At 48.9% G+C, this 57,671-nt stretch carries 47 protein-coding genes and 2 tRNA genes (2 of these 49 running past the window's edge); 24 read left to right on the top strand and 25 right to left on the bottom strand.

Going from position 1 to position 57,671, the window contains the following annotated elements; all coding sequences use genetic code 11:
• The 12 genes from I6E38_RS00680 to I6E38_RS00625 form a co-directional block, all read left to right on the top strand.
• On the top strand, positions 1 to 102 hold the final stretch of the coding sequence (locus I6E38_RS00680) for a biotin/lipoyl-binding protein (RefSeq protein WP_235392168.1). Its footprint begins 1,674 nt before the window's first position; only the last 102 of its 1,776 coding nucleotides appear in the window; its start codon lies beyond the left edge, outside the window; the stop codon is at positions 100 to 102.
• Positions 103 to 111: 9 nt separating this feature from the next.
• A complete protein-coding gene (locus I6E38_RS00675; protein ID WP_235392167.1) occupies positions 112 to 657 on the top strand; it encodes an HDIG domain-containing metalloprotein in 546 nt (181 codons plus the stop codon).
• Positions 658 to 733: 76 nt separating this feature from the next.
• Positions 734 to 3,550, top strand: a complete 2,817-nt coding sequence (locus tag I6E38_RS00670) for a putative LPS assembly protein LptD (protein ID WP_235392195.1) — start codon at positions 734 to 736, stop codon at positions 3,548 to 3,550.
• A 529-nt stretch (positions 3,551 to 4,079) separates the two neighbouring features.
• On the top strand, positions 4,080 to 5,882 hold the full coding sequence (locus I6E38_RS00665) for a SusC/RagA family TonB-linked outer membrane protein (protein WP_235392166.1): 1,803 nt from the start codon (positions 4,080 to 4,082) through the stop codon (positions 5,880 to 5,882).
• Positions 5,883 to 5,907: 25 nt separating this feature from the next.
• Positions 5,908 to 7,194 (top strand): RagB/SusD family nutrient uptake outer membrane protein, encoded by a 1,287-nt coding sequence (locus I6E38_RS00660; protein WP_235392165.1) that lies wholly within the window; start codon positions 5,908 to 5,910, stop codon positions 7,192 to 7,194.
• Complete coding sequence (locus I6E38_RS00655; RefSeq protein ID WP_235392164.1) at positions 7,191 to 10,130, top strand: SusC/RagA family TonB-linked outer membrane protein; 2,940 nt, start codon at positions 7,191 to 7,193, stop codon at positions 10,128 to 10,130. Before I6E38_RS00660 ends, I6E38_RS00655 begins: the two co-directional genes overlap by 4 nt.
• A gap of 105 nt (positions 10,131 to 10,235) precedes the next feature.
• On the top strand, positions 10,236 to 11,654 hold the full coding sequence (locus I6E38_RS00650) for a RagB/SusD family nutrient uptake outer membrane protein (RefSeq protein WP_235392163.1): 1,419 nt from the start codon (positions 10,236 to 10,238) through the stop codon (positions 11,652 to 11,654).
• 20 nt (positions 11,655 to 11,674) lie between these two features.
• Positions 11,675 to 12,400, top strand: coding sequence for a DUF4843 domain-containing protein (locus I6E38_RS00645; RefSeq protein ID WP_235392162.1), 726 nt, complete (start codon positions 11,675 to 11,677; stop codon positions 12,398 to 12,400).
• A complete protein-coding gene (locus I6E38_RS00640; RefSeq protein WP_235392161.1) occupies positions 12,400 to 13,308 on the top strand; it encodes a PKD-like family lipoprotein in 909 nt (302 codons plus the stop codon). The genes I6E38_RS00645 and I6E38_RS00640 overlap by 1 nt, the downstream gene beginning before the upstream one ends.
• Complete coding sequence (locus I6E38_RS00635) at positions 13,272 to 13,928, top strand: hypothetical protein (protein WP_235392160.1); 657 nt, start codon at positions 13,272 to 13,274, stop codon at positions 13,926 to 13,928. The genes I6E38_RS00640 and I6E38_RS00635 overlap by 37 nt, the downstream gene beginning before the upstream one ends.
• A gap of 81 nt (positions 13,929 to 14,009) precedes the next feature.
• Positions 14,010 to 15,146: a leucine-rich repeat domain-containing protein gene (locus I6E38_RS00630; protein WP_235392159.1), complete on the top strand. Its 1,137-nt coding sequence runs from the start codon at positions 14,010 to 14,012 to the stop codon at positions 15,144 to 15,146.
• 66 nt (positions 15,147 to 15,212) lie between these two features.
• Positions 15,213 to 17,693: a zinc-dependent metalloprotease gene (locus tag I6E38_RS00625; RefSeq protein WP_235392158.1), complete on the top strand. Its 2,481-nt coding sequence runs from the start codon at positions 15,213 to 15,215 to the stop codon at positions 17,691 to 17,693.
• Between the two features lie 370 nt (positions 17,694 to 18,063).
• On the opposite strand, the gene I6E38_RS00620 is transcribed toward I6E38_RS00625, so the two are convergent.
• From I6E38_RS00620 to I6E38_RS00605, 4 genes are all read right to left on the bottom strand, one after another.
• Positions 18,064 to 18,137 (bottom strand) — tRNA-Arg (locus I6E38_RS00620).
• 78 nt (positions 18,138 to 18,215) lie between these two features.
• Positions 18,216 to 18,728: a hypothetical protein gene (locus I6E38_RS00615; RefSeq protein WP_235392157.1), complete on the bottom strand. Its 513-nt coding sequence runs from the start codon at positions 18,726 to 18,728 to the stop codon at positions 18,216 to 18,218.
• A 37-nt stretch (positions 18,729 to 18,765) separates the two neighbouring features.
• Positions 18,766 to 19,122, bottom strand: a complete 357-nt coding sequence (locus I6E38_RS00610) for a hypothetical protein (protein ID WP_235392156.1) — start codon at positions 19,120 to 19,122, stop codon at positions 18,766 to 18,768.
• Between the two features lie 4 nt (positions 19,123 to 19,126).
• Complete coding sequence (locus I6E38_RS00605; protein WP_235392155.1) at positions 19,127 to 19,666, bottom strand: RNA polymerase sigma factor; 540 nt, start codon at positions 19,664 to 19,666, stop codon at positions 19,127 to 19,129.
• 210 nt (positions 19,667 to 19,876) lie between these two features.
• On the opposite strand from I6E38_RS00605, the gene I6E38_RS00600 reads away from it, so the two are divergent.
• From I6E38_RS00600 to I6E38_RS00585, 4 genes are all read left to right on the top strand, one after another.
• Positions 19,877 to 21,220, top strand: coding sequence for a TolC family protein (locus I6E38_RS00600; protein ID WP_235392154.1), 1,344 nt, complete (start codon positions 19,877 to 19,879; stop codon positions 21,218 to 21,220).
• A gap of 6 nt (positions 21,221 to 21,226) precedes the next feature.
• Positions 21,227 to 22,480 (top strand): efflux RND transporter periplasmic adaptor subunit, encoded by a 1,254-nt coding sequence (locus I6E38_RS00595; protein WP_235392153.1) that lies wholly within the window; start codon positions 21,227 to 21,229, stop codon positions 22,478 to 22,480.
• Between the two features lie 49 nt (positions 22,481 to 22,529).
• Positions 22,530 to 24,926 (top strand): ABC transporter permease, encoded by a 2,397-nt coding sequence (locus tag I6E38_RS00590; protein ID WP_235392152.1) that lies wholly within the window; start codon positions 22,530 to 22,532, stop codon positions 24,924 to 24,926.
• A 130-nt stretch (positions 24,927 to 25,056) separates the two neighbouring features.
• On the top strand, positions 25,057 to 25,737 hold the full coding sequence (locus I6E38_RS00585) for an ABC transporter ATP-binding protein (RefSeq protein ID WP_235392151.1): 681 nt from the start codon (positions 25,057 to 25,059) through the stop codon (positions 25,735 to 25,737).
• Between the two features lie 10 nt (positions 25,738 to 25,747).
• On the opposite strand, the gene I6E38_RS00580 is transcribed toward I6E38_RS00585, so the two are convergent.
• Entirely contained in the window at positions 25,748 to 26,539 is a 792-nt protein-coding gene (locus tag I6E38_RS00580; RefSeq protein WP_235392150.1) for a Fic family protein, read from the bottom strand.
• Between the two features lie 171 nt (positions 26,540 to 26,710).
• Between I6E38_RS00580 and I6E38_RS00575 the strand changes: the two genes are divergently transcribed.
• Positions 26,711 to 27,679, top strand: coding sequence for an aspartyl protease family protein (locus I6E38_RS00575; RefSeq protein WP_235392149.1), 969 nt, complete (start codon positions 26,711 to 26,713; stop codon positions 27,677 to 27,679).
• Between the two features lie 212 nt (positions 27,680 to 27,891).
• A complete protein-coding gene (locus I6E38_RS00570) occupies positions 27,892 to 29,184 on the top strand; it encodes an ATP-binding protein (RefSeq protein ID WP_235392148.1) in 1,293 nt (430 codons plus the stop codon).
• 13 nt (positions 29,185 to 29,197) lie between these two features.
• Here the strand turns inward: I6E38_RS00570 and I6E38_RS00565 are convergent, their stop codons facing one another.
• The 8 genes from I6E38_RS00565 to I6E38_RS00530 all read right to left on the bottom strand — a co-directional run bounded on the left by I6E38_RS00565 (position 29,198) and on the right by I6E38_RS00530 (position 35,435).
• Positions 29,198 to 30,385: a sensor histidine kinase gene (locus I6E38_RS00565; RefSeq protein WP_235392147.1), complete on the bottom strand. Its 1,188-nt coding sequence runs from the start codon at positions 30,383 to 30,385 to the stop codon at positions 29,198 to 29,200.
• A gap of 76 nt (positions 30,386 to 30,461) precedes the next feature.
• A complete protein-coding gene (locus I6E38_RS00560) occupies positions 30,462 to 31,814 on the bottom strand; it encodes a sigma-54-dependent transcriptional regulator (RefSeq protein ID WP_235392146.1) in 1,353 nt (450 codons plus the stop codon).
• Positions 31,815 to 31,931: 117 nt separating this feature from the next.
• Positions 31,932 to 32,005 (bottom strand) — tRNA-Asp (locus I6E38_RS00555).
• Between the two features lie 92 nt (positions 32,006 to 32,097).
• Positions 32,098 to 32,625, bottom strand: coding sequence for a GNAT family N-acetyltransferase (locus tag I6E38_RS00550; RefSeq protein ID WP_407936630.1), 528 nt, complete (start codon positions 32,623 to 32,625; stop codon positions 32,098 to 32,100).
• Positions 32,622 to 33,812, bottom strand: coding sequence for a glycosyltransferase family 2 protein (locus tag I6E38_RS00545; protein WP_235392145.1), 1,191 nt, complete (start codon positions 33,810 to 33,812; stop codon positions 32,622 to 32,624). The genes I6E38_RS00550 and I6E38_RS00545 overlap by 4 nt, the downstream gene beginning before the upstream one ends.
• 3 nt (positions 33,813 to 33,815) lie before the next feature.
• The gene (locus tag I6E38_RS00540; protein ID WP_235392144.1) at positions 33,816 to 34,286 is read right to left on the bottom strand and encodes a hypothetical protein; all 471 of its coding nucleotides are present in this window, start codon (positions 34,284 to 34,286) and stop codon (positions 33,816 to 33,818) included.
• Positions 34,283 to 34,897 carry a recombination mediator RecR gene (gene recR, locus I6E38_RS00535; RefSeq protein ID WP_235392143.1) on the bottom strand — a complete coding sequence of 205 codons (615 nt, stop codon included), beginning with the start codon at positions 34,895 to 34,897 and terminating at the stop codon, positions 34,283 to 34,285. Before recR ends, I6E38_RS00540 begins: the two co-directional genes overlap by 4 nt.
• Before the next feature lie 40 nt (positions 34,898 to 34,937).
• On the bottom strand, positions 34,938 to 35,435 hold the full coding sequence (locus tag I6E38_RS00530; protein WP_235392142.1) for an outer membrane beta-barrel protein: 498 nt from the start codon (positions 35,433 to 35,435) through the stop codon (positions 34,938 to 34,940).
• A gap of 128 nt (positions 35,436 to 35,563) precedes the next feature.
• Between I6E38_RS00530 and I6E38_RS00525 the strand changes: the two genes are divergently transcribed.
• Both I6E38_RS00525 and I6E38_RS00520 read left to right on the top strand, forming a co-directional pair.
• Positions 35,564 to 37,279, top strand: coding sequence for a glycoside hydrolase family 10-like protein (locus tag I6E38_RS00525; protein ID WP_235392141.1), 1,716 nt, complete (start codon positions 35,564 to 35,566; stop codon positions 37,277 to 37,279).
• A gap of 162 nt (positions 37,280 to 37,441) precedes the next feature.
• Positions 37,442 to 39,517: a DUF3472 domain-containing protein gene (locus tag I6E38_RS00520; RefSeq protein WP_235392140.1), complete on the top strand. Its 2,076-nt coding sequence runs from the start codon at positions 37,442 to 37,444 to the stop codon at positions 39,515 to 39,517.
• Positions 39,518 to 39,647: 130 nt separating this feature from the next.
• On the opposite strand, the gene I6E38_RS00515 is transcribed toward I6E38_RS00520, so the two are convergent.
• A complete protein-coding gene (locus I6E38_RS00515) occupies positions 39,648 to 40,547 on the bottom strand; it encodes a diaminopimelate dehydrogenase (protein WP_235392139.1) in 900 nt (299 codons plus the stop codon).
• A 350-nt stretch (positions 40,548 to 40,897) separates the two neighbouring features.
• Here I6E38_RS00515 and I6E38_RS00510 point away from each other — a divergent pair, with 350 nt between their 5' ends.
• Positions 40,898 to 42,547: a fumarate hydratase gene (locus I6E38_RS00510; protein ID WP_235392138.1), complete on the top strand. Its 1,650-nt coding sequence runs from the start codon at positions 40,898 to 40,900 to the stop codon at positions 42,545 to 42,547.
• A gap of 83 nt (positions 42,548 to 42,630) precedes the next feature.
• On the opposite strand, the gene I6E38_RS00505 is transcribed toward I6E38_RS00510, so the two are convergent.
• From I6E38_RS00505 to I6E38_RS00465, 9 genes are all read right to left on the bottom strand, one after another.
• Positions 42,631 to 43,350: a porin family protein gene (locus tag I6E38_RS00505; RefSeq protein WP_235392137.1), complete on the bottom strand. Its 720-nt coding sequence runs from the start codon at positions 43,348 to 43,350 to the stop codon at positions 42,631 to 42,633.
• Positions 43,351 to 43,491: 141 nt separating this feature from the next.
• A complete protein-coding gene (gene typA / locus I6E38_RS00500; protein WP_235392136.1) occupies positions 43,492 to 45,294 on the bottom strand; it encodes a translational GTPase TypA in 1,803 nt (600 codons plus the stop codon).
• Positions 45,295 to 45,420: 126 nt separating this feature from the next.
• Positions 45,421 to 45,690 carry a 30S ribosomal protein S15 gene (rpsO, locus tag I6E38_RS00495; RefSeq protein WP_235392135.1) on the bottom strand — a complete coding sequence of 90 codons (270 nt, stop codon included), beginning with the start codon at positions 45,688 to 45,690 and terminating at the stop codon, positions 45,421 to 45,423.
• A gap of 117 nt (positions 45,691 to 45,807) precedes the next feature.
• Positions 45,808 to 46,212, bottom strand: coding sequence for a 2-amino-4-hydroxy-6-hydroxymethyldihydropteridine diphosphokinase (gene folK, locus I6E38_RS00490; protein WP_235392134.1), 405 nt, complete (start codon positions 46,210 to 46,212; stop codon positions 45,808 to 45,810).
• 9 nt (positions 46,213 to 46,221) lie between these two features.
• The gene (gene queA, locus I6E38_RS00485; protein ID WP_235392133.1) at positions 46,222 to 47,388 is read right to left on the bottom strand and encodes a tRNA preQ1(34) S-adenosylmethionine ribosyltransferase-isomerase QueA; all 1,167 of its coding nucleotides are present in this window, start codon (positions 47,386 to 47,388) and stop codon (positions 46,222 to 46,224) included.
• A 13-nt stretch (positions 47,389 to 47,401) separates the two neighbouring features.
• Positions 47,402 to 48,115 (bottom strand): tRNA pseudouridine(55) synthase TruB, encoded by a 714-nt coding sequence (truB, locus tag I6E38_RS00480; RefSeq protein WP_235392132.1) that lies wholly within the window; start codon positions 48,113 to 48,115, stop codon positions 47,402 to 47,404.
• Between the two features lie 41 nt (positions 48,116 to 48,156).
• A complete protein-coding gene (locus I6E38_RS00475) occupies positions 48,157 to 48,954 on the bottom strand; it encodes an undecaprenyl-diphosphate phosphatase (RefSeq protein WP_235392131.1) in 798 nt (265 codons plus the stop codon).
• A 33-nt stretch (positions 48,955 to 48,987) separates the two neighbouring features.
• Positions 48,988 to 49,212 (bottom strand): DUF3098 domain-containing protein, encoded by a 225-nt coding sequence (locus I6E38_RS00470; protein WP_235392130.1) that lies wholly within the window; start codon positions 49,210 to 49,212, stop codon positions 48,988 to 48,990.
• Positions 49,213 to 49,237: 25 nt separating this feature from the next.
• Entirely contained in the window at positions 49,238 to 50,116 is an 879-nt protein-coding gene (locus I6E38_RS00465) for a cell division protein FtsX (protein ID WP_235392129.1), read from the bottom strand.
• Between the two features lie 196 nt (positions 50,117 to 50,312).
• Between I6E38_RS00465 and I6E38_RS00460 the strand changes: the two genes are divergently transcribed.
• The 3 genes from I6E38_RS00460 (at position 50,313) to I6E38_RS00450 (ending at position 51,904) form a co-directional block, all read left to right on the top strand.
• Positions 50,313 to 51,095: a radical SAM protein gene (locus tag I6E38_RS00460; protein WP_235392128.1), complete on the top strand. Its 783-nt coding sequence runs from the start codon at positions 50,313 to 50,315 to the stop codon at positions 51,093 to 51,095.
• A gap of 139 nt (positions 51,096 to 51,234) precedes the next feature.
• The gene (locus I6E38_RS00455; RefSeq protein WP_235392127.1) at positions 51,235 to 51,516 is read left to right on the top strand and encodes a DUF6364 family protein; all 282 of its coding nucleotides are present in this window, start codon (positions 51,235 to 51,237) and stop codon (positions 51,514 to 51,516) included.
• Complete coding sequence (locus I6E38_RS00450) at positions 51,497 to 51,904, top strand: type II toxin-antitoxin system VapC family toxin (RefSeq protein WP_235392126.1); 408 nt, start codon at positions 51,497 to 51,499, stop codon at positions 51,902 to 51,904. Before I6E38_RS00455 ends, I6E38_RS00450 begins: the two co-directional genes overlap by 20 nt.
• 119 nt (positions 51,905 to 52,023) lie before the next feature.
• Here I6E38_RS00450 and tamL read toward each other — a convergent pair whose 3' ends face one another.
• Positions 52,024 to 54,393 (bottom strand): translocation and assembly module lipoprotein TamL, encoded by a 2,370-nt coding sequence (gene tamL / locus I6E38_RS00445; RefSeq protein ID WP_235392125.1) that lies wholly within the window; start codon positions 54,391 to 54,393, stop codon positions 52,024 to 52,026.
• 23 nt (positions 54,394 to 54,416) lie between these two features.
• Positions 54,417 to 57,671, bottom strand: the 3' portion of a protein-coding gene (locus I6E38_RS00440) for a translocation/assembly module TamB domain-containing protein (RefSeq protein ID WP_235392124.1). Its footprint extends 1,374 nt past the window's final position; the window shows 3,255 of its 4,629 coding nt (coding positions 1,375-4,629); the start codon falls outside the window, past its right edge; the stop codon is at positions 54,417 to 54,419.

Genomic DNA, 57,671 nt, shown 5'->3' with positions numbered 1-57,671 from the left:
CCCGCAGCTTTGGGCGGCAAGATTGTTGAAATCAACGCAAAGCGCGGCTCAAAGGTATCGAAGGGCGACGTTATCGCCTACATCGAGCGTGAGCACGAGTAAACATGAAATATGTACCAACAGATTATTGACAAATACTATGGAGGATGCGGTGCACTGCGCCACATCCTCCTTACTCATAGCGAATCGGTGGCGCAACGTGCGCTACGGATTGCTGCTATGCACCCCGAACTAAACATCGACACCGACTTTGTACGCAATGCAGCCATGCTGCACGACATAGGAATCGTACGTGTCGACGCACCCGGCATTGAGTGCCACGGCACCGAGCCATACATACGACACGGCGTGTGCGGAGCCGAAATGCTGCGCGCCGAGGGTCTGCCCGAAAGCTACGCACGAGTGTGCGAACGACACACCGGAGCCGGACTCACACTCAATGACATCGTGTCGCAAAACCTGCCTCTGCCCCACCACGATCTCCAGCCCGAAACCATTGAGGAGAAACTCATCTGCTATGCCGACAAGTTCTTCTCGAAGACACGTCTCGACCGCGAGAAGACAATAGAACAGGCAGAGAAAAGTCTAAGCAAATTCGGCGGCGAAACACTTGCACGCTTTCGCGAGATGAAACGTATGTTTGAGCCGGATTTGTAATAACACATAATAATATACAGCAAAATTGAGAACCAAGACCGTCATAGCCCTTCTTTTGTGTGCCGTCATCTTCGTGATGGCTGCTGCCGACATGCCTTACTCACAACGCAAGAAAGTGCGCAAGGCTACCTCAAGCGACACCACAGCCGTGGCATCCGACTCCATTAAGGACAGTATAGCCACAATCATGCGCGACTCGTTAGGACGCGAGATTGTCGACACCACAAAGATGGACTCACTGCAACTTGCAATATATCACCACAACCGCGCTATCGACGATTCCATTCGTCTCGACTCAATCAACCGCCAGCGTGCCAACGGCATCAACTCGCCAGTACAGTATGAAGCTTCCGACTCACTCGTATACAACGCCAAGTCGAAGACAGCACTGCTATACGGACAGTCGAAGGTGAAATATGAGAACATGGACCTCGAAGCCGAGAAGATACACATGAGCCTCGACTCGTCGCTCGTACATGCCACCGGAACACGCGACACTACCGACTCTACCGGACACACGCTGGTGGGTACTCCCGTGTTCAGCATGGGACAGGACAAATACGAGAGCGACACCATGGCTTTCAACTTCAAGACAAAGAAGGGTCTTATTTCGAAAGTATATACACAGCAGGAAGACGGTTTTCTGCAAAGCGAAATATCAAAGCGTAGTGCCAACGGCGACGTATACCTGCAGCACGGCCGCTACACTACCTGCGACAAGAAGCATCCCGACTTCTACATTGCTCTATCGCGTGGTAAGGTGCGCCCGGGCAAGGACGTAACCTTCGGTCCGGCTTATCTCGTTGTGGCTGATGTGCCGCTGCCATTGGCTATTCCTTACGGATTCTTCCCGTTCACCAAGAGCTATTCGTCGGGATTCATCATGCCAACATACGGCGACGAGAGCGCCCGCGGATTCTACCTGCGCGACGGCGGCTACTACTTTGCCATCAACGACAAGTGGGACCTCAAGCTCCTCGGCGAAATATACACAAAGGGCTCGTGGGGACTGTCGGCAGCAAGCAACTACAACAAACGCTACCGCTATTCAGGCAGCTTCTTCCTGAGCTATCAGAACACTAAGACCGGCGACAAGAACATGCCCGACTATTCGGAGCAGAAATCGTTCAAGGTGCAATGGAGTCATCGTCAGGATGCCAAAGCCAACCCGTACAGCTCGCTCTCGGCAAGTGTCAACTTCGCCACATCGAGCTACGAGCGCAACAACCTCAACTCACTGTATAACCCACAGACACTGTCGCAGTCGACACGTACATCATCTGTATCGTGGAGCACAACATTCTCAAGCATCGGACTCTCGCTCAGCTCTACTGCCAACCTCTCGCAGAACATGCGCGACTCTACATTGTCAGTAACGCTGCCCGACCTCAATATCTCGCTCTCGCGATTCTATCCATTCAAGCGCAAGCACGCAGCTGGCGATGAACGTTGGTATGAGAAGATTTCGATGTCGTACACCGGACAGATATCCAACCGCATCGACACCAAGGAAGACCGCTTCCTCAAGTCGAACCTGATAAAGGACTGGCGCAACGGATGGAACCACTCTATTCCAATCAGCGGTAACTTCACACTGTTCAACTATATCAACGTGTCGCCATCGTTCAACTTCCAGGACCGCATGTACACGCACAAGATTATGCGCTCGTGGGACGAGACCGCACAAAAAGAGGCGTGCGACACCATATACGGATTCAACAACGTATACAACTATAACATGTCTATCAGTGCGTCGACAAAGCTCTACGGTTTCTTCACTCCGAACCGCAAAATATTCGGCGACAAGATTCAGACCATACGCCACGTCATCACCCCGAGCGTAAGCTTCAGCTATGCACCTGACTTCGGACAGGGACGCTACGGCTATTATAAGACCTATCAGAAGACCAATGCCGACGGTTCGGTCGACCTCGTTGAGTATTCGCCCTACGAAGGACAGCTCTACGGCGTGCCAGGCAAGGGCAAGACGGGCAACATCTCGTTTGATATCGCTAACAATGTCGAGATGAAGATAAAGAGCGACAAGGACAGTACGGGTATCAAGAAGATATCGCTCATCGACGAACTCGGTCTGGCTATGAGCTACAATCTCGCTACCGACTATCACCCGCTGTCTGACCTGACAATGCGCATACGACTGAAGTGGTGGAAGAACTACACGTTCAACATGAATGCCGTATTCGCATCGTATGCCTACGAGCTGGACAAGGACGGCAAGCCTTACGTAGGCAACCGCACCCTTTGGGGAATGGGCAAGTTCGGACGCTTCCAGGGTACATCGCAGAACTTCTCATTCACGCTTACACCAGAGAAGTTAAAGAAATGGTTTGGAGGCGGCGATGACGAGGAAGACAAGAAGAAAAAAAGCAACAAGGACGATGAAGACGGCGTTGATACAGACATCGAATCAAATGTCGACGACACTATGGTAGAAGGCCAACGCGGCGCAAAGAAGAGCGGAGGCGGCAAGGCTGAGACTGATGCCGACGGATATATGCGATTCAACATGCCATGGTCGCTCACATTCGGCTACGGTATCACAATGCGCGAGAATACCAGCGGCAAGTTCAACACCAAGTCGATGCGCTATCCATACAAGTTCTCACAGAACCTGAACTTCAGCGGCAACCTGCGTCTGAGCGATGGATGGAACATCTCGTTCTCTTCTGGCTACGACTTCGACCAGCACAAGATGTCAATGACTACAGCGTCGCTGCAACGCGACCTGCACTGCTTCAATATGTCATGCTCGGTGGTTCTGGCTCCGTACACAAGCTACAACTTCTCGTTCAGATGCAACGCAGCTACTCTGACCGATGCGCTCAAATATGACAAACGCTCGGGATACAGCAACGCTGTACAGTGGTACTAATGCAAATCTTCACCTTTCAAGGTTGAATACATATCAATTGGGTAGGAGGTAAATGTTATTCATAAAAGGCATTTACCTCCTATTTTCACATTTACCGACCTCCCACACCACCGTACGTGCCGTTCGGCATACGGTGGTTTCGTGCTTTTACACCTTACGGTGTGTGGCAAGTTGTTTTCAGCCATCCCTTCGAGATACGTCACTTCTATTCTATTGTCGGATTCCGTCCTATCGTGTGAATAGAGAATACCTCATCTTCACCATGCGTTCATGAGACCTCCTCGGATAAGGGCATTATCTTTCCACATTATACCTACTTCATTTTTTCGCAAGCTCAAGGAAACTCCACCAACCATTCCGAATAGCTATGGGACTTTGATAACAAATTGTGAAAGAACAACATAAATCACCTGACAAAATGGTGTTCAGATACCCATTTTTAGGTATAATTATCATTTTATTTATTTTTTTTTGCATCAGCTATATGATTTTTGTAACTTTGCAAGCATAACTTTAATAACACAACAGAGTGCTTTCACATTTTCGATTATCATTACTCTTGATATTTTGGGGTGCTACGCTTGGCGTGAAAGCCAGCGTAAAAGACTCGTTGCGCCTTGGCGTAACAGACAGAATACTGACATCAGAGATGATGGAACGCGTCAGTGCACGCGATGTCTGGACTGCCATCCGCACGCTGGATGCCTCCACTTACGATAATCCCGAATTACTTATAGACGGTGTCCGTATGCCGAAGTCAGCCCTCGTAGGCATCACTGTCGGCGAGGTCTCTGAGGTGAGAATCATCAGAGACGCTATCAGACTGGCGCAATTAGGAATCCATGGCGGGAAAGGCGCTGTGGAAATAGTCACTAAGAAGTATGGAAAAGGACCGCTAGGCCTTAGCTATAAGGCTGACATACAGGCAGGAAAGCCCTACGACGGCAGCGACGGCACCATGAAAGGGGCAGAGCATTGGCTCACTGCCGACGGGGGCGATGACAATGTAGGCTATCGCTTTACTGCCATCTATGACCCTGGTACGGAAACGAAAGCCAAGGGAACGGACCGTATTCAGATGCGTTCATATATAGGTTACAGGCGCAATGCGCTGTCCATCAGCAATGACCTGCAATATGGAAACTATGGAATCCACGAGACATTCAATGATGATGACACGGACAAAACCCGCTTTTCCACGCTTACCGACAGGGTGAGAGCCACGCTTAATCTCATGCCGGGACTGGAAATGGTGGGCTATTTCTCTTTCCTGCGTCAGGAAGTGAGGCGCGATGTGTTCCTTTCACCCTATTTCCCTGTGTTCAAGGACGAAGACAACCTGCGCAACAAAGGCACTTATGACATAATGCGCGAGACGACGATGACCTACGACGGCGGACTGAAGCTCGCTTATCAGAAGGCAATGACTGGCGGACACACTCTCCTTGCCTCTGCAGGAGTAAGCCTTTACAGTGGAGAAAGGGGAGGAGAATCATACGCCGGACGAGGAATACTGAATGACATACTCAACTATGTATCATTTACCCAGACCTATGACACGCTGCGTAAACCTACGGCAGTGAGGGACTTCGAGCGCACATTGCAGTGCATGGCAAACGTGGGCTACGACTATCAGGGACGCTACAGCGCCACGATGAACGTGACAATGAACCGCTCTTCCCTCCTTTCACCGAAGCATCGCAACGAGGTATATTGGGCTGCCGACCTGGGATGGAACATCAGCAGGGAGGCATGGATGGCTGAAAGCGGGATTGATTGCCTCAGACTTTCTCTCGGTTTGGGAAGAAGTGCCACGGTGCCTTACAGTTACAAGGCTTTTACTCCGATGTATTCCAACATCACCAACGAGACATACATATATAATTACTATCAGACGGGGGCACAACTGCAGGGCTATTACGATGAGAATATCCGTCCAGACGCAGTGACACGCGGTCTGTTGTCGCTCGACTTTGAAGCCAAAGGATGGCATCTTAATGCTTCAGGCATGCGTGCAGAGTCCACAAATATGCTCTATGGCGATGTGGGCAAGACGCTGAAGGGTAAGAACTGGACGGCAAGTGCATCGCTTTCTGCCGCTTATGATGATGTAAGGGAGATGCTTGCAGGCATGGTTATCTACGGACAATGGCACCGCTGGACAGCTTCAGCATCCTTCTTCACCGATAATTGGGAGACCAATAGGTTGCAGAGCATCCAGATAGGCTACGCGTTTCCATCGCTCTGGCGCTTTGTCAAAGGTGGTATGGTGCGCCTCAGTGGTGAGGAAAATTGCCATAGGGCTTGCCTTACAGTGGAAGCTAAATTCTAAAAGGGAAAACGAAATCCATTCGACAATGAGAATAAGAATAATATATATAATGATGATAGCTTGCACAATGCTGCAGAGCTGCGATGATTTCTTCGACAAGACCGGCGACGACAGCAATGTCACTGCGGGGAAATTCTTCAAGGATGAGACAGCTTTCATGCAGGCATTGACCGGCATCTACATGCAGATGCGTGCTCCTGAGCTTTACGGCAACACCCTTTCGCTCGGCATGATGGAGTTCGCCTCACAGACATTGGAGCCTTATGACGAAGAGACTGCAGCGGCATCCGAGCTACACTTCGATGCTCCGGCATTGCGGCAGCGTATGGACACGATGCGGATATGCGCCGACAGAGTCATAGAATCCTGCGACAGGATAATAGACGAAGCAGAGCATACGAAGGTGGTATTCTTCACTTCAGGACTCAAGGAGATAGTCCTGGGCGAGTGCTATGCCATCAAAGCCGCCATGACATTCGACCTCCACCGCCTTCTGGACCTTCCTATGGACGGAGTGGAGGAATGGCTTGATAAGGCAGACAGACTGCTTTCTGCCAATGACCCCATAATGAATGCCACAAATCCTTCATCGGTAAAAGTGGGAGAAATAGACCGAAGGCTGCGCACTTTCCAGCTCAATGCCTATGCAGTAAAGGCGCTGAAAGCCAGAGTGGCGCTATGGAAAGGCGACTATCAGAAGGCATTGGACAATGCAGACTCAGTGATGCTGCATACAGATCCGGCACGGGTGGCGACACGATATCAGCTCTTTTACTTCGTCACACCGGGCAAGTATGGTTCTGATTACTGCTTCTCCCGTGAGAATATCTTTGCTTTGTCATCATTGCCGACAGGTTTCACCCGTCTGAGCGCAACGCTTTTCGACCAGAAGAAAGTCAGATGCCGTACTGACATCGACCGCATTTACGCCCAGCAGACTGACATCCGCCGCAGGGCATGGTTCCGCGAGCAGGAAGACGGCACGCAGATAATGTCAAACAAATACGGACCGAACACCCTGCTTACAGGCTATGTGAGCACAGAAAGCGGCGGAAGCACCGACCTTCCGGCTGCAATCCCTTACATCAGACTGGGCGAAGTGCAGCTCATAGCGGCAGAAGCTTTGTGGCGACTGGACCGCAAACAGGAGGCACGCCAACGCCTTATAGCGATGCAATCAAGCAAGGATGTGACCTACGCAGCCGACGCATCGGAGGATGCTGACCTCCTTCCGATGATATATGATGAATACCGTCGTGACCTCTTTGGCGACGGACAGTTGTACTATCTCAATAAACGTATCAGTCGATGAAAACGAGAATATTGATCATACTGACGCTGATGGCGGCAGACTCCGTGGTGTTTGCGCAAAGCAAAACACAGAAGACAGCCAAGGAAAAAACCGCTATGGCAAAGAATGACAGCACCGTACAGAAGAATGACATAATGCTGTTTGGCAAGATAGGCGAGACTGTCGTCACGGGATATTACTCCAAGACGAAGAACAGCTTCACTGGAACAGCGGTGCAGGTGTCCGGCAAAGAACTGATGAAGGTCAACAGCACCAATCTGCTTGAAGGTCTGAAGGTGTTCGACCCCTCGTTTCAGGTGGTAGATACCCGTGGCATTTACGGTTCTGACCCTAACCATATACCTGACCAGATAGAGATAAGAGGACAGAATACAATGCCGGACATCTCGCAGAGCAACCTGCAGACAGTGACAACTTTACCCGTGTTCATAATCGATGGCTTTGAGGTAAACGTGCAGAAAGTATATGACCTCGACATCAATCGCGTGAAGAGCATCACTATACTGAAGGACGCTGCCGCAGCAGCGATATACGGTTCGCGTGCCGCAAACGGTGTAGTGGTCATCGAAACCATCACCCCGATGGCAGGAAAACTGCAGATAAGCTATACAATGAACGGCAAGTTTGAGATTCCGGACCTTTCGTCCTACAATCTGATGAATGCGGCAGAGGTGCTGGAATTTCAGAAGAAAGCCGGCGTATTTGATGCATATCGTGAGGGGGAAGACGCAGGACTGAATGCCAATTCCTATAATGTGGCACGCCGTGCCGTGCTCAGTGGCGTTGATACCTATTGGCTTTCAAAGCCTTTGCAGATGGGTTTCCAGCACAAGCATTCACTCATCATCGAGGCTTCACCAAAGACATCACTGCCTGGCGGAACGAAAGTTCGCTTTGCGGCAAACCTGAGTTACAGCAATCTCAACGGTGCAATGAAGGGCAGCGGACGAGACACTTACGAGGCTGGCACAAAGTTGATTATATCCAATCACCGCATCCGTGTGACCAACGACCTGCAGTTTTCCATGGTGGATAGCAAGGAATCGCCTTACGGAAGCTTCTCTTCCTACACCTCGGCACTGCCTTATTATCAGGAGAAAGATGCTGACGGCAACTACTACCGCATGCTTTCCCTGTCAAACTTAGCGCCTGAAGGCATCGCTCTCGGAGTGCTGGCATCCATGCAGTCGCCTGTCTATGAAGCGCGATACCTCAACAGTTACTCCACTTCGAGAGGTATGAACGTGACGAATAATTTCGGAATAAACTGGACCATCACCGATGATGTACGTCTGAAAGGGTCGTTCTCACTCAGCCATGACAGCGACCGTGACGACGCATATGTATCGCCTGGCAGCTTCGAATATATCAACAACAACTCCTCCATCACGCCCGATGCGCTCTACCAGCGTGGAAAATATACGCTCGGACACAGTTCCTCGACCACCGTCTATGGCAGTATGCTGACGTCATATACACATAGTTTCGGTCGTTTCGACGTGCAGGCGATACTCGGAGCCGAAGCCAAGCAGACATCAAATGAGAGCGACAGCTACACCATGACGGGATTTCTCGGCAATTCGCAGGACTATATCTCCTACGCAGTGCAATATGAGAAGTACGGCAGAATCACGGGAGGCAAGTCCAAAGTCCGCACTGCCGGCATCTTCTGCAACCAGAACTACAGTTACGCCAACCGCTATCTCTGTGACCTTACTATCCGTATGGACGGCAGTTCGCTCTATGGTGACCATCAGCAGACCACGCCTTACTGGAGTGCCGGACTGAGATGGAACGTGCATAATGAGCGTTTCTTCGCCGGAAGCAGTGTGGTATCACAGCTCGCCTTGCGTGCAAATGTCGGCACTACGGGCAACCAGAACTATAACCGCAACCAGGCAAGCAACCAGTATAATTATCTGACCAAGGTCTATGGAGGATACTTCGGTGCAATAATCACCACACTCGGCAATCCCGACCTCAAGGGACAGACCACATATAACCGCACCATCGGACTGGAGGCTTCGCTCTGGAAGAACCGTCTCAACCTGGAGTTCAACTATTACAACAACAAGACCAAGGGCAACCTGACCAGCATCACCGTCGCTCCATCATTGGGATTCGACACCTATAAGGCAAATATGGGCGACCTTCGCAATGAGGGCTTTGACTTCAACATCAGTTATTCCCCGGTGCGCACAAGGGACCTCCTGGTCAATGTCACGCTCAACGGCACAAGAAACCATAACACCATACTCAAGATTTCAGACGCTCTCCAACGATATAACGACATGGTCAATGCCAACGGTTCGGGTTCCACCACTCCAGTATTCCTCTTCAAGGAGGGTGAATCCATGAATACCATCTACGCAGTGCGCTCCCTTGGCATCGATCCGGGCACGGGAAAGGAACTCTATATCGACCGTAACGGCAACACCACCTATACATGGAATGCTCAGGATCAGGTGCCGGTAGGCGTCAATGAGCCAACTCTCAATGGCTATGCCGGACTGAATATCCGCTACAAGTCATGGGAAATAGGCACCCATCTCAATTACTCCTTCGGCGCAGACAAGTACAACTACACCCTGCACCAGAAGATAGAGAACGTCAACTATATGACAAACAACGACCGCCGCGCCCTTACCGAACGATGGCAGAAGCCGGGCGATGTGGCTCTCTACAAGGCCATCACCGACAACAGCGCCACCAAAGCGACGTCAAGGTTTGTCCAGCACGAAAAGAGACTGAGCATGACATCGCTGAGATTGGCTTACAATATGGACTCTGACAGACTCCGTGACAGCTGGATATCCATGCTAAGGCTCTCCATTACAGCGAATGACCTCTTCTATGCCAGCACCATAAGGCAGGAGCGAGGTCTCAGTTATCCTTTCACACGTTCGGTAACATTCAATGCTCAGGTGAATTTCTGACAAACAGCAAAGCGCCCACTGTGCCAACGGCTTCTACCGTTGGATAACAAATGTAGAAACAACGAAACAGCAAATCCAAAAAACCGCATTCCCCCCCTATTGATTATGCGCAAAACATTATTATACATATTATCCATTATACTGCTGCAGAGCTGCTCATGGTTTGATGTAGGAGCCGAGTCGGAGATTGACGAGAAGGATATGTTTGTCAATGCAGACGGTTACTACACCGCTCTGACTGGCATATATATCAGCATGGGCAGCACCGAACTATATGGTGGCAACCTTACTCTGACAGCCCTCGAACCGCTTACACAGCAATATAACGTCAAGGAAGATGACCCCGATCGCGTCGCTTGGTCACAGTTCAGATACACCACTGACGGAGGACAGGAACTCGTTTCTGCCATCTGGCTCAAGATGTATAACACTATAGTCAATGCCAATATGCTACTTGCCAAACTGCCGGAGGCGGAAGGTAAGATTGACAGCGACGTGATTGACATCATTCATGGCGAAGCGCTCGCTCTCAGATCATTGATGTATTTCGACCTTATGAGATTATTCAATGAGAGTTATGAGGTAAATCCAGAGTCGGGAAATGTACGCTTCAAGACAGACTTCGGCTTTGTCCTCGGTAAGAAAATGAGTAATGAGCAGCTTATTGATACCATTATCTCTGATCTTATGCAGGCTCGCGACTACCTGAAGAAGGACCCTCTATATTGCAACAAGACATACAGCAACCGCTATATGGCTTACGACCGCACGCAGAGGATGAACTATTACGCCGCCATTGCCTTGCTCGCAAGGATGGAAATCTATCGCCAACATTATGCAGAGGCGGCACGCTATGCCCAGGAAGTGCTGGATTCGGAGAAGTTCAGGTTCATTCTTCCGGAGGAAATCCTTGAGACTGACATCTACGGAGTGGAGCAGAAAGCCGACCGCATCTTCATGCCGGAGATGATTTTCGCCCTCTATTGCGAGAATATCCTCACCGTTTCACGCTCCTGGTATGAAGGTCTGACTGGCGATTTTGCCAAGAGTGCCAACGCATACGAGGACAATGATGTGCGCAGAGCATGGCTATACCAAAATCCGAGCGCAAATGGAAAAATCAATATGATACGCTATCAGCGGTCTGTTAAGTCGGAGGATGCCGGCAAATACGGCGACCCAGTCGTTCCTATGCTGAAAATCAGCGAGATGTATCTCATCCTGGCTGAGTGCAATCTCAATGGTATTGAGACCAGAGAGAATGCCTTGAGCCTTCTGAATACTATAAAGCAGAAACGCGGAGAGGCTGCTCTTCCGGCTACAGCTACCACACAGACCTTGTGGAATGAACTGACACATGAGTATGTATGCGACTTCCGCGGCGAGGGACAACTATTCTATTATTACAAGCGCCGCAACCTTTCGTCCATTGATGACGGAAACTACAACGGCAATACTGTCAGCGTTCCAGCCTCAGCTTATGTGCTACCGTTGCCGGATTACGAGAAACAGTTTGGATATTGACACTTTCACCTCTTACAGCAATGCGAAAAATTCTATACATAATGCTTACAGCCACAGCCCTATTGTCCGTAGCAGCCTGCTCGGAAGATACGCTGGAAACCTACGACACATCAACCAGTGCGCTCAATATAGCACGCGGCACTGTCTTTGGTTCTGCTGCAGACTATCCAGAGAGCTATAGTTTCAATGCCTATTTCCTTGGTGGAAAGGTGACGGACTACACGCTCCAGATACCTGTTCGCCTGCAGGGGGTGATAGATTATGGTCGTGACCGTCACTTCGGAGTGATGATTTCGGAGGCAGAAAGCGAAGGTGTCACCGCCAGTTCTGCGGTGGTAAGTTTCGACAGCAAGCAAGTGTTTCGCAGCGGAATGTATCAAGACACGCTCCGCGCCACCATCCACGTAGATAAGATGGACAGCGAAACGACATACAAGATGCGCCTGAAACTCATCCCGGGCGACGATTTCTCGGCGGGAGTGCCGGAGTATCAGTATGTGGATGTGCAGTTTACAAAAAACCTTACCATCGCTCCTGCCTTCTGGGAAAACAATAGCAAACTGAGCAAAATCACCTATTCAGCCCGTAAGTGTGCCGTCTTTCTAGAAATCAGCGGCATCACCGATCCTGAATGGGTGGATGACGGCAGCAGCGTTATCCTCGATTATTGGATTTCGCTCTGCAAGCAATGGTTTGAACAACATGAGGAATATGACTCCAACGGTAACAGAATATACTTTGAATAATGCGTAAAAAGACAAGAATATACTATCAGTTGCTCATCCTCGGCATCGTGATGACCTCCCTTCTCTCATGCTATGGAGATAAAGACAGCGAAGCCACGGACGACATTCAGCAGGTGACTGCCATCAATGGCATTGCCACTGACGGTTCATATACGCTCTATCAGGGGGACACTCTGAGGATAAACCCTTCGCTGACCTTCTCCGAAGGGGCCGATTCCCTGCGCTATGACTACCGATGGGTGGTGGGCAAACAGCAGGAAATTGCCACTGGCAAGCAGTTAGTATGGGAGGTTTCATTGCCTTCTGGATATAATATGGCGACTGATATCCCTGCTGTCTTCATAGCAAAGGACAGGGAAAACGGACTGGAGTTTCGCAAGACATTCTCCTTCCAGGTGCTGAGCACATACACACCGTCCTCCATTGTGGTCTATCAGAAGTCTGACGGACGCACCGAATGGATGTCATTGCAGGGTGATGTGCGTGCCTTCACGAAGTATTACCCCGACATGATAGAGCGGATAAACCCCGATGAACCCATCAATGGCAAGTATTACGGCACGCTGTATGCCCTCAATGAGATAGCCGTTTTCACAGATCAAAGCCCTTCTTGGGGCAGATGTATCAGCATGCGCAATGCTGATCCAGACAATGGTTTCTATCATAATGTTGGTGAATATACCGGCAATATAATAATAAGGTGTATATGGGCAGCGCCTCCAGACTGGACATCAGCAATGTCACCTTCGGCTATGGCGCATCGAAATACTTCATCTGCAATGGTAATCTCCATGTCTTCAATGGTCTGGACCGCAAGCTTCCTGTATTCAATGAGAACACTTTTGTCAAGAGTCGCAATGTGCGTCAGGCTATGTCGAGCAAGCAATTCCAGAGGTTTAAGAAAGTGACCTTCGTGCTGCATGACGACAATACGGTGGGTTGCTACCATGTCTATAACGACCAGATGGAGCATATCAGCATTGAAGGCGAACCTTTCCGTCTCGACAGTCTCTGCGGATGCTTCACCGAAGCCACAGGATTGGGCTCCAATCAGCCGTATGAGGTATATCTGATAGGCAAGCGTGACGGAGAGTATGCCATATATGAGTTCTGTGTCAACTATGTCAAAACCACTGTTCAGCCCATCTCTCTCAAGCGCATCATGCCGATTGATGCCTCTCTTGCACGGACTGTAAGATATTGGTGGGGCTCGTTTGGCGAGAGCTATGCCTTCTATTCTGTTGGCAATAAGGTATATCGCTTCGACTATTACAACATGAAAGAGTTTAATCCTGTGAAGTCCAAACTGCTGATTAGCCTCGATGAAGGCGAGCAACTGGTGGATGTATTCCCTCTCATTACTGGCTTAGGACTGCGTGATGAGGATGATTGCACCGTCATGCTGACCTATCGTCAAGCCACTGGCTGCTCCTCCATCCGCGTCTATGATAGCGTGACCGGCAAGCTCATCAAAGCATATCAGGACATCATCCCCGGCTATGCCACCTATTTCACGAGGTGTATGTAGGTATCCAGCCATCATATCCACTGCGTAATCGGCAGATATTGATAATCCAAATAATATAAATAATAAACACAAGAAGCGCTTATGAAATGCAAACATCTACTCCTTATCGCATTCTCACTCATGGCATTTACTGCTCATGCTGAGACAAAAACTATCAAAGTGGAGACTGCCGGCACCCTCTCCACTCTCATCAAAGGTGATGACCTCAATGTCATCGACCTCACCTTGACCGGCAATATCAACAAGGCTGACATAGCCTTCATCCGCCAGAATATGAAGGTAGAGACGCTCGACCTCAAGGATGCCAACATCGTCGCTTACTCCGAGAAAGTAGGCGAAACCACGATAGAGTACCCTGCTAATGAGTTTCCTGCCAATGTCTTCCAGAAGAAGGAGAATGATAATGCCATCATTCCGCTGAAGAAGATAATCTTCCCGGCTACCATGACTTCTGTGGGTTCATACGCTTTCGACAGTTCAGACCAGTCAAAATTGGAGACAGTCGATTTCTCTAATTGCTCAAATCTTGAGACTATCAAGGGCAAAGCCTTCAAATTTTGCTATAAAATCACAGAAATAGACCTCTCAGGTCATGCCAATCTCAAGACTATTGAGGAATACGGCTTCGAACAGACGGGCGCAAAGACCATCAATCTCGAAGGATGCTCGGCTTTGGAATCCATCGGTGAGCGTGCTTTCTCCCAGAGTTATGAGTGCACCGCCCTCAATCTCAAAGGCTGCACGGCCCTCAAGACCATAGGCAATCGTGCCTTCCTCAATCTCTCAAAGAACAGCTCTAAGACAAAAGGCTACAATCTTGTGCTCGATTTCAGTCCCTGCACATCGCTTGAGACCATATGCGAGAGCGGTTGCCAGTCTGCAAAGGCTGTGGCATTCATCCTTCCGGCTTCTGTAAACGAACTGCAAAAGAATGCCTTCAACCTCTGCACCAATGCGAAGTATTCCCGCTATTACTGCAAGCTTCCTGAGCTTGGAAGCAGTGCTCTGAAGTCTCTCTACAAGAAGAAGTGCTACGTTCTTTCTGGTAACAAGGCTGACTATGAAAATGCAGGCTTCACAGACGTGGAGGAATTTGATGCTACCGGCATCAAATCCATCGCCTCTTCTATCGCTAATGGCAAGGCATACAGCATTACAGGCCTGCCTTATAACGGCACTGGCATCCGCATCATCGGAGGCAAGAAGTACAGCAAATAGCATTAAGCCACCGTGTCAGCCACGTCACTGGCTGAAGAAAATATTAACAACTCTAAAACCAAACAAATGAAAAAACTATTGTTACTTGTGTGCATGGCAGCAATGATAAGTCCAGGAGCACAGGCAAAAAAGAAGTCAAAGGTCACCAAGCCCGTAAAGAAAGAAGTAAGACAACCGGCAGTAAAAGGCCTCTTCAATGTGCAGAAGCATAAGGACGACTATTACTTCCAGATACCAGACTCACTTCTCGGCAGACTCTTTCTCACCACCACACGCTATGTTTCCACACCTGTGGATGCTGGAGTATATGGCGGAGAACTGGCCAATGAGCAGGTGCTCTACTGGGAAAAGAACAACAAGCAGATGCTCCTGCGTGCTCATCTCTATGACATACGCGTCAAGAGTGATGACAAGATTGCTACTGCTGTAGCCAACTGTACCCAGGATCCTATCGTCTATGCCACCAAAATAGACTCTACGCTGACAGACTCCACCGGAGTGAAGTTCTACAGTATCAACGTCACAAATATGTTTAATTCCGACAATGCCGTCCTCTCTCTTGAGGAAAGCAGCAAGTCGGCACTCGGAGTGACTGCTTTCAAGAAGGACCTCTCCTACATCGAGCGCATCAGCACATTCCCTATCAACACCGAGATTGTCACCGTAAAGACCTACGGTTCGAAGGCAAGCACACGCATCCCTGCCGGAAAGATTACGGGAAACATCACGCTGAAGGTCAACACCTCCTTCGTCCTTCTGCCTAAAGAGCCTATGGCATTCCGTTCCTATGACCCTCGTGTAGGCTATTTCACCGAGGAATTCACCGACTTCGGTGACGATCAGCAGCAGGTGAAGCGCCATCAGGTCATCTCCAGATGGAGACTGGAGCCTAAGGATATTGAGGCTTATCGCCGTGGCGAACTCGTGGAGCCTGTCAAGCAGATAGTATATTACATTGACCCTGCTACACCTAAGAAATGGGTGCCTTACCTCATTGCCGGCGTCAACGACTGGAATGCGGCATTTGAGAAGGCTGGTTTCAAGAATGCCATCTGCGCAAAGGAATGGCCTAACGACTCCACCATGAGCCTAGAGGATGCCCGCTACTCCGTGATACGCTATCTCGCAAGCGACATCAGCAATGCCTACGGACCGCATGTCAGCGACCCTCGTTCCGGTGAAATCATCGAGAGCCACGTGGGTTGGTATCACAATGTGATGCAGTTGCTCCACGCATGGTATCAGACACAGGTCGGTGCTGTGGATAAGCGCGCACAGAAGCCTGTCTTCGATGATGAACTGATGGGCCAGCTCATCCGCTTCGTATCTTCACATGAGATAGGTCATACCCTCGGATTGCGTCATAATATGGGTGCAAGCCATGCCACTCCTGTAGAGAAACTCCGTGACAAGGAATGGCTCGAAGAGCATGGACACACGGCTTCCATCATGGACTATGCCCGATTCAACTATGTGGCACAGCCTGAAGACAGCGTGACATACGCCGGACTCTTCCCTCGTATCAATGACTATGACAAGTGGGCAATAGAATGGGGCTACCGCTATTTCCCTGATTCTAAGGGCGAACGCGACGAGCGCCTGACTCTCAACAATATGATTATCAATAAGCTCAAGGAGAGTCCACGCTACTGGTTTGGTGGTGAAGGCACTGACAATGACCCTCAGGCACAGACAGAAGACCTCGGCGATGATGCCATGAAGGCAAGCACCTACGGCGTGAAGAACCTCAAGCGCGTCATGGCAAACATCCAGAAATGGAACTATGAGGAGGCTGATATGGATGCCAATCTCAAGTTTGCATACAAGAATGTAATCAATCAGATGGGACGCTTCTACGGTCATGTGCAGAAGAACATCAGCGGTGTATATCATGATTACAAGAGCGCTGACCAGGAAGGACCTGTATATACACCAGTAGGAAAGGATGTGCAGCGTCGCGCATTGGCATGGCTCAATGAGAATATGATTGTAGAACCAGCATGGCTTTGGAACCAACCTTTCGCCCGCAGACTCAACCGCGTGCCTGAGAATGCTGTTTATCCTATCGTGGACCGCACTCTCGATGCGCTCACATCGGCTATGACTCTCAATCTCATCAGCAAGCATTGCTATCTCCAGGACAGCTACAAGCCGATGGATTATGTCAACGAACTCCTCGGTTATCTCTTCCGTTCCACAAAGACTGGAGCCAAGGTGTCCAACTATACTAAGCACATTCAGCGTCGTGCTGTCAACAATTTTGCAAGAGCATGGCGTGTGACTATGGTGGAAGACCAGCGTCCGTATGCCTATGCTGCCCTCAAGAGCATCCGCTCTATGGTGCAGAATGCCAAGACATCTGATGCCGACACACGTGCTCATTACGAGGATCTCGATGAGCAGATACGCATCATCCTCACCGGACTTGCTCCTCAGAAGTCATCCAGTTCTTCTTCTGACGCAATGTCAAAGATGGGTATCGATGAAGAGGAGTTTCTCATCAATCCAAACAAATACAGTCCATGCCGTATGTTCATGGAGGAGTAGTTGTCTTTATATTGCCCAGTAACGCGGGCAACATAGTAGCTTGTATTGTTGACTTTTTGGATACCATTCGAGATACGTCTCCATTAAAGTAGCATACCCTGCGGAGCGTAGTTTATTGTTATCTATCGCCCTTTTTAGAATTCCTTGTCGAATGGTACTTCCACGATGTTGTCTTCACATATCCACATAAAGGTCTGCACTCCCCCATACCATTCGATAAGCAAAAAGGAGAGCCAACACGTGACTCTCCTTTTTTCCAGTGATCCCGTTGGGATTCAAACCCAAGACATTCAGAACTTTTTCTCAACCAGATCTTTCTGCTCTTTATAAGCAAAAAGGAGAGCCAACACATGACTCTCCTTTTTTCCAGTGATCCCGTTGGGATTCAAACCCAAGACCTTCAGAACCGGAATCTGACGCTCTATTCAGCTAAGCTACGGGACCTTTGCACCTGCTTACTCGTGAGTAAGCGAATGCAAAGGTACAAAATTAGTTTCAATTCAACGACCAACCTACTACTTTTTATTTTGTAGAGTTCTTATCCATTGGTCGTGGTCCGAATTGACCGCGCATGGGGCGTTGTCCTTTCTTTCCTCTATGCTGAGCGAATCGCTTCATCATGTTCTTCTCAATTTCATATACACGCTGAATCTGCTTCTGTGTCATAAACTTTGAGTATTCCTTGTAATACTTCTGTCGGATGTCGAGAATCTTCTCGCTCATTTCGAAGCGCTTCTTGATGTTCTGCCCAATTTGCTCCTCATTGTTATTGCCATTGCGACCATTGTTATTGCCATTGCGACGAGGACGCGGACCAAGAGCCCAGATCTCCTTCTGGCATTGTATGTAGGTGTTGATGAACTTGGCTGTAGTTTCATCGTCAAGAGCAAGGTCTTTGGCTATGTGTTGAGCCTGCTTCTCTGCAAGCTGTTCGCGAGTGAGGCGCTGCTTATTGTTGGGAGCCTGAGCGAAAGAGTTGACGGTGAACATCATCATTGCGATGACAAGCATCATTACGTTGAAAATCTTTTTCATAATCTGTGATTTTTATTTATGTTATACATTTATTGACTTAATTGTTGATGAACACATCATCCTGATATACATCCAGAATAAAAGCCTGGTCGCCATCCGAGAGTTGGGCGAACGCCTGTTCTACCTCCAGCATATCATTTGAAGCCGCTGACGGCTTGGGAGCAAAGAAGTGCATGTTGATGACAAACATTGCGGCAACTGCAGCTGCTGCCGACAGCGATACGGGCCAAAGCCACTTACGGACTTGACGTTTCTTCGCTTTAGAGTCTGTATTCTTCGTGGTGCTATCTTGTACGGCATCAAGGATGTTGCTCTGCATCTTGGCGAAGAAATCGTCAGGAGTAGCGTACGGCATGCGTTTGCCCACTTGATTGAAATCGAAATTCTTGTCCATATCCTTAATCGTTTGAGTTCATATACTTTATTATTTTCTCTTTGGCAACATGATAGCTTGACTTGATGCTTGTAGCAGTAGAGTCGGCTATCTTGGCTATCTCGTCAAAACCGAGTTCGTCATAGTAGCGCAGGTTGAAAGCCAACTGCTGTTTGGGTGGTAATGTCAGAATTGCCTTTTGCAGTTTCACCGCCAGCTTGTCGGCATAATCAATGTAGTTGTCGGCAGCAATGATGTCCACGCCTGTCGTAAGCGAATCGAACGAAACCATCTCCTGCCGACGCTTGCTTATTAGTCGCAGTGCCTCGTTGGTGGCAATGCGATACAGCCATGTACGCAAGGAGCTGTCACCCCGAAACTGTCCGAGCGAGCGGAACATCCTCACAAACGTCTCTTGTGTGGCATCCTGAGCATCATCGTGCGAGACCACCAGTCGGCGGATGTGCCAGTAGACAGGCTCCTGATACTTGTTCAGAAGCATCCTGAAGCCCGTCTCCCGGCTTTCGTTCAGTGTTTCTATTATATCATTATCATTTATCGTCATAGCATCAACTTCTATCTGTTACATCTATTTGACCTTGATATTGATGAAAAGTAAAAAACGTGGGTGTATTTCTTTGTCCAATAATTTGACGGCTGTGTCTAATTATTGGACATTATGTTTTATGAGCCTTTTATGCTAATCTTCTGATTATCAGTAGAGTTATTGTTTTGGCACAGCCCTTGTCCTTATAATGTCAAAATAATGAGGATTATGAAAAGAAAAGTATTACTGATAGGATGGTTGATGGTTGCGTCAGTAGTCTCGGCACAGAGTTGGGGTCTTGACGACTGCATGAAGTATGCAGCAGAGCATGCTACGGATGTGAAGCGTGAGACTATCAACGCACGTCAACGCAAGCAGGACTATCATCATGCCGTTGCCGCATTCTTGCCCACCGTCGCAGGTGGTGTGCAGGGCCAGTATGCTTGGGGACGAAACATCGACCCTGAGACCAATACATATAATAATGTGACGACATTCAACAACTACTATCAGCTTTATGCCGAGCTGAATGTGTTTGACGGTTTCGCCACAATCAATGCTTTCAGGCAAGCCCGACTGAGCCGTGACTATTCTGCTACGGCGATGCAGAAGGCGCAGGACAATATAGCCATTGACGTGATGCAGAAATATGTGGATGCTGCATACGCAGAGGCAAGCATACGGATAGCAAGCGAGAAGCTGGACGAAAGCCGACGTATGCTGGCAAAGACGAAACGCCAGTATGAACTTGGTGAGAAAGGACGCCCGGATGTGGTGCAGATGGAATCGCAGGTGGCTGAAGACGAATACTGTCTTACGCATCAGCAGAATGTGGCACGGCAGAGTCTGCTCGCTTTGAAATCGGCTATGAATTATCCCGTAGGTGATAAACTGAAGTTGGATATTCAATCAAATGATAATGAGAAAAGTCTTGCATCATGTCAGCTGACTATAGGCGACAAGCCGAACTCTGAAACTATCTATCAGAGTTTCCTGAACATCTCTCCCGATATGAAGTCGGCAGAGTATGAAGTGGAGCTGGCGCATTATGACTATAAGATAGCAAAAGGCAGATTGTTGCCCTCGCTCTCGCTCAGTGGTGGCATCACTACCAACTATTACAAGAATCTCTCTCTGAAAGGGCAATACGATGGGTTTGCCTCGCAGTTTCGCAACAATCGAGGCGAATATCTCGCATTGACCCTTTCGATACCTATTTATAATAGCGACCGTTGGCACAGTATGAAGAAGGCACGCAACAACTGGCAACTGGCTCAGGTGAATCTTGAAGAAACCCGTCGCAAGCTTCACGACCAAATAGCCCAGGCAATAATGGATGCTGAAGGCTACGCCAAGGAATTGCATCAGATGCAGAAGAAGGTAGCCTCCGATTCGCTCGCCTATCACATGTCGAGCCGTAAGTTTGAGGAAGGAATGCTTTCCACCTTCGACCTTCATACAGCAGCACAAACGCTTCTTGAGAGTAGAATAAAAGAGCTCCAGATGCAAATGCTGCTCATCATCAAACAGAGACTGGTTGCTTATTACCAAGGAGAAAATTTAATAAGATAAACAACTATGGACATTAAAATAGAAAAGAAAAAATATCTCGTGCCCCGCAAGTATTGGGCATGGATAGCAGGAGGAGCTGTTCTGATAGCATTCCTCGTATGGTTGGGCTTGGGCAATTTCTCTTCCACCCTGAAGGTGGACAGAAAAGGCTTGAGCATAGGAAATGTAGAAAAGGCACAGTTCAACGATTATGTGTCTGTTGACGGACAGGTGGTGCCTATCTCCGTTGTGCAAATCAGTTCGGAAGAAGGTGGTATTGTTTTGGATAAAGTAGTAGATGAAGGTGCTCATGTGAACAAGGGCGATGTCATCGTGCGACTGAGCAATTCGAATCTCGACCTTGAGATACTGAATGCCGAGAGCGAACTTGCCGAAAAGCAGGACATGCTTCGCAACACCCAGATTTCTATGGAGCAGGACCGACTGAACAATAGCAACGAGGAGCTTACGCTTTCGCAGGATGTCATCACCAAGCGTCGAGCCTATGAGCATCAGGAGACTTTGCACAAGGAAGAACTCAATTCGCGCGAAGAGTATCTCAAGGCAAAGGAAGCCTACGAACTTGCCGTAAAGAAGCATGCGCTCATTAGCAAGCGACTGAAGAAGGATGCGCAGCTACGCCGTTCGCAGATGAATCAGATGGACGACAATCTTGAAGCCATGCAGAAGAATGTGCAGTTGGTTCGCCAACGCAAAGAGAAGCTGAACATCCGCAGCACCATTTCTGGTGAGATTGGTTTGCTGGATGTGGAGCTTGGACAGAGCATACAGGCAGGACAGAAGATAGGAGTGATAAACGATCTCAGCGATTACAAGGTGCAGGCGCAGGTGGATGAGCATTACATCGACCGTGTGAAGCCAGGCCTTAATGCCTCTTTCGTCCAGAACGGCAAGCAATATCTCTTGCAGGTTCGCAAGGTTTATCCCGAAGTGAGAGACGGCAGGTTCCGCATCGACTTCGTCTTCAAAGGCGTTCGCCCTGGCAACATCCGAACCGGTCAGACCTATTATGTAGATTTGCAGCTCGGTCAGTCGAAGCAGGCAATAATTATCCCTAAAGGCACGTTTTATAGTGTAACGGGCGGTCAATGGATTTTTGTTTTAGACAAGAGTGGCAAGAAGGCTTATCGCCGGAAGATAACCATCGGTCGCCAGAATCCTCAATACTATGAGGTGTTAGAAGGTTTGGAGCCAGGCGAGCAGGTTATCGTTAGTGGCTACGAAGCATATAAGGACAATGATGTCTTAGTGATTAATTAGTAGTGATTAGTGATTAATTGGGCTAACGCCCTTGAAACAGAATATTGATATGAATAATATTATTAACGCATTCAAGAATCTGCCTCGAAGGGGGCAGCACAACTTCGTGAAGATATTGTGTCTGGCGCTCGGGCTGGCAATCAGTTCGGTGATTATCGCCGAGATTTATTTCGAGCAGACCTACGATACGTATTTCCCTGGATGGGATAGGACGTATCAGATATTTGAAGTGAGCAGCAATCAGGGCAAGACCATGACGTTCAATCAAACTTCAGGAGCCATCGCCCAAGGTGTAAAGCAATATGCGCCTATGGTGGAAGTTGCTACAAGTACTAACTTTTTTTATAACGATGCCCAATGCAAGCTTGAAAACCAGAACGTCGTGTCTGCCAATATCATAATGGCAGACAGTTGTTTCTTCGATGTCTTTCCGCAGAAGATGTTGGTAGGCAAGGCTCGCCAGATATTATCACAGCCCTTGTCTTGCATCATCGACTCGAAGACGGCAGCCACGATAGGCGGCAATGTGGTGGGCAAGCATTTCACGCTTCCCAATTATCCTGGTACTACCTTTACCATTAATGGCGTTTTCGAGGCTTTTCCTTGGGGGGCTTCCTTGCATAACACGCAGATTATTCTGTCTATGTCCAGTTTGCCATACGTATATTCTTACGATGGCAGAGATAATTGGATAGGAAATGATAACTATATTTCCTACATTCGGTTGGCAAGGGGACATCGTGCCGACGAACTCAAGCCTTACGTCGACAAGATGCGCCAAGACCATTTTCCATTGAAGGAACTGAAGAAGATGGGAGCAGACCTTACCTTTGATTTCACGGTGTTGAGCGATGTCTATACCCATGACCCATACATAAAGATGATGAGCTGGATATTGAGCATCGTTGCCTTCGTGCTGCTCTTCACGTCGGTAATGAACTATCTGCTTATCATCGTGGGCAATCTTGTGGGGCGTTCTCGCGAGATGGCGGTGCGCAAGTGTTATGGAGCCAAACCCAAGAACATTCATGCCATCATCTTCTCTGAGGCATTGGTGCATGTAGGCTTGGCGGTGATTTTGGCTGTCATACTCGTATTCCTTTGCAAGGGAACTATCGAGAATTTCCTTTCTGCTCCGGTTAGCGCGCTGATTCAGAACAGGGGCAGTTGGATATTGGTGATGATCTGCCTGCTGGTGTTGCTGGTAGGCGGTCTGGTTCCGGGCTGGCTATACAACAAGATACCGGTGGCAAGTGCCTTCCGTGGTTATAACGAGAATCGCAACCGCTGGAAACTAACGTTGCTGGGCATACAGTTTGCTATCTCTGGACTGCTGTTCTGTCTGCTCTACATCATCAACAGTCAGTATCAGCTGATGCTTGGCACCAATCCTGGTTACGATTATGATAATGTTGCCATCGTCTCGGTAGATGGCATCAATCGCGACCAGCGCAACCAGTGTCTTGCCGAAATCAAGCGAATGCCGAATGTCAAGGAGTGCTGTTCCACTTATCATATTCCGCTCAATGGATACGGCAGAAGCGGAAACATGGTGCAAAAGCCAGGTGATGATACTAATACCTTCAACATCATGGATATGGAAGGTGTGGACGACAATTTCTTCAAGATGATGAACATCTCGATAGTACAGGGTACGTTCTTTACAGAGCGCAATGACAGTTGCCGTCAGGTGATTATTGATGAACGGGGTGCTGAAAAACTCATCAATATCTGGCATTGGCAAGATGGTGTGGTAGGCAAGCAGATTACTTGTTCGGGACATGATGACGGTGTAAATCCACTCAAGCTGACGGTTTGTGGCGTGTGCAAGAATATCCGCTGGGGTGACATGTCTGCCGATGGCGACGATATGAAGGAGTTCCCTGTACTGTATTTCTATGCAGCCAAGACGGCTTATTATATGCTTGTAAAGTTTAAGGATATGCAGGAAGAATCGTTGTCGGAGCTACAGCAGAAGATGCAGTCGTTGTATCCTAACAATAAGGTCATCGTGAAGAGTTATGCCTCTGAACTGGCTAACCAGTATTCTTCCCAGCTCAATTTCCGCAACGGCATCCTCGTGGCTGGTATCGTTACGATGATTATCGCCCTCTTCGGATTGGTGGGTTATACGAGTGATGAGGTAAACCGCCGCCGCAAGGAGATTGCGATAAGAAAGGTTAACGGAGCGAAGGTGAAGGACATTCTGCGCATCTTCCTGAAGAATATCATGAAGATAGCTTTGCCTTGCATCATCGTAGGCGACATTGTGGCTTGGCTTATAGCCAGACAATGGCTCATGTCGTTCAGCGAGAAGATTACTATCACACCTTTACTCTTTATATGTGTTACGATTCTGCTGCTCGTCATCATCGCCCTATCAGTAATCATCAACTGCTACAAGGTGGCGAATAGTAATCCGGTGAAATATCTCAAGGATGAATAAAATAATCGGGAGTTAAGGAGTTAAGAAGTCAAGGAGTTAAGACAATAGTCTTTTCTCCTACATTCCTAACTTTTAGCAAGACAAGCATCTCTTTAACTCCTTAATTTCTTTAACTTAAAAAAATAATAAAATGATAAAAGTAGAAAATCTTTGCAAGTCATTCCGCACAGAGGATGTGGAGACTATAGCTTTAAATAATGTATCGTTCACAGTAGAAGATGGTGAGTTTGTTGCCATCATGGGACCGTCAGGTTGCGGCAAATCCACTTTGCTCAATATCCTTGGATTATTGGATAATCCTACATCGGGAAAATATTTCTTGGGCAATCATGAGGTGGCTAACCTTAAAGAAAACGAACGTACGGATGTGCGCAAGGGTGAGATAGGCTTTGTGTTTCAGAGCTTCAACCTCATTGACGAATTGACTGTAGAGGAGAACATCGAACTTCCTCTTACTTACCTCAACATTCCGAAGGCTGAGCGCAAGACAAAGGTGGAAGCCATCATGAAGCGCATGGCCATCAGCCATCGTGCCAAGCATTTCCCTCATCAGCTCTCTGGTGGTCAGCAGCAGCGAGTTGCCATCGCTCGTGCCGTGGTCTTCGGACCTAAGCTTATCCTTGCCGATGAGCCTACGGGTAACCTCGATTCAAAGAATGGTGCCGAAGTAATGCGTCTGCTTACCGAACTTAACCACGAGGGCACCACCATCGTCATGGTGACGCATAATGAGCACGATGCCAAGATTGCCAATCGCATCATCCGATTGTTTGATGGCAGCATCGTGGATACGGCGAACAATAAAATATAATACGGCTTTCTCAGAAGACGAATGTCATAAATCGCTTGGTGTTAGCCTCTTTCTGCTTCAGTTCTTCCTTCATTCTTTGCGTTGCCATTTTAAAGAAGAAGCGGATAAGATGCTCGTCGGTTGCTTCCGTGCGAATCATGCGGAGAGCGGAAATATATTCCTGACGGGCATCAGAGGGGATGATGAGAAGAGGATGCCCCAAGCGTAATAGAATGTAGTTGCTGACGAGTCGTCCTGTTCTTCCGTTCCCGTCACGGAAGGGATGTAGATATTCGTAGAAGCCATGAAAGCGGGCTGCAAGTATCATAGGATGAGCAGCGGCAGAAAGGATAGCCTTTTCTGTAGATTCCAACAGCTTGGGAACTCTGGCGATGAGTTCTTCGTGATTGCCAAATACCGTATCGCCTGCAGCCATGTCCGTGGTGGTGTATTCGCCAGGAATGGCTTCAGGAGAACGATAAGAAAGCGTATGGCATGTAACCCGTTTGTTGATTTCTTTCAGAAGACTCTCGTCAAGCGGATGCTTTGTGTTTTGCATCACGTACTCGAATGCGTCAAAGTGGTCGAGCATTTCGAAAGCCTCAAAAAGTGTCTTTCCCGTGGGAATCATCCCTAATCCTTTCTCCTTCAGTTCACGAGTATCATCTACGGAGAAGGAGTTGCCCTCAATGGCGCACGAATGGGTAGAGAAGAGTACTTCGTTGTATTTCACGTACTCTTCTCTATCCATTTTATTGATAATCGAGGTTTGATATTTGCGTCTCAACTCCTCGTATTCCTTGATTTCCTTTTCGAATGCCATAAACTTCTGCTTTTGCATAGGTAAAGATACTATATTTATGGTTAAGCACCAACTTTTCTTTGAAAAATTGGAAACTATCCTCAAAAAAGTGTGGCTTTCTTTGATTTTAATCCTCAAAAATTATTACTTTTGCAACCATCTGTACCAAGCTTAATCATAAGCCCAACACAGATGACAAAACAACAAGACAAGATGAAGAAGGTTGTATTGTTTTTAGCTTTGATTTTGGCTCTGATTTATTGTCCAGTCAATGCAGCCAAAAAGATGACAAGCATAGAGCCGGTAGGTGAGATTCCTTTTACAATAGGTGACGACGGACGCATTTATGTCACAGCATTTGTGAATGGTTCCGACTCATTGAACTTCTTGGTTGACACAGGTGCTACAACCATAACTCTGAACACCAACTCCAGAAAACTGAAAGGATTAATACACGAGAAAGATACGGTTGATAATATGGGAACCACTGGCTTCAATAAAGTTACAGCGAGCCATGACAACTCGCTGACTATAGGAACCATACAATACGACAAGGCTGAATGTGTGAATATCCCTTTCTCTCAAGATATGTGGGACGGTGTGTTAGGACTTAACGGACTTAGTGCGTTCAACATCGAAATCAACTACGACAAGCATAAGATATACTGCTATCCCAAAGACAGTGCGTTGGTCTTGATATCTGAATCCTATGTTATTCTGCCATTCGTATATAAATATGGTGTACCGTTTATAGAGATACCTATTAAACTCAATGAATCAACATACCGACTGCAACTCGAAGTGGACACTGGTTCCGACCGCATTATCGATCTTAGCACTACATTCGTGAATAGAAATCGTCTTCTTGGCACAAAGAAGCCGTTTGCCATATCACGCATAACAAGCTCCGACGGTGGCAGCGGTGAACTGAAGAATGTCTATTTTGACGAAGTAAGGGTTGGACAATATGTTCTGCCCAAAATCCCAGGAGCTTTCTCCACTCTTAATTCTGGTATGCTGAACGAGAAAGATGTAGATGGAATGATAGGCAACAACTTCTTGAAACGTTTCAATATGCTGATAGATTTCAAGAGTAAAAAGATGTATCTACAGCCTAATAATTTGATGTATACTCCTTTCTACGACTTTCTGGTGAAATAGAGCGAAGAGTAGAATTATCCTCATAAATTTATGTCAGAATGAATCTCCTAAGTATATGCTGTACTTGGGAGATTCTTTTGCTTTTTTGAGGTTTATCATCGAAAAAGTGTTGTTTTTGTTGATTTCTATCCTCGAAAAAGTGTTGTTTTTACTGATTTTTATCATCGAAAAAGTGTATCTTTGCAGTGTAAGTTATTAAATGTTAGACTTTTATGAAAAGAAAGATATATCAACAGCTTCTAAAGTGGAAGGAAAACAAGGATAGAAAGCCCTTGATGCTGCTTGGTGCAAGACAAGTTGGCAAGACTTGGATTATGCAACATTTTGGAGAACGAGAGTATAATAAGGTCGCATACGTCAACTGTGATGATGAGCCGAGAATGAAACAACTCTTTGATTTAGACTACGACATTAATCGAATATTGATGACTTTGCAGGCGATAACAGGTGTCAAGGTTACTCCTGGCGATACTTTGATTATCTTGGATGAGATACAAGAGATTCCAAGAGGACTTCACAGTCTGAAATATTTCTGTGAAAAAGCACCAGAGTATCATGTGATGGTGGCTGGCTCTTTGCTTGGTGTAACATTGGGTAAGGGGGAGTCTTTCCCCGTGGGTAAGGTTGATATGCTTAATATATTTCCTATGGATTATGAGGAGTTTCTTGAAGCTACAGGCAATGAGGGTTGGATAGATATCTTGCATTCCAAGGATTGGCCATTGATAGATACGATGATGCCCAAGATGGTGGAATTGTTGCGCCAATACTACTTTGTGGGAGGTATGCCAGGTGTAGTGAGCAACTTTGTGAGAAATGCAGACCTTCAACAAGTTCGCACTTTGCAGAGAGAGATATTGGATGCTTATGGGCGTGATATTTCCAAGCATACTTCGGAGAGTGAATCTGTAAGAATCCGTCAGTTGTTAAGCTCTCTTCCTGCTCAGCTGGCAAAGGAAAACAAGAAGTTTATATATGGCGCTATCCGTAAGGGAAGTAGGGCTAAGGACTTTGAGCTTGCCATTCAATGGCTTTTGGATGCAGGTATTATATATAAGGTAAACCGTATCAGTGAGCCAAAGATGCCACTTAAGTTTTATGAGGACTTTGATGCTTTTAAGCTATTTTTGTTGGATTGTGGGCTTTTGGCGTGTATGTCGGATGCCCCAATCGACCAGATGCTTGTAGGCGACAATGTGTTTACGGAGTTCAAGGGAATGTTCACGGAACAATATGTGATGCAGCAACTCAAGGTCATTGGCTTTACTCCTTATTATTGGAGCAATAGCAAGACTCCTTCAGAAATAGATTTTGTCATTCAGAATGATAATAGAGTTATTCCAATCGAAGTAAAAGCAGAAGAGAATGTTCGTGCTCGTTCATTATCTCAGTTTGTGAAAGACAACACAGGATTGAAGGGTCTTCGTATTTCAATGAAAGGATATGTTGACCAAGAATGGATGGAGAACATACCTTTGGTTGGCATTGATGCTTACTTTGGATAAAGCAATAGTATCGTTAAGGAATGATGATGCGGAATGTGGTGATGCCTTGCGCCTTGTCCTGATGTAGCGAAAGGCTGCCTCCGCTTACTCGCATGATTTGGCGGGATAGGGAGAGACCGATGCCGCTTCCTTCGGGCTTAGTGGTGAAGAAAGGAATGAAGATGTGGGAGGCTATGTCGTCGGGGATAAGACCAGCGTTGTTGCTTACGTCGATGATGACGGCTTCCTGCTCATTGGTGTAGGCATGAAGACGGATGGATGGTTTGGTTGTAGGCTCGGATTGTAAGCCATTAAAGGCTTCTACGGCATTCTTCAGAAGATTTGTCACTACGTGCGAGATAAGGCTCTCGTCGGCATAAGCCAACAAGTCCTTTGGTGTTACCGCTATTTCCACTTCATGATTGCAAAGCATTGCCATACGTTCGAGGAACGGCTCCACATAGAAGAGTGCGGGTTGGGGCTTAGGCACATGAGTGAAACGGCGATAGTTGTTGACGAATGCCAAGAGTTCGGTTCCGGTTTTATGTATGGTTTCCAAGCCTTGTTTCAATTTAGCTTGCTCTGCAGATAACGATTTGGCAGTATACAGTTCTTCGCTATTGAGTTCTTTCAGTAATGTCTCGCTGAGTGAAGTGACAGGTGTGATAGTGTTCATGATTTCATGAGTGAGCACACGAATCAACTTAATCCATGAGTCCACCTCTTGGTTGCTAAGTTCGTGGCTTACGTCGCTCAGGGCGATGATGCGCACATGCTTGTCCTTTAGCATGGCTTGCGTCTCGTGCTTAGCCAGATGTTCGTCCTTTAGTTTTCCTTTTACCTGGTTCATGTGTGTGAGCACGTCGGCGTTGAGCAATCGGAGAGCAGCCTGATTGTGCTGCAGGATGTTGTCCTGACTGTCCACCACCATTATGCCCGTATCCACCGCATTCAGTATCTGCTCGTAATATTTCTCCCGCTCCATCTGCTCCTCCCTTGTATGCTGCAGGAAAAGCTTGATGCGGTTAAGAGATTGGTGCAGAATCTTGTCCTCCTTATTCCTCTTTTCTGTGGGGAAGTTGAAGGAGAAGTCGCCATTGTCAATGGCATCAAAAAGGAAACGCACCTTCTTGATGTTACGACGATAGTGGCGGTAGAGGCGAACATAGCCCACCACTGCCACGAGCAAAAGCACAATTATTATAACCTTATTAACATCCATACCCTAAAAAACTATAGGATTCTTCACTTTTCACTCTTCACTTTTCACTCTTCACTTTTCACTCTTCACTCTTCACTTAAATTCCGTATCGCTTGATCTTATTATAAAGCGTTTGACGGGAAATGCCCAGTCTTGCTGCCACCACCGACAGATTGCCCTCGCATTCCTTGATGGTTTTCTCTATCATGCGACTTTCCATCTCGTCGAGTGTCTGCACCTCTTCCAATGGTTTCTCCCTTCTCGTCTGGTTGCCGCCGTCGATATCCTCAGCCGAAATCATTCCACCATCCGACAATATCACGGCTTTCTCAATGGCGTGCTGAAGCTCTCGGATATTGCCATACCAAGGCAGACTGATGAGTTTCTTCTCTGCCTCATCCGAAAAGCGTAAGTTTGTCTTGTTATACATGTCGCCATATTGACGAAGGAAACGGTTGGCGAGCGGCACGATGTCAGCCTTTCGCTGTCTGAGGGCTGGCAGTTCAAGGTGTATGGTGTTGATGCGGTAAAGCAAATCCTCTCTGAATTCGCCGTCGTTCACCATCTGCTGTAGATTGCGGTTGGTGGCACATACCAGTCGGACATTTATAGGAATCTGTGTCGACCCACCCACTCTTACTATGCTTCTGCGTTGCAGGGCAGTGAGGAGTTTTGCCTGAAGGCTATACGAGAGGTTGCCTATCTCATCAAGAAATATTGTACTGCCATCGGCAAGTTCAAACTTGCCCGGTTTGTCCACCTTGGCATCCGTAAATGCTCCCTTAACATGACCGAAGAGTTCGCTTTCGAAAAGGGTTTCCGAAATGGCTCCCATGTCCACCGGCAGCATCTTCTTACAGCTACGAGCCGACAGCCGATGAATCTCGTTAGCCAATACCTCTTTGCCTGTTCCGTTTTCGCCCGTGATAAGGATGTTGGCATCGGTGGCTGCAACCTTCTCCACCACGTGTCGCAAATTGGTCATCGCTTCGCTATCTCCCCAATACATCACGCTTTGTGCGGCTTTTCCACTATGCTTGCCCATAGCTTTGTCCGCTGTCTTGTTCTTATCCCTTGCCTCCAACAATGTACCGATCATCTTCTCGTTGTCGAAAGGCTTCACGATGAAGTCGGCTGCTCCTTCCTTTATGCCCGTTACGGCGAGTTGGATATCAGCATAAGCAGTGAAAAGCACAACCTCGGTCTTCGGACTAATACTCTTGATTTCTCTAAGCCAAAAGAGTCCCTCGTTCCCCGAATTGATGCCACTCGAAAAGTTCATATCGAGCAATACCACGTCAGGATGTTCCTCTCTCAGTTTGGCAGGGATAGAGTTTGGATTGGCTATGGTGATGATATTATGGAATATGGGGTCAAGCAGCATCCTCACCGTAGTGAGTATGTTGCGGTTGTCGTCAACAATAAGTATCGTTCCTTGTTTCTTTATCATGATAACAAAGCTACAAAAAAACATCGAAACAAGGTTGCGATTGTCAAATAATTAGACAAAATAAATGTATATATACAAAAAATGAGGGGCTTAATTAAAAGCTCCTCATCTAATCAGCGGTGCGTACGAGACTCGAACTCGTGACCCCATGCGTGACAGGCATGTATTCTAACCAACTGAACTAACGCACCAGTATGATTAAGGCTTAATAAAAAACCTTGTTCTGCCGTTTTTTAAGCGAGTGCAAAGGTATGAATATTATTTGAATTGACAAAGCTTTTTGTCATATTTTTTCAAAAAAATTACTCATAATTACTGCATCTATGTATTTTTCGCCATCGAAGAGCCATTTTTGCAGGTTTGCCGACTTTATAAAGCCACATTTCTCAAACAAAGCAATCGATGGCTTGTTGTCTACGGAGATGACGGCATACACCTGATTGAGGTGCAGAATGCGCTGCGCATAGCTCAGCATATGGCGCACGGCAGCCTCAGCATACCCACAACGGCGAAAGCCTCGCATAATGACGATGCTCAGTTCGGCGCGTCTGTGGCTGGCATTGAAGTCGAAGAGGTCGGCCATTCCCACCGTACACCCTTCGGCATTCTCAACTATCATGCGCACCTGGCCGTCGCTGTATATGTCGTTTGTGGCGTTGGCTATATAGTCGTGCAGCACATAGCGCGAGTAGGGCACGTTTGTGTTGCCCACGTTCCACAGCTCGCGGTCGTTCTCGATATTGTACAGAAAGTCGAGGTCTTCAGGCTCCATAGCCCTCAACCGCACCTTGGTAAGATTCATTTCGCTCATGACAAGACCTCCTCATAAGTGATTATATTGCCTGTCTTGCTGCTGAATGTGCCCATTGACACTCCCTTATGCTGATTCTCACGGAACAGGCGCAGCACCTGTCCGAATGCGAATGCGTCGATATCGTATACCACGTACACCTTATGGGCGTCGGGCAATGGCATGCAGGCATGGCCTTGTGGCAGCTTATGTGCATCGCCTACTACGAACGTAGCCTCAAGGGCGTTGCGCAAGGCGATGTCACGACACTTGGCTTCGCTGTCCTTAGTGCATATAAATACATAGGCGGCACGGCGCATGTGCTGCGAGTCGACAAAGCCGAGAGCACGCTTCACGGCACGCATCTGCATAGAGACAAGGGCTATTGTGGCTTTCAACACTATGGCTGCCTTGATGGGCAGCGCCACAAGATGGCTCACACTGCCGTAATGCTTGCGGAAGAAGATGAGCATGGCATTGTAGAACACGTGGACATAGCGGAACGACGACTGGTGTGAACTCTCGCCTTTGTAGTGCAGTATGTGTGCCGGGATGTACCAATTCTCGTAGCCGGCATCGGCTATGCGACACGAGAGGTCGATGTCCTCGCCATACATGAAGAAGTCTTCGTCGAGCAGTCCTACCCTATCCAGCGCCGAACGCCTCATCATACAGAAGGCTCCGCTCACCACGTCAATGCGTCCTGCCTCGCTCCACGACATTCCGCCCATATAGTAACGGCCGAAACGGCTACGTGGGAACATGGCGCACAGGCCGCACATCTTGTAGAAAGCCGTCATTGGCGTTGGGCGGCCGCGACGCGACTCGGGAGCGAGCGATCCGTCTACACACTGCATTGCCACACCTGCACTGCCCGCTTGGGGATGGGCATCCATAAAATCGAGTACGGTGCTTATGGTGTCCTCCGCCACTATGGTGTCGGGATTGAGCAAGAGCACGTACTCACCTGTGCTCTGTCGGATGGCTGCATTGTTGGCACGCGCAAAGCCGAGGTTATGGCTGCTGTCCATAACCTTGACATGCGGAAAACGAGAACGTATGAGCTGGACGGTGCCGTCGTGCGAATTGTTGTCCACGACAAACACCTCAGCGTCTATATCACGCAGCGAGCGTAAGAGCGACATTAGGCATTGCTCTACATAGGCGCGTACCTTATAGCTAACTATTACTACCGACAGTTTCACCATTTTCTACTGTTTTTCAGTTTCTGCATCGGCCTGCGTGTCGTCGGCAGTACTGGTGCCGTCATTTATCTCTACCTCGCAGCGTGCCATGGTAGGCAGCACGAAATACAGGCTCAGCAACAAGATTATGGCCATATAGCCGAAGGCCACATTCATGTATATATAATATAAAAATGTGTTTGCCACCATTGGCAGACACAGCATAAGCATTCGAACCATACCCCAGCGCAGCAATTCGGCAGCCGAGGTGAGGCGGGCGGCTATGGCCTTGAAGCGGAACAGGCGCAGTGCCAGCGGAATGGCGCACAGCGTGAGCAACTCCATAAGCATAGTGAGGACAAACTCATCGCTACCTCCACGACCCGACAGCACGCCTACGGGCAACGTGTCGGTCTCGCACAGCAGCACAGCTATAAGCGATACAGCCACCGCAATGCCCAACACAAGCATAAGAACGTTGCGAGTATGTCTTATCATTTACCAGTCATTTTAGTACGGTTAATAATGGCGCGTCCCAAAGTAACCTCGTCGGTATACTCCAGTTCGTCGCCTACAGAAATGCCACGCGCTATGACGCTCAGCTCAACATCGTATGGAGCCAGCTTGCGCGATATGTAGAAGTTGGTGGTGTCGCCCTCCATGGTGGAGCTGAGGGCAAGTATCACCTCGCGCACGCCACCGTCAGCCACACGCTTCACGAGCGAATCAATCTCAATGTCGGACGGACCGATGCCGTCCATGGGCGAAATGATTCCGCCCAGGACATGATACAGTCCGCCATACTGCTGAGTATTCTCCACCGCCATGACATCGCGTATGTTCTCGACGACGCATATCGTCGACGCGTCGCGATGGGTGTCGGAGCATATCGGGCACACGTCGGTGTCGCTGATGTTGTGGCACACGCGGCAGTACTTGACGTCCTTGCGCAGTCGCGACACAGCACCGGCAAACTCCTCTACTTCTTCTTCCGAGCGGCGCAGCATATTGAGCACAAGCCGCAAGGCTGTCTTGCGACCTATGCCCGGTAATTTAGAAAATTCTCCCACCGCTTTCTCAAGCAGTTTGGAGGGATATGCATTATCCATCAGTATGAAATATAGATATAGTCTGACCTAAGAGCGTGGATTATTGATTGAACAGATAAATGCCAACACCTATCTTCAGACCGATGGTCGAGAAATCCTTGTGGTTCTTGAACGACTGATCGTAGTAGATAGCAGGCTCTACCGTAACCGAATTGTTGAGGAAGTAGGCATAGCCAACCTCTACACCCGGCATAAAGTCGTTGAACTTCTTGCCTGCATGCACATACTTGCAGTTTACGCCAAGATATATGCCGTTCTGCTCGATGTAATAGCGACCACCGACGCCAACCGAAAACTTATCTGCAATTTCCTTTTTGCCAGAGTGCTCGTAGTTGAACTGTCCGAGAAGCATAAGGTCGTCGGCAACGAAATAACCTGCCTGAGCCTGTGTGCCGATTGAGAACTTCTCCGATCCTGTATATTTCATGTTAAAGCCAGTAAGCGAGCCACCTACATATACCTTGCCCTCCTCAAACTGAGCATTTGCTGTAACGGCTGCAAACAGAGCTACAACCATTGCCATTAATTTCTTTCTCATAATCTGATTGTTTTTGATTTGAATAGTTGCAAATTTACATAATATATTTCATAAACAAGACAATATGCCGTTCGAAACAGAAAAATATAGCTACCTTTGTGGTTCAATTGCAAAAAAGCGAACACAAAATGAGAAAAAACCACCCTTACATATTTTCACTCATCATTGCCATTCTGGCACTGATAGCATGTACCCCTAACAGCATGGCTCAGACCGTAGCCTGCACTGCACGACCACCCAAACATGAGGTGCGCGCCGTATGGCTCACCACCATTGGCGGCATCGACTGGCCCCACACCTACGCCCAGTCGGCACGCTCGATAGAAAAACAGCAGAACGAATTACGCCAAATTCTGGACCAACTGCAGGCTGCCGGCATCAACACCGTACTGCTGCAGACCCGTGTACGCGGCACTGTGATATATCCTTCGGCTTACGAACCGTGGGACGGATGTCTGTCGGGACACCCAGGCAAGAGTCCGGGCTACGACGCTCTGCAATTTGCCATCAACGAATGCCACCGACGTGGCATGGAGCTACATGCATGGATTGTCACCATGCCTGTAGGCAAATGGGACGCAATGGGATGCAAACTGCTGCGCAAGAAGATGCCGCGCAACATCATACGCATCAAGGCCGACGGCTACATGAATCCAGAGACCCAGCAGACTGCCGACTATCTGGCAAGCATCTGTGCCGAAGTGACACGCGCCTACGACGTAGACGGCATCCACCTCGACTACATACGCTATCCCGAAGAACTGCCCAAGCTGAAGACTTTGGCACGCGACAAGGGCCGCGACAACATAACACGCATCGTACGCACTATATCCCGTCGTGTAAAAAGCATAAAGCCGTGGGTGAAGATGAGCTGCTCGCCCATAGGCAAGTATGACGACACGCAGCGCTACTGGAGCCGTGGATGGAACGCCAACACCAAGGTTTGCCAGGATGCCGAACTTTGGTTGCGCGACGGACTGATGGACGAGCTGTTCCCGATGATGTACTTTCGCGACAACGACTTCTTCCCCTTCGCCCTCGACTGGAAAGAGCGAAGCCACGGACGCATCGTTGTGCCGGGACTGGGCATATACTTCATGTCGCCACGCGAGCGCAACTGGGCGTTGAGCGACATAACGCGCGAACTGGAGTTTCTGCGTGCCGAGGGATTGGGACACGCCTATTTCCGCTCTAAATTCTTCACTGACGACACCAAGGGCATATACCAATACGCCCGCAACGAATACTCGCAGTATGCATCGCTCATTCCGCCTATGACATGGCAGAGCAAAACACGCCCCGACGCTCCCCAAAACCTAAGCATCACATCCAACGGCAACGGCACAGCACTGATGTCATGGCGCCACAACGTGGCTGACACTACGATGATGCTGTTCAACGTTTATGCCTCGACCCGATATCCTGTCGACACAAACGATGCACGCAACATCATCGTAGCACGACGTCAAAGCCGCCAGCTCACCATTCCCGACAACGACAACATATATTATGCCGTATGCGCCACCGACCGCTATGGCAACGAGAGCGCAGCACTGCAGCAGCCCTGCCATGACTATATGGCTACCGACGCATGCAGCCACAGCACCGCCACACGCAACACCATGCTGCCCTGCGACGGCACAAACGTCACGCTGCCGCATTACACTGCGCTGGCAGATGCCGACTTTCTGATTGTAGAGACGATGCAGCAGGCAGCCATAACCACCCTGCCCTATCGTCGCACACGCACCGTGAGCGTCAGCTCGCTGCCCCGCGGAGTGTACATTCTGCGTACACTCAACAGCAAGGGCGTAAGCCACAGAGTGGGAATGTTCAGAAAATAAAAAGGCTTTTTTATCCAGTACAACGCAAAATACTGGATAAAACAGAAGAAAACAAGCTGTACATACAAAAACCTAACGTTGAGTTTTTAACGTTTGGCTTTACCCGTTTCTTAGCATAAAACCGTACCTTTGCGTGAGGTTATAAAAAATTATTGTTGTTATATGATTGACTTTAAGAAAACCGCATATTGCGCATTGATAGCGCTATATACAATAAATGCAAACGCAACGGTTTACGAAACCGAACTCTCGGCAGCCCAAGGCTATGTGGAAACGCTTGACGGAAAGCCAGGAGCTTCGGGCATATATATTCCCGGAGAGGGACGTGACAACAACGGCATTGCCACAAACTACAACAGCCTGTCGGCTTGGACCAATGCCAACGCTTGCGCAGTCTATTACTTTCATCAGCCTGCCGCAACCGTCACCAATACCATCAAGCTGAACGTAAAGAAAGGTTACAGCGCCAAGTTCCAACTCACCATCGTCGACCCCGATGCACCTGACGTGCAGCTTTTCAGCAAGACATTTACCGCCAACGGAACCGACAGCAACGTAGATGTAACTGTAGGCGACGTAACGTTCAAGCGTTCGGTCTACTACCGCTATCGGCTGGAATGCCTGTCGGGCAACCAGAACATCAACCTTATACGCAGTTTCACGTTCAAGACGACAGCTACGGAGAAGCCTTACGTTGCCAATTATCTCTCTTCGCCGTCAGTTCACCTCTACTCATGGGGTTCTACCGACCCTAACGCACCCAAAGGCGACGCCTACGACTGGTGCTTCATGGAGATAATGCTACCCCAGGAGTCGGACATCATTGGCACTTATGCTATGGCGCTGGGCGTGCTCAACGGATATATGGGCATACAGATGAATGGATATACAGCCGACGGCTCGCCACGACACGACGTGCTCTTCTCGATGTGGGACGACGGCTCTACCGACGAAGACCCCAACCTGCCCGAATATATGCGTGCAGGTGCTGTAGATTGGGACCCTCTGACCACTACCAACCGATTCGGAAATGAAGGCACCGGTGTGCAGACTTACCGCAAAGGTCCGTACTGGACACCCGGAAAATACGTACAGTTCATAACCAACTGTCGCCCCGAAACAACATCATACACTACCGAAGTGAACGGCAAACCCACCGTGCACACACAGCACAACATGCTCGTGTCAGCATGGTTCAATGCGCTCGACGGCAAGGGATGGCAGTATATGGCTACCGTGCGCAAGCGAAACTCGACTACATACTTCGATGCATGGTACTCATTCCTCGAAAACTACAACGCCTCGACAGGCCAAGCCAACCGCATAGCCTACTATCGTAACGGATATATGCGAGCACGCAGCAACGGAAAGTGGTACAACCGCAACAGCGTTGGGTTTGGTCATACCGACGGAGGCGACAACACCGGAGCACGCACCGACTACGGACAGGGCACTACCGACAACCCTGCCGACCGCACCTTCTTCATGCAGACGGGAGGATACACATCAACAAACAAGACCAAGACAACAGTTGCATTAGCCACCGACTACACTCCCGTAGACACTATCAACATCACTCCACTCAACGACCGTGTGCTTACTGCCATAGCCAACGAAAAGGCACGCATTGAGAAGGAACAGCTGTTCGTCGACAACCTGATGGACAAGACGGGATGGGAAGCTATAGAATACTCATCGGAAGAGACTGCAGGCGAAGGCACTAACGGAAGAGCGCAGCAGACAGTAGACAGCGACGACGACACCTACTGGCATCCGCAGTGGTATGGAAGTACAGCTCAGTTGCCACACTATATAGTAGTGGACATGCAGGAGATGAAGAATGTAGGTGGTTTTGAAATAAAGATGGGCGACAATGCCAACCGCCACATCAAGGCTTACGACATCTACGGCTCTACCGACAACTCCGACTGGACACTGCTGTGCAGCGACGACAATGCTCCCGCGAAGTCTTCGTTCCGTGTGATTCTCGACAAGGCTGCCGACATCAGATACTTCAAAATTGTAGTGCGCCAGACCACAGCCAAAGATGGTCCGTTCCTTCGTATATACGAGATGAACGTCGCGTCGGGAGCCGTCGCTACTGCCGTCAACCATATTACGGTCAATAACGGCCAGACATCTGCTAACGGTTCCACATATAACATCAGCGGTCAGAGAATCAGCGAAGACGCTAAAGGCATCGTCATCAAGAACGGCAAGAAATACATTAAGAAATAAAGGTGAAACACCTATAAAACAAGCGAGGGGACTTCTCCGTACACGATACAGGAAATTGATGTATAGTGTACGAAGAGTCCCCTCTTCACTCAAGATTTTATTTTGAACTCCTTTTTTATAACTTTCGTTTTTATACCAAGTGAGCGATGAGTTCCTCGCGCTCGCCTTCAAGCATATCAATTACCGGAACCTCAATCATTGTGTAGCATCCCGGCTGCTGGCGCATTGAGGCACGAGCCACATTGACAAGCACCTGACCAGTGAGAGCAGGGTTGTTGATGCTCATGGTGAACTCCATACGCTGATTCTGTGTCTTGCCGCTCACACCCTTGCGAGTAAGATGAACGCCGTGACCCATGTCGCGCACTGCGTCTACCGAAGGCACTTCAAATACGTGAGTCTCGTCGTTGGCGAAGTACGGGTCGGCCTTGATGGCTGCTGTGACGTCCTCAAGGTTTGCTCCGTCCTCAAGTTCTACGTAAACCATACGGCGGTGCAAGCCCTCACCCTTAGGTATAGTCATCGAAAGAGCGTTCTTCACGCCCTCCTTTGAGCGCACGCATACGCTGTGACCCATCGACATACCCGGTCCGAAGTTGGTATAGCTGAGTCCCTTCGGTGCAAGACTCTGCATGAGTGTGCGCACGATAGAGTCAGAACCCGGATCCCATCCGGCTGCAATGATGCTCACAGCCTTGTGCTCCTTGCATATAGGAGTGAGTGCTGCACGGTAGTCGAGGATTGAAGTGTGGATGTCGAAGCTGTCGACGGTGTTGATGCCGAGAGGCAGAATCTGCTTGGCATATTCCTCGCACGAACGTGTAGGAGTAGCGAGAATGGCTACGTCTACGTCCTTAAGCTCACGAATATCCTTAACTACTTCATACTGTGAAAGCTCTGCCGGCTTGTTGTCGGCACCATTGCGACGCACGATACCTGCTATCTCGAAATCGTCGGCGGCCTCAAGGGCCTGGACAGCATAATGTCCGATGTTGCCGTATCCTACTACGGCTGCTCTGATCTTCTTCATTTCTTTTGTATTTCTTTTTATTGGTTTTGGGTTTTCTTTATATTGTTTTTTTCGAGCGCAAAGATACGCAAATTAGACAATAAAGCGCATTAAAGAATAAACTTTTTTCACTCAATCATAGATAATACTTACTAATTAGTAGAACTACGGAGGGTTTGGATAATAAAACGACACTATTTTCATCATAATTCATCAACAATGGAAAGTTGCACAAATATTATAAAGCTTGCGTTTGACATTTTACAATAAAATAGGGGAAAATAAAGGCGGCAATTATTTTGCATTGTATTCAATTCGTTGTAACTTTGTGGCAAAGAAATTTTCAAATCATCAATTAACTAAATAACATTATGGCATCAACACCAGATTTCAAGTATGCTCCTATGTTCCAGTTGGGCGAGGATACTACTGAATACCGCTTGCTCAGCAAGGAAGGCGTGAGCACCGGTGAGTTTGAAGGCAAGACAATCCTGAAAGTTTCGAAGGAGGCTCTGACATTGCTCGCACAGCAGGCTTTCCACGACGTAGAGTTCATGCTGCGCCGTGAGCACAACCTGCAGGTGGCTAAGATTCTGTCTGACCCAGAGGCTTCAGAGAACGACAAGTACGTTGCTCTGCAGTTCCTGCGCAACGCCGAGACAGCCTGCAAGGGCATCCTGCCTTTCTGCCAGGACACCGGTACTGCCATCATCCACGGCGAGAAGGGACAGCGCGTTTGGACCGACTTCGAGGACGAAGAGGCTCTCTCACGCGGTGTTTACAACACTTTCACACAGGACAACCTGCGCTACTCGCAGAACGCTCCGCTCAACATGTACGACGAGGTGAACACACGCTGCAACCTCCCGGCACAGATTGACATCGAGGCTGTAGAGGGCGATGAGTATCGTTTTGTAATGGTTGCTAAGGGCGGTGGCTCTGCCAACAAGACATACTTCTATCCGATGACTAAGGCTACTATCCAGAACGAGGGCACATTGCTGCCTTTCCTCGTTGAGAAGATGAAGAGCCTCGGCACAGCGGCTTGTCCTCCTTACCACATCGCATTCGTTATTGGTGGCACATCGGCTGAGAAGAACCTGCTCACCGTGAAGCTCGCTTCAATCAAATACTACGACGCTCTGCCTACAACAGGCGACGAGACTGGTCGTGCATTCCGCGACATCGACCTTGAAGAAAAACTTCTGAAGGAGGCTCACAAGATTGGTCTGGGTGCTCAGTTCGGCGGCAAGTATCTGGCACACGACATCCGCGTAATCCGTCTGCCACGTCACGGTGCAAGCTGCCCGATCGGTATGGGCGTAAGCTGCTCAGCCGACCGCAACATCAAGGGTAAGATTACAAAGGACGGTATCTTCCTTGAAGTGATGGACTCTAATCCTTCTGAGCTTATTCCTGAAGAGCTTCGTCGTCCGGGCGAGGGCACTAAGGGCATCGAGATCAACCTCGACAACGGTATTGAGGCAGTTTGCGCTGAGCTCTCTAAATATCCTGTCAGCACACGTGTTAACCTCAAGGGTACTATCATCGTGGCTCGCGACATCGCTCACGCTAAGCTTAAGGCTCGTCTGGATGCAGGCGAGGAGATGCCTGAATACTTCAAGAACCATCCTATCCTTTACGCTGGTCCGGCTAAGACTCCAGAGGGTTATCCTTGCGGTTCAATGGGTCCGACCACTGCCAACCGTATGGACCCGTACGTAGACGAGTTCCAGGATCACGGTGCATCGCTCGTGATGATTGCCAAGGGCAACCGTTCGCAGGTAGTGACCGACGCTTGCAAGAAGCACGGCGGATTCTATCTCGGCACAATCGGTGGCGTAGCTGCCGTTCTGTCGCAGAGCTCTATCAAGAGCATCGAGTGCGTAGAGTATCCCGAACTCGGCATGGAGGCGATCTGGAAGATTACTGTTGAAGACTTCCCCGCATTCATCCTCGTTGATGACAAGGGTAATGACTTCTTCCAGCAGCTGAAGCCTTGGTGCCCCAACTGCAAGTAATAGCACAAAAAAAACAGCATTGATTACTTCTTTGTTAAGTAGTCAATGCTGTTTTTTTATTATCTTTTATCGTTTTATGTTTCCTACAACTGGAAACGATAAGCTGCGCTAAACATAAACACACGGTTCTTAACGGGCTTCAAATCGAGGAAATCCTTCTGAACATTTGTAAGTCCGATGTTATAACGGGCATCAATTATTACATTCATATACTCAAACGAGATTCCGACGGGAATAGAAAAGTCAACCTTCTTAATAGTCGAGTTAAGGTCGATGTCGTGCTTCACTGGCGTGTCGGCTACAAACCCGTCGTTTTCATTCTCTGTGAAGTTTGTCTCGATATACTTCAGCTTTCCCGACATGGGGAAGCCCAACTGCACACCTGTCTTCACAGCAAATCCCGGAGCAACATAGTAATTGAACAGCAACGGAACATTGATTACGTGCAGCTGTGTAGACAAATCGTTAAGTCCGACATACTTATTCACATTGCCCGACTGCGATGTCTTTTCGTTGACATTGCCGTAATTGCAACCTTGCTGGGCATAATGAGCACCCAACATCACAGATAATGAATTGGTAAACTGATAGTCGAGGTCGACACCTACCGTGAATCCCGGCTTGTTGCGCGATGAGCCCCACGATTCCGTAGCATTGGCGCTACCATAATAAACACCATCGCCCGAGAGATTTGCCAGGCTCACTCCCACACGTGGAATGACAGAGAACTTACCCGCAGCTGGCTGTGCCGACGCAGCAACACAGCACAACATAACGAGAAGTGACAATACTGTTTTCTTCATAGTTCTTATTTCCTTATACATTATAATATTATAAAAGGTGTTCCCCGACGTCAATGCCAAGAAACACCTTTCCGATATTTAGTATCTTATATACTTTTTAAAAGTCAGCACATATGTGACATGCTGTACTTCTGCAAGACATTAGTCCTTGTTAGAGCGCTTACGTGCAAGGTGGTCGAGTGTGATCTTGCGCATGCGGATGCTCTTCGGAGTAACCTCAACAAGCTCGTCACTCTTGATGTACTCAAGACACTCCTCAAGACTCATTACAACCTTCGGTATCACGCGGGCCTTCTCGTCAGAGCCGCTGGCACGCACGTTGGTGAGCTGCTTGGCCTTGGTTACATTGATTACGAGGTCGTTGTCATGAACGTGCTCGCCTACTACCTGACCGCCATAAACCTCTTCACCCGGATCGATGAAGAACTTGCCACGATCCTGGAGCTTGTCGATAGAGTAAGCGTAAGCTGTACCAGTCTCCATTGCAATCATCGAACCGTTCATACGGCGTACAATCTCGCCCTTAAACGGCTGATACTCCTTGAAGCGGTGAGCCATGATGGCCTCGCCCTGGCTTGCTGTAAGCACATTGGTACGCAGACCGATGATACCACGCGAAGGAATGTCGAACTCGATGTCAACACGCTCGCCGAGTGTCTGCATTGATGTCATCTCGCCCTTACGACGTGTCACCATATCAATCATCTTGCTTGAGAACTCCTCAGGTACATTGATTGTCAACTCCTCGATAGGCTCACACTTCTGTCCGTCAATCTCCTTGTAGATTACCTGCGGCTGACCTACCTGAAGCTCATAGCCCTCACGACGCATTGTCTCGATGAGAACCGAGAGGTGAAGCACACCACGTCCGCTGACAATCCACTTATCGGTAGAATCCTCGAAAGGACGTACACGCAGCGCAAGGTTCTTCTCAAGCTCCTTCTGAAGGCGGTCGTTGACGTGACGTGAAGTCACAAACTTACCCTCCTTGCCGAAGAACGGTGAGTCGTTGATGGTGAAGAGCATACTCATTGTAGGCTCATCGATAGCGATAGGAGGCAGTGGCTCAGGATTCTCAAAGTCGCAAATGGTATCGCCAATCTCGAAGTTCTCCAGACCTACAATAGCGCAGATGTCACCAGAGTGAACCTCTTCAACCTTCTTCTGGCCCATTCCCTCAAACACGTGAATCTCCTTTATCTTGGTCTTCTCCATTTTGCCGTCACGATGCGATATGGTTATGTTCATGCCCTCAGTCAGAGTGCCACGATGAACACGTCCCACAGCGATACGACCGGTATAGCTTGAGTAGTCGAGCGATGTGATAAGAAGCTGCGGAGTACCCTCAAGCACCTTAGGAGCCGGTATCACCTCAACAATCTTGTCGAGCAGATAGTCGATGTTGTCAGTAGGAGCATTGTAGTCCTCAGCCATCCATCCGTTCTTTGCCGAACCGTATACAACCGGGAAGTCGAGCTGGTCCTCAGTGGCATTGAGCGAGAACATAAGGTCGAACACCATCTCGTAAACCTCTTCAGGACGACAGTTGGGCTTGTCAACCTTGTTAACAACAACGATAGGCTTCAGTCCAATCTCCAGAGCCTTCTGAAGAACGAAACGAGTCTGGGGCATCGGACCCTCGAAAGCGTCAACCAGCAGAATACAACCGTCTGCCATGTTGAGCACACGCTCTACCTCGCCGCCAAAGTCGGAGTGTCCCGGGGTGTCTATAATATTGATTTTTGTTCCTTTCCAGTTGATTGAAACGTTCTTGGAAAGGATGGTTATTCCTCGTTCACGCTCCAGGTCATTGGCATCCAATACCTGGCCACTGTTATCCTGGCCGTCGCGGAACAGCTTGCCCGCCAACATCATCTTGTCGACAAGAGTAGTCTTGCCGTGGTCAACGTGGGCAATAATCGCAATGTTTCTAATGTCTTGCATTTATATAGTACCTTAAAAAAAACTTTTTGCAAAGTTACGAAGTTTTGTTCACATATATGCAAAAAGTCCCGAAAACTTGAATCGTTTTCGGGACTTTCTGTTTGCCTTAAGCTTTCTGTGCGCGAATTACTTACGAAGACCGAGGGCCTTGATGATTGTACGGTAGCGATTGATGTCGCGGTCGTACAGATAGTTGAGCAATGCGCGGCGCTTTCCTACCAGCTGTGTCAGTGAACGTGCGGTAGTATAATCTTTACGGTTCTTCTTAAGATGTTCCGTCAAATGGGAAATACGGTATGAGAACAATGCTATCTGGCTCTCAGCTGAACCAGTATCAGTGTTAGACTTTCCGTACTGTCCAAAGATCTCTTGTTTTTTTGCCTGATCTAAATACATAGAACTTTTGTAAATTTAAAATATTATTGAATTTTGCGAAATGCGGGTGCAAAGGTACGACTTTTTATTCGTAATCAGCAAGATACGAGCATGAAACACGCTGGAATTAACTATTTTTTAGAGTATTTCACGCAGCGGTATCATCACAAAGTCGCGCTCATGCATGTGGGGATGTGGCAGTGTGAGGGCTGGAGTCGAAATGTTGACATCGTCGTACATCAGCATGTCGATGTCTATCGGACGGTCGTGATACTGTCCGTCTACCGATTTCACAGTGCGACCAAGCCGCTTCTCTATGTCCTGTGTCTTCAACAGGAGTTGCTCTGGCGTAAGCGTTGTGAGCAAACGCACACACATGTTGAGAAACTTATTGGCCGATTCAAATCCCCACGGTTCGGTTTCAAGCGGCGACGACTGTCGGTCGACAGTGCCTGCCTCGGCATTGAGCATGCCAATGGCACGACGCATAGTGGCATGACGGTCGCCGAGATTTGAACCGAGCGAAAGGTATACTACATGCATAGCCTATCATTAGTCGTTGAGGATGAGCAACGCGTCGCCATAGCTTCCGAACATGAATCCGTGCTTAACGGCGAGGTTGTAAGCCTCCATCACGAGGTCGTAGCCACCGAAAGCGGCTGTCTCCATGAGCAGTGTTGAGTATGGATGATAGAAGTTGGATATCATCGAGTCGGCAAGTCCGAAGTCGTACGGCGGGAAGATGAACTTATTGGTCCATCCCTCATACTCCTTCAACATTCCATCGGTGCCAACAGCTGTCTCAGTAGCCTTAACAACACTTGTACCTACAGCACACACATGGCGGCCCTCCTGCTTTGTCTTGTTGACGATAGCGCAAGCCTCAGCACCGATGTGCATCTGCTCAGAGTCCATCTTGTGCTTGGTAAGGTCCTCAACTTCGATGTCGTGGAAGTTGCCCAGACCGCAGTGCAGAGTGATATACGCAAAGTTAAGCCCCTTGATTTCCATACGCTTCATCAGCTCGCGCGAGAAGTGCAAGCCTGTAGCAGGAGCTGTAACGGCACCCTCGTTCTTGGCGAAGATACACTGAAAGTCGTCGAAGTCGTCCTCTGTAGCATGATGGTTCTCGCGACGGTCGATGATGTAGCGTGGCAGTGGAGCCTCGCCAAGTGCGAACAACTCGCGTTTGAACTCATCGTGCGGACAGTCGTAAAGGAAGCGCAACGTACGGCCGCGGCTTGTAGTGTTGTCGATGACCTCAGCCACCATTGTACCCGACTCGTCGAAGAACAGCTTGTTGCCAATACGAATCTTACGTGCCGGCTCAACGAGCACGTCCCAGAGGCGCATCTCCTCATTGAGTTCGCGCAGCAAGAACACCTCAATCTTAGCGTCAGTCTTCTCCTTTGTGCCATAAAGGCGCGCAGGAAACACCTTAGTGTCGTTGAAGATGAAAGTATCATGCTCGTCAAAGTAGTCGAGCACATTGCGGAAGTCGAGGTATTCGCCCTCGATGGGCTTGCCGTCGGCATCCTTCTTATACATGTCAATAGTTTGAGATTTCTTGTGCAGAACCATCAGACGGCACTCGTCGCGGCGTGTAATGCGGAATGTCTCCTTCTCGCCATTGTCGTTCTCAAACTCACGGTACAAGCTGTGAGGATAGAGTGCAATCTGGTCCTCGGGTAATTTGAATTTAAACTGTGATAACTTCATAGTCCGTTTTTATTTATTCATCTTCTGTTGTTTCTATTGTCTGATTGGCGAGCCACTCCTCAAACTGCTTCAGTTCGAGACAGTCCTCTACACGATACTCGCCCGATCGTGTGCGGCACAGCTCAGTCAGATAGGCTCCCGAATCGAGAGCACGACCAATGTCGCGTGCCAAAGCACGTATATATGTACCCTTGCCGCATGCCACGCGTATCGACATCTGCATACGTTCGGGGTCGAACGAGGTCAGTTCTATGTCGTCAATGTGTATATGCTTGGGCTGAAGCTCTACGTCCTTACCCTTACGTCGAAGGTCGTAGGCACGCTGTCCGCTCACCTTGCATGCGCTGAACGTAGGCGGAACCTGCTCAATGTCGCCCTTAAAGCGCTCAAGCACCTGCTCGATACGCTCGCGAGTGATGCCGTCAGTGGGATAAGTCTCGTTGACAGGATGCTCCATGTCGTAGCTGGGCGTGGTGGCACCAAGCTGCAATGTGGCTGTATATTCCTTGCCATGCTGCTGAAACTCCTCGATGCGTTTGGTGAACTTGCCCGTGCAGAGCACAAGCACACCAGTAGCAAGCGGGTCGAGCGTTCCGGCATGACCCACCTTCAATTTCTTCACTCCAAGACGCATACACAGACGCTTGCGCACAAAGGCAAGAGCGCTGAAGCTCGTCATGTCAAGGGGTTTGTTGATGGCGATGACTTCGCCTTTGGTGAAATTCATTCCCTGTATGTTGTCTATCAATTAATAAGCAGTCTGTCTATTTAAAAGAGCGAGCATACGATTGTCACGGCTCCTGCAATGGCGCAGTAGATGCCGAAGTATATGAGTTTGCCCTTCTTCACGATATTTATCATCCACTTGCAAGCCAGACAGCCGCTAACGAAAGCGGCGATAAAGCCTACAACGAGCGGCAAAACGCTGATGTCACCGAACGCTTCCTCGCCTTTGGCTGCCTTAAGCACGTCGAGCAGTGCCTCACCGAGTATCGGCGGGACAACCATAAGGAACGAGAACTGTGCCAGTTTCTCCTTCTTGTTGCCGAGCAACAGACCTGTTGCGATGGTAGAACCTGAGCGCGACAGTCCAGGCAGTACAGCGCAAGCCTGTGCCAATCCGATGATGAAGGCGTCCTTGAGCGAAATATGCTCGCGTTGACGCGGTTTTGCATAATAAGAGAAGGTGAGCAGAGCTGCAGTAAGCAACAGACAGCAGCCCACAATGAGCAGTCCCGAACCGAATATCTCCTCCACCTTATCCTTGAAGAATACGCCAACGATGCCTATTGGTATCATCGACACTACGATGTTGAGGAAATACTTGGTCTCATCGTTCATCTTGAACTTGAAGAGTCCCTTCAATATCCAGTCAATCTCTTTCCACAGTACAACGAATGTACTCATCACTGTAGCCACGTGCACCAATACGGTGAATGCCAAGTTCTCCTCGCCTTCAATGCCAAAGAGGTATGAACCGATGGCAAGATGGCCGCTGCTACTTACTGGCAAATATTCGGTAAGGCCCTGAACAATGCCCAGGACCAATGCTTGTAACCAATCCACTTTATTTCGTTTTAATGTTAAGTGTTAAATGTTTTAGTTTTTCGGCTTTCTGATTATTGCATACACAATTGATATGAAGCCGATGAAGCAAACCACTGGAGCCACCTTGATGCGGCGCACGCTGAAGATGTCGGCATCGAACACCGACTCGTCGCTACCGCCACCACTCATAAGGATGAAACCAAGAATCACAATCACCATTCCCACTGCTATGAGAATGAAATTGATCTTGTCGAAAGCATAATTTCTCTTGTCCACTTTACTTTATTATTAATGTTGAATATTAAATCTTGTATAGGTCACCTGCCTTCATCTTCAGGAACTTGTTGACCGAAATGGTCGAACAGAGAGCTGTGATGAACAGTCCGAAGAACACCACCGTACCGGCTGTTATAGCCAATACCTGCCATGTCAGCACCTCAAGAATGTCTGGCTCATACATATATAATACGTATATGGCTCCTCCGAGAGCTATGCAGGCAATGATGGCTGCAAGCAGTCCAAGCAGCATATAGCGACGCACGAACGGTGCACGTATGAATCCCCACGATGCACCCACAAGCTTCATCGTATGTATAGAGAAGCGACGGGCATATACACTAAGACGTATGGTATTGTTGATGAGCGAGAATGACACGATGGTGAGCAACAACGCTATCGTAAGCAACACAATACTTATCTTGGCGATGTTGGCGTTGACGCTGTCAATCAAGTCTTTCTGATATTTCACCTCGCTCACCTTCGGATAGGCTTTAAGCTCGCGCGAGATAAACTGAAGCGAGTCGGTATTGGCATAGTCGGCATTGAGCGTAATCTCTACCGACGAAAGGAACGGGTTGGTGTCGGCAAACTCACGTGGGTCGGCGCCGAGCGTCTTGATGCCCTCGCGCAGTGCCTGCTCTTTACTGATATAGTCGAGTCGGCAGATGTAGGGGCGGTGCTTCAGCTTGGCACAGAACTGTCGGGCCTCACCCGACGTCATATCGTCCTGAAGCATCAATGTCACCACAATATTCTGTTTTACGTATGTCGAGAGGTTGCGCGCTGTAAGCACCGAGAACACAACCAAGCCCAACAATATAAGCACCATAGCCGTGCTAATGCACAGCGTTACCGCCTGCAATCCATGACGACTGCCGGTCTTTTTCCTTCTTTTTGCCATTTTCTAAAGGGTATATTATACCAAATTTCTTGCAAAATAACAAAAAAAAAATCGGAACAGCGAGCAATTAACCACAATTAACACGCTGTTATGGATATGATTGTATTGCTGTTCTGATTTCAAAATAGAAACAGTATCTTTGTATAATCATAAAAGATACTGGCACCCCATAAAATAAACATTAATACAGACAACAATGTCAACAATTCTCTATCCTTCGCCTATTGTCGGCCCTATACACAGTCGCCGACTGGGAATATCGCTCGGCGTGAACGTCAATCCGAGCGACGGAAAAATATGTACGTTCGACTGTATATATTGCGAAGTGGGCTATAATAGCAACCGTCACACCAAATCGCCACGTCCAACACGCCAACACATAGCATCGGCTCTTGAAGCTAAACTAAAGGAGATGAAGGCAGACGAATCGGCTCTCGACGTCATTACATTCTCGGGCAACGGCGAACCTACTGGCCATCCCGACTTCCTAGGCATCGTTGAGGACACCATACGGCTGCGCAATGAGTTCTATCCCAACGCCAAGGTTTCGGTGCTGACCAACTCTACGCTTGCCCTCCGCCCCGATGTACACCGCGCATTGATGCTTGTCGACAACAACATAATGAAGCTCGACACCGTTGACCCTATATATATAAATAATGTAGACCGCCCCGTTTCACCTGCCTACGACGTGGAGCAGATAATCAAGGAGATGCAGTCGTTCAATGGTCACGTCATCATCCAGACCATTTTCATGAACGGAACGGACGACCTCGGACACGATGTATCGAACACCAGCGACCGCTTCGTTGAGCCATGGCTCGCTGTCGTGCGACAAATACGCCCCTCAGAAGTGATGATATACACCATCGACCGCGAAACTCCATGCCCAACGCTGCGCAAGGCTACGCACGAAGAACTTAACACAATCCGCGACCGTGTGGCTGCTGAGGGCTTCAATTGCATTGCTGCATACTAGAAGCATATTGAATGCAATGGCAGATTGGAGTTTTGGGAGGTGACACGATGACGAAGTCTGGAAAATAGATAGTTTTTGCTTGTTCGTTTCGAATTTAATAATTAAATTTGCAATATACAACATCATAATAGGACATAATATGGAAACAAAAGCACTAACATTGGATAAATACCTTTTTGAAGATGCACAAAGATATGCAAGCAGAAAAGGAACAGACTTGACAAAACTTGTTGAGGCATACTTGAAACGTTTGCTAAAAAAAGAGAAGAAGATGGAACATGAAGAAATTGAAATTCCTGATATGGTTATGAGTATGTTGGGGGTGGTTCCTTCTGACTCTATTGACGCTGACGATATAAATGGAAGAAAAGCATACCATAAACATTTAGAGGATAGATACAATGAAAAAGGTCTTTCTTGACACTAATATCGTTGCAGATTTGTTCTTAAAACGAGAACCATTTTGCCAGAATTCCCTGAAGTTATTTACGTTAGGTTTTCACAAAAAAATAACATTATATGTCAGTTCATTAAGTTATGCAACTTTGGCTTATCTGTGTCGTAAGATGAAAAAAGAAGAACGTGTTCTACTATTCGAAAAACTTAGAAGTCTTACTGTAACAACAACAGTTGACAGGCAAACTGTAGACATGGCTTTGGTTTCAGGCTTTGACGATCTGGAAGACGCTATGCAGTATTATTCGGCAATAAGTTCAAAAGTCGATGTTGTTTTGACTAGAAATAAAAAGGATTTTGTAGAAGCTAATGTACCTGTTATGACTCCAGACGAGTTTTTTATTAATGGATAATAAAACAAGAAAGAACAACATTGTCTTACACTAAATTATAGTAAGACAATGTTGTTCTTTTGCTATACAATATTGTTTATTTTTATTTGTCGACTTCACCCTTGCCTCTGCCATCGGCATCAGAACGGATAGCCGATTGCGAAGTGCAGGCTCTGCGAATCCTTAAAGCTGTTCATGTTGTAGAATCCGCTCTTATAGGGCACATGGATACCGATACCCCAGTCGAGACGCAGAACGAAGAACTCCAAGTCGTAGCGAATGCCTACACCGGTGCCCAGCGCCATGTCCTTTAGCAGATTTTTCATTTGCAACTTCGACCCTTCACGATAGCCGTCGTCGCGCAATGCCCATACGTTGCCGGCATCTACGAAGAGCGCTCCATACAAATTGCCGAACAGACGCGGACGATACTCCACGTTGGCCTGAAACTTTATGTCGCCCGTCTGGTCCATATACGACAGTCGCGACTGATTGGTGTAATAGCGGCCCGGACCAATGCTGCGCACATTGAAGGCACGTATGCTGTTGGCACCCCCCACATAAAACTGCTCACTGTATGGCGCAGCACTTGCATTGCCATACGACCATATCACGCCGGCATTGACATGACCCACCAATTGGCTGTGGTCAGACACCTGCCACGTCTTGCGATAGTCGGTTTCTACCTTTAGGAACTGTGCGTACGGATTCTTGAACATAGTCTTACCCTTCTCGTTCCACTTCTCGCCGCACGCCAGATAGCCAAGTGACAACAGATTGGACGCCTCGCTCACCGACACCTGCCAATATATCGGGTTGCGGAAGGTAGAGCGCGACTGATAAGTGAACGTATAGCGCATCTTAGGCACAAACTGGTCGGCCATCGAAATGAGCAGATACGGACTCTGATTTACTATCTCTTTGAAAGCATCGGTCTGCTTCTGCATGTATTCGTATTGCAGTATGAGGGGCGAGAACTGGTGCACCCTATTGGGCGCGGGCTGGATGGTATATGTCAATTCGCCCGACACGATGTGGCGCTTGAAGTAGCCCGAACGGTTGATCACGTCGCTCGAAGCCTTGATAAGCGTGTTCGATACTGTGTTGTTGGGCTTCAACTTTTGTCCGCTCAGCCAGCGTTTGGCACGCACACGCTCCATCAAACGGTCTACAAACATCAGTCGGGGCATCTCAAGCGACACGTCGGCACCATACTCATACGAGTTGAACTTGGAACTTGTACCGTCGGCACGGTGTCCGGTCTGCCACTCATACGAGCCTTTCAGATTGACCGACAGTTTTTCGCCTCCACGGAAGGCGTTGCGCCTTACAACACCCATTACCAGTCCCGGACCCACACGTCCCGTAGTCTTGCCCACAACATTTGCCTCAACATAGAAGTCGTATGGCTTGTCGAATACGCAGTTGAGCGTAAGGTCGAGCGTATCGCAGGTTGCCGAAGTGTCGCGCGGAGCAAATCCAAGGTCTACACGCGAGAAAAGTCCCTTTGAGGTGAGTGTATTGATTGACTGCTGATAGGTGTTATAACTATAGAGTTTGCCAGGACGCATCTTCAGGTCGCGCGCTATCACGCCTGCACGTATAGGCGTGCGCTTGCCCGTATATACTATTGTGTAGTCACGGCGCGTCACAGTATCGGTGAGTTGCTGCATAGCATTGCGTCGCATCTCAAGATTGATATGCCCGATATACCACTTCTTGCCTATCTGCGAGGGCAGACTGTCGGCATACTGCAACTTCACCTGCGCCTTATTCACAGCAGCAAGGGTGTCAGCCAGATATGTGGCATAGCCCGGCTGATAGTAGAAGTAGCCGTTGTTGCGCAACAGTGTCGACACACGTGTACGCTCGGCTTCGAGCGTCGACACGTCGAACGGGTCGCCCTTGTGCACCAACGATTCTGCCGATGTAGAATCGATGAGATGCTGAGCCTCAACGGGGAAGTTCACGTAAGTCAATGTGTCGATAGTGGTCAGGTCGCCAAAATTGACCGTATAGCCAATCTTGGCTTTCTTCGGGTTAGAATTTGTGAGAATGTCGTAGTTGACATACGATCCGAAATAGCCACGTGCACGCAGCAGTTCGCGTGCCACCTGCGAGCGCAGACGCGGATTTACGTTGCTCATGAGCACCGGTGCCTTGCCGAATGTCTTGCGCACCCATTTGCCCAATCCCTCGTCGCTTTTGTAAAAGGCATTGTATATCCACAAGCGGTAAGGGAATGGCGAGCGATAATACGAACTGCCCAGTATGGCACCGTTCGGTTCGGTGGCAAGAGCCGCCTCCACCTCCTCCTGAGTGGTGTTGAAATGGTCGTTGGCAGCATAGTTCTTGTATTTTATCTTGCGCTGTCCGGTGTACAGTTGGTCGCCGTCGGGCACGCTCGCCGTCTCCGAGCACGAGGCAAAGAGCACCATGCCAAGCACACCCATCACGCCCTTCCACAGACGTGAGAGTGTCAGTATGCTGTTATTTCTATTTGCATTCATATCCTTATATACGGCTTTTATTATTATTTCTTCTGTCTTGTAGTGTCATTGAGCAGCTCAATCTGGTCGTTCTGTTTCGGCTTTCTGAAACGGAATATCTCCTTCAGGCTGTCCATCTTCTTGCGCCACAGGAAACCGCCACCAAACTGCTCCACATAGCCTTCGAGCCAGTCGTACGAGTCGCGGTCGTAGAACAGCTTCAAGTACTTGTTGGAGTTGGGCGACAGACGATACTCAAACGTAACGTTGTCGAAGAACGTATCGTTCTGGTTTTCAATCTCGGCACCGCTCGACACCTTTCCACCGATGACTATGCGCAGACGGTTGTTCCAGAATCGCTTTGAGAACTTGAACGAGTAGTCGGTGTGTACCTGTCCCGAACCCAGCGTAGTGTTGTCCATTCCGAACGAAAGGTCGAGCGTGCGCAAGGCATTGCCGCTGATGGCGTTGATTTGCGAGTTGAGGAATGCACTCAGCGCATTGTTCATCGAGAACGAGTTGGTGTTGCCGTCGGCGAGATACATGCCCGTTGTAAGCATGGTCACAGCCAGCTTGCCACGGTTCTCTACCGACTGCGTCATCAGTTCGTTGTGCATCTGCTGGTCGTCGGGTGCGTCGATGGTAAACTGCAGTCCCATGTCCTTCAGCGTCTTGGTTATCACGACACCACACTCGAATGTAACGCTGCGGCCGGTTCCGCCGTCATCGGTCACGGTTGTCTTGTTCTCTTCTGTGGCGGTGATGTTGAGTCGCGGATTCATCGGGTCGCCCGAGAATTCGGCATAGCTGCCGTCCTTGATGGTAAATGTCTTGAGCGGAATTACGGGCAACGAGTATTTCATCTCACCCGAACCTATAGTATAGCGTCCGTACAGACTCAGTCCGTCGCTGGCAGTATATTGCATACGCAGGTCGCCTCCACCAATGAGGTCAACATAGTTGGAGTGGTCGGCATTGAGTGCGCACAGCACATGCGAACCGTCGTCGATGTTGACCGTGAGGTCCATGTTGAGTCCGTTGATTGGCGGACGTGTCACGGTAACGGCATTCGGGTCGCGGAAGTTGACAAACTTCACGAGTCCATCGAGCTGATTGTCGGTGGTGAGTGGCGAGTCGCGCAATATATATGTGACGTCGCTCGAACCCAGCACATCGAGTCGTCCACGCACACGCAGCGCATCGAGCGGTCCCTCAGCCAGTCCGAGGAAGTTGACCCACGCCTTGCCATAAGCCTCCGAGCGTGCCGTCTCCTTCGAGTCGATGAGCAGATAGTTGTCGGCACGCATTCTTACGTTGAGCGACATGTTTGCCACGTCGGCAAAGTCGACATATCCGCGCAGCGTAAGCGGATTGCCGTTGCGGGCAAAGAGCTGGAAGTTCTCGAGCGAAAGGCGACTGTTGGTGATGGTGAGCGGGTCGTCGCACATACGCATCTCGATGCCATAGGGTTCGCTTGCCACATAGGCTGAGTCAAAATAAACCTCGCCGTTGACATCTGGACGACTGAGCGAGCCGTGCACCTTCACCTCGCCCTGGGCATAGCCCTTGAAGCCTATGATGCGGTCGGGCACAAAACCGTTGAGCAGAAGCAGCGGTGTGCGCGACATCTTGAGGTCGGCATCGAGCGTGCCTTCACCATCGGTGTCGTACAATCCGGTGAGTGAGCACACCTCGTAGTCGTCCATCGACAGCGTTCCGTCTACATAATGCTCGCGCATATTGTCCTTTGGCATATACACAAACTCGCTCGACAGATTGCCTATCGGACAACCCTCGTAAGTCATTTTGTCAATGCTCACCGACGACGATACCGACATATCGCCCTCTTGCTGTGATATGTAGTGGAAGTCGCCGTTGAGAATGCCCGAAATGTTCGGTGCGTAAGGTACTACGGCAAGCACCTTCTGCAGGTCGAAGCGTGCCAGTCCTATAGTAACGTCCTGCAATGCCTCAGTGCTGTCGTTGGTGTATACACGCACCGCCATACCGTCGTCGGCACGCAGAGCCATGTCGGCAGAGAGGCGCTTATCATTGGCAAAGAACACATAGTTGTTCTTGTTAACCTTGAATTCCTTATATCCCAACACAGGATCGATGCCGCCTAACGACACACGCACACCGCCCTGTTCCATCTGTGCACGCAGTCCGAGCGCAATGCCAAGACGTTCGCGGGCATCGTATATGCGTGTACCTAAATACATCGACTGCTCGTGGAAGGCGCCACGGAAACGGGCGTCAAACACAAACTGCTTGTTGGAGCGGTTGTTGCGCACCTGTCCCTCAAAGTCGGTCTTTATCGAATCCGACTTGAACGCCAGGCGTATGGTGTCAAGCTGCACTCCGGCTGCCACGAGCGAGTCGAGGCGCAGCTTGCCGTTGATGCCTGCCGCCGGCGATGTAGCCATATCTATATAAGCATTGTGAAAGTCGTAGCCGAAGCGGCGCAATGTGCGGGCGAATATGTTTTCGCGTCCGGCATCGAAGTACAGCGCCACGTCGGGCAGACGCTCACGCAGGCGCAACTGGTCGATATATCTCTCCTTCGACTGTCGCATAGCCTCCTCGTTGACACTCTCCAGACGCTTCAATATGTGCTCTATCGTACCGCTGCCGTCAAGACGCAACGTAAAGTCGCCACTTGTTACAGCGGCGTGAGTAGAGTCGCGGCGAGTGAATATGTCGAGCGCTATTCGCTCGGGGCGATACGTACGCAAACTGTCGCGCACGATGATGTTGCCAATCACTCCACGTGCGGTGTGATTGACCTTAAAGTCGCTCGCCAGGTCAACATCGGCACGCAGCGAGGCTGTCAGCGGACGTTTGCTCACGCCCATACGCATAAAGTCGGCATTGATAAGGTCGCACGCCAGCTGTGCATCCATGCGTTTGCCGTTCATCAGGGCATTGAGGTTGATGGTGCCCTGCAGCAGCGGCGTATGGCTGTCGAGCAGCGCATGCCCCACTCCATTGTGTACATTGGCTGTTAGCTTAGTGTTCGACATGTCGTAGCCGGCATATCTGAACTCGGCAATACTGCCCTCTGCATCGAGCTGCGTACGAGGCGACAACATGTCGGTGCCCACTCCGTGCGCCTTCAGACTGCCCGTGAACGGTCCTGCCGCCAGTCCGGGCACGAAGTGCGACAGATGCAGACTCTTTGCCGACAGCGTTGCGTTGTAAGCCATGCGGCGAGTGTCGACCGAAGCCTTGCCGCCCACATGTCCGCCACCCTCAGTCACATTGAAGTCGGCAGCATAGCGTGGTCCGTCGGCATGCAC

It is taken from the genome of Leyella stercorea (genome assembly GCF_021531355.1).
In the GTDB taxonomy this organism is placed as follows: domain Bacteria; phylum Bacteroidota; class Bacteroidia; order Bacteroidales; family Bacteroidaceae; genus Prevotella.
Note: the sequence above shows the minus strand (reverse complement) of the source record. Positions and strands in the feature narration are given on the sequence as shown.

Coding starts and splice junctions, on each gene's coding strand:
- I6E38_RS00675 (WP_235392167.1), top strand. CDS start 112: ATGTACCAACAGATTATTGACAAATACTATGGAGGATGCGGTGCACTG.
- I6E38_RS00670 (WP_235392195.1), top strand. CDS start 734: ATGGCTGCTGCCGACATGCCTTACTCACAACGCAAGAAAGTGCGCAAG.
- I6E38_RS00660 (WP_235392165.1), top strand. CDS start 5,908: ATGAGAATAAGAATAATATATATAATGATGATAGCTTGCACAATGCTG.
- I6E38_RS00655 (WP_235392164.1), top strand. CDS start 7,191: ATGAAAACGAGAATATTGATCATACTGACGCTGATGGCGGCAGACTCC.
- I6E38_RS00650 (WP_235392163.1), top strand. CDS start 10,236: ATGCGCAAAACATTATTATACATATTATCCATTATACTGCTGCAGAGC.
- I6E38_RS00645 (WP_235392162.1), top strand. CDS start 11,675: ATGCGAAAAATTCTATACATAATGCTTACAGCCACAGCCCTATTGTCC.
- I6E38_RS00640 (WP_235392161.1), top strand. CDS start 12,400: ATGCGTAAAAAGACAAGAATATACTATCAGTTGCTCATCCTCGGCATC.
- I6E38_RS00635 (WP_235392160.1), top strand. CDS start 13,272: ATGTCGAGCAAGCAATTCCAGAGGTTTAAGAAAGTGACCTTCGTGCTG.
- I6E38_RS00630 (WP_235392159.1), top strand. CDS start 14,010: ATGAAATGCAAACATCTACTCCTTATCGCATTCTCACTCATGGCATTT.
- I6E38_RS00625 (WP_235392158.1), top strand. CDS start 15,213: ATGAAAAAACTATTGTTACTTGTGTGCATGGCAGCAATGATAAGTCCA.
- I6E38_RS00615 (WP_235392157.1), bottom strand. CDS start 18,728: ATGAAAAAGATTTTCAACGTAATGATGCTTGTCATCGCAATGATGATG.
- I6E38_RS00610 (WP_235392156.1), bottom strand. CDS start 19,122: ATGGACAAGAATTTCGATTTCAATCAAGTGGGCAAACGCATGCCGTAC.
- I6E38_RS00605 (WP_235392155.1), bottom strand. CDS start 19,666: ATGACGATAAATGATAATGATATAATAGAAACACTGAACGAAAGCCGG.
- I6E38_RS00600 (WP_235392154.1), top strand. CDS start 19,877: ATGAAAAGAAAAGTATTACTGATAGGATGGTTGATGGTTGCGTCAGTA.
- I6E38_RS00595 (WP_235392153.1), top strand. CDS start 21,227: ATGGACATTAAAATAGAAAAGAAAAAATATCTCGTGCCCCGCAAGTAT.
- I6E38_RS00590 (WP_235392152.1), top strand. CDS start 22,530: ATGAATAATATTATTAACGCATTCAAGAATCTGCCTCGAAGGGGGCAG.
- I6E38_RS00585 (WP_235392151.1), top strand. CDS start 25,057: ATGATAAAAGTAGAAAATCTTTGCAAGTCATTCCGCACAGAGGATGTG.
- I6E38_RS00580 (WP_235392150.1), bottom strand. CDS start 26,539: ATGGCATTCGAAAAGGAAATCAAGGAATACGAGGAGTTGAGACGCAAA.
- I6E38_RS00575 (WP_235392149.1), top strand. CDS start 26,711: ATGACAAAACAACAAGACAAGATGAAGAAGGTTGTATTGTTTTTAGCT.
- I6E38_RS00570 (WP_235392148.1), top strand. CDS start 27,892: ATGAAAAGAAAGATATATCAACAGCTTCTAAAGTGGAAGGAAAACAAG.
- I6E38_RS00565 (WP_235392147.1), bottom strand. CDS start 30,385: ATGGATGTTAATAAGGTTATAATAATTGTGCTTTTGCTCGTGGCAGTG.
- I6E38_RS00560 (WP_235392146.1), bottom strand. CDS start 31,814: ATGATAAAGAAACAAGGAACGATACTTATTGTTGACGACAACCGCAAC.
- I6E38_RS00550 (WP_407936630.1), bottom strand. CDS start 32,625: ATGAGCGAAATGAATCTTACCAAGGTGCGGTTGAGGGCTATGGAGCCT.
- I6E38_RS00545 (WP_235392145.1), bottom strand. CDS start 33,812: ATGGTGAAACTGTCGGTAGTAATAGTTAGCTATAAGGTACGCGCCTAT.
- I6E38_RS00540 (WP_235392144.1), bottom strand. CDS start 34,286: ATGATAAGACATACTCGCAACGTTCTTATGCTTGTGTTGGGCATTGCG.
- recR (WP_235392143.1), bottom strand. CDS start 34,897: ATGGATAATGCATATCCCTCCAAACTGCTTGAGAAAGCGGTGGGAGAA.
- I6E38_RS00530 (WP_235392142.1), bottom strand. CDS start 35,435: ATGAGAAAGAAATTAATGGCAATGGTTGTAGCTCTGTTTGCAGCCGTT.
- I6E38_RS00525 (WP_235392141.1), top strand. CDS start 35,564: ATGAGAAAAAACCACCCTTACATATTTTCACTCATCATTGCCATTCTG.
- I6E38_RS00520 (WP_235392140.1), top strand. CDS start 37,442: ATGATTGACTTTAAGAAAACCGCATATTGCGCATTGATAGCGCTATAT.
- I6E38_RS00515 (WP_235392139.1), bottom strand. CDS start 40,547: ATGAAGAAGATCAGAGCAGCCGTAGTAGGATACGGCAACATCGGACAT.
- I6E38_RS00510 (WP_235392138.1), top strand. CDS start 40,898: ATGGCATCAACACCAGATTTCAAGTATGCTCCTATGTTCCAGTTGGGC.
- I6E38_RS00505 (WP_235392137.1), bottom strand. CDS start 43,350: ATGAAGAAAACAGTATTGTCACTTCTCGTTATGTTGTGCTGTGTTGCT.
- typA (WP_235392136.1), bottom strand. CDS start 45,294: ATGCAAGACATTAGAAACATTGCGATTATTGCCCACGTTGACCACGGC.
- rpsO (WP_235392135.1), bottom strand. CDS start 45,690: ATGTATTTAGATCAGGCAAAAAAACAAGAGATCTTTGGACAGTACGGA.
- folK (WP_235392134.1), bottom strand. CDS start 46,212: ATGCATGTAGTATACCTTTCGCTCGGTTCAAATCTCGGCGACCGTCAT.
- queA (WP_235392133.1), bottom strand. CDS start 47,388: ATGAAGTTATCACAGTTTAAATTCAAATTACCCGAGGACCAGATTGCA.
- truB (WP_235392132.1), bottom strand. CDS start 48,115: ATGAATTTCACCAAAGGCGAAGTCATCGCCATCAACAAACCCCTTGAC.
- I6E38_RS00465 (WP_235392129.1), bottom strand. CDS start 50,116: ATGGCAAAAAGAAGGAAAAAGACCGGCAGTCGTCATGGATTGCAGGCG.
- I6E38_RS00460 (WP_235392128.1), top strand. CDS start 50,313: ATGTCAACAATTCTCTATCCTTCGCCTATTGTCGGCCCTATACACAGT.
- I6E38_RS00455 (WP_235392127.1), top strand. CDS start 51,235: ATGGAAACAAAAGCACTAACATTGGATAAATACCTTTTTGAAGATGCA.
- I6E38_RS00450 (WP_235392126.1), top strand. CDS start 51,497: ATGAAAAAGGTCTTTCTTGACACTAATATCGTTGCAGATTTGTTCTTA.
- tamL (WP_235392125.1), bottom strand. CDS start 54,393: ATGAATGCAAATAGAAATAACAGCATACTGACACTCTCACGTCTGTGG.